Origin of the sequence: Pseudomonas sp. GL-RE-29, from assembly GCF_019947275.1 — a bacterium.
In the GTDB taxonomy this organism is placed as follows: Bacteria; Pseudomonadota; Gammaproteobacteria; order Pseudomonadales; family Pseudomonadaceae; genus Aquipseudomonas; species Aquipseudomonas fluorescens_A.
This window is the reverse complement of record NZ_JAGYGD010000046.1, coordinates 1-41311: the sequence shown is the minus strand read 5'-3', so window position 1 is coordinate 41311 and position 41311 is coordinate 1. Positions and strand designations below refer to the sequence as shown.

Annotated in this window: 35 protein-coding genes; 13 read left to right on the top strand and 22 right to left on the bottom strand. The window is 60.5% G+C overall.

Annotation, left to right across the window (positions count from 1 at the left end; genetic code table 11):
• A partial coding sequence (locus tag KGB21_RS26910) for a TPM domain-containing protein (protein WP_223507242.1) occupies positions 1 to 702 on the bottom strand: 702 nt, incomplete at its 3' end.
• A gap of 153 nt (positions 703 to 855) precedes the next feature.
• Entirely contained in the window at positions 856 to 1461 is a 606-nt protein-coding gene (locus KGB21_RS26905) for a LemA family protein (protein WP_034151479.1), read from the bottom strand.
• 237 nt (positions 1462 to 1698) lie between these two features.
• Between KGB21_RS26905 and bglX the strand changes: the two genes are divergently transcribed.
• Positions 1699 to 3990, top strand: coding sequence for a beta-glucosidase BglX (bglX, locus tag KGB21_RS26900; RefSeq protein WP_223507241.1), 2292 nt, complete (start codon positions 1699 to 1701; stop codon positions 3988 to 3990).
• Between the two features lie 280 nt (positions 3991 to 4270).
• Here bglX and KGB21_RS26895 read toward each other — a convergent pair whose 3' ends face one another.
• The 9 genes from KGB21_RS26895 to KGB21_RS26855 form a co-directional block, all read right to left on the bottom strand.
• Positions 4271 to 5428 (bottom strand): phospholipase D-like domain-containing protein, encoded by a 1158-nt coding sequence (locus KGB21_RS26895; RefSeq protein ID WP_223507240.1) that lies wholly within the window; start codon positions 5426 to 5428, stop codon positions 4271 to 4273.
• Between the two features lies 1 nt (position 5429).
• Positions 5430 to 6020 carry a YceI family protein gene (locus KGB21_RS26890; RefSeq protein WP_034151476.1) on the bottom strand — a complete coding sequence of 197 codons (591 nt, stop codon included), beginning with the start codon at positions 6018 to 6020 and terminating at the stop codon, positions 5430 to 5432.
• A gap of 256 nt (positions 6021 to 6276) precedes the next feature.
• Positions 6277 to 7047: an IclR family transcriptional regulator gene (locus KGB21_RS26885; protein ID WP_034151475.1), complete on the bottom strand. Its 771-nt coding sequence runs from the start codon at positions 7045 to 7047 to the stop codon at positions 6277 to 6279.
• A 71-nt stretch (positions 7048 to 7118) separates the two neighbouring features.
• Complete coding sequence (locus KGB21_RS26880) at positions 7119 to 8561, bottom strand: amidase (protein ID WP_034151474.1); 1443 nt, start codon at positions 8559 to 8561, stop codon at positions 7119 to 7121.
• A gap of 2 nt (positions 8562 to 8563) precedes the next feature.
• The gene (locus tag KGB21_RS26875; RefSeq protein ID WP_223507239.1) at positions 8564 to 9874 is read right to left on the bottom strand and encodes a citrate-proton symporter; all 1311 of its coding nucleotides are present in this window, start codon (positions 9872 to 9874) and stop codon (positions 8564 to 8566) included.
• Between the two features lie 81 nt (positions 9875 to 9955).
• The gene (locus KGB21_RS26870) at positions 9956 to 11131 is read right to left on the bottom strand and encodes a M20 aminoacylase family protein (RefSeq protein WP_034151472.1); all 1176 of its coding nucleotides are present in this window, start codon (positions 11129 to 11131) and stop codon (positions 9956 to 9958) included.
• Between the two features lie 320 nt (positions 11132 to 11451).
• On the bottom strand, positions 11452 to 11775 hold the full coding sequence (locus tag KGB21_RS26865) for an amidase (RefSeq protein ID WP_223507238.1): 324 nt from the start codon (positions 11773 to 11775) through the stop codon (positions 11452 to 11454).
• Positions 11772 to 12866, bottom strand: coding sequence for a serine hydrolase domain-containing protein (locus tag KGB21_RS26860; RefSeq protein ID WP_223507237.1), 1095 nt, complete (start codon positions 12864 to 12866; stop codon positions 11772 to 11774). The genes KGB21_RS26865 and KGB21_RS26860 overlap by 4 nt, the downstream gene beginning before the upstream one ends.
• Before the next feature lie 456 nt (positions 12867 to 13322).
• Positions 13323 to 14201, bottom strand: a complete 879-nt coding sequence (locus KGB21_RS26855) for an acyl-CoA dehydrogenase family protein (protein WP_223507236.1) — start codon at positions 14199 to 14201, stop codon at positions 13323 to 13325.
• Between the two features lie 154 nt (positions 14202 to 14355).
• On the opposite strand from KGB21_RS26855, the gene olsB reads away from it, so the two are divergent.
• Both olsB and KGB21_RS26845 read left to right on the top strand, forming a co-directional pair.
• Complete coding sequence (olsB, locus tag KGB21_RS26850; protein ID WP_034146715.1) at positions 14356 to 15111, top strand: L-ornithine N(alpha)-acyltransferase; 756 nt, start codon at positions 14356 to 14358, stop codon at positions 15109 to 15111.
• Complete coding sequence (locus KGB21_RS26845; protein WP_223507235.1) at positions 15111 to 15902, top strand: lysophospholipid acyltransferase family protein; 792 nt, start codon at positions 15111 to 15113, stop codon at positions 15900 to 15902. The genes olsB and KGB21_RS26845 overlap by 1 nt, the downstream gene beginning before the upstream one ends.
• 107 nt (positions 15903 to 16009) lie before the next feature.
• Here KGB21_RS26845 and KGB21_RS26840 read toward each other — a convergent pair whose 3' ends face one another.
• The gene (locus tag KGB21_RS26840) at positions 16010 to 16588 is read right to left on the bottom strand and encodes an ACP phosphodiesterase (RefSeq protein WP_223507234.1); all 579 of its coding nucleotides are present in this window, start codon (positions 16586 to 16588) and stop codon (positions 16010 to 16012) included.
• Positions 16589 to 16743: 155 nt separating this feature from the next.
• On the opposite strand from KGB21_RS26840, the gene KGB21_RS26835 reads away from it, so the two are divergent.
• The 4 genes from KGB21_RS26835 to KGB21_RS26820 all read left to right on the top strand — a co-directional run bounded on the left by KGB21_RS26835 (position 16744) and on the right by KGB21_RS26820 (position 20036).
• A complete protein-coding gene (locus tag KGB21_RS26835) occupies positions 16744 to 17046 on the top strand; it encodes an ArsR/SmtB family transcription factor (RefSeq protein WP_034146718.1) in 303 nt (100 codons plus the stop codon).
• A 33-nt stretch (positions 17047 to 17079) separates the two neighbouring features.
• A complete protein-coding gene (locus KGB21_RS26830; RefSeq protein ID WP_223507233.1) occupies positions 17080 to 18246 on the top strand; it encodes an MFS transporter in 1167 nt (388 codons plus the stop codon).
• Positions 18247 to 18267: 21 nt separating this feature from the next.
• Positions 18268 to 19317, top strand: coding sequence for an alkene reductase (locus KGB21_RS26825; protein WP_034146720.1), 1050 nt, complete (start codon positions 18268 to 18270; stop codon positions 19315 to 19317).
• Positions 19318 to 19727: 410 nt separating this feature from the next.
• The gene (locus KGB21_RS26820) at positions 19728 to 20036 is read left to right on the top strand and encodes a DUF3077 domain-containing protein (RefSeq protein WP_223507232.1); all 309 of its coding nucleotides are present in this window, start codon (positions 19728 to 19730) and stop codon (positions 20034 to 20036) included.
• A 294-nt stretch (positions 20037 to 20330) separates the two neighbouring features.
• Here the strand turns inward: KGB21_RS26820 and emhR are convergent, their stop codons facing one another.
• Positions 20331 to 20963, bottom strand: coding sequence for an efflux system transcriptional repressor EmhR (gene emhR, locus KGB21_RS26815; RefSeq protein WP_223507231.1), 633 nt, complete (start codon positions 20961 to 20963; stop codon positions 20331 to 20333).
• A 267-nt stretch (positions 20964 to 21230) separates the two neighbouring features.
• Here emhR and emhA point away from each other — a divergent pair, with 267 nt between their 5' ends.
• The 4 genes from emhA (at position 21231) to KGB21_RS26795 (ending at position 28701) form a co-directional block, all read left to right on the top strand.
• Positions 21231 to 22388 (top strand): efflux RND transporter periplasmic adaptor subunit EmhA, encoded by a 1158-nt coding sequence (gene emhA / locus KGB21_RS26810; protein WP_034146723.1) that lies wholly within the window; start codon positions 21231 to 21233, stop codon positions 22386 to 22388.
• 3 nt (positions 22389 to 22391) lie between these two features.
• The gene (gene emhB, locus KGB21_RS26805) at positions 22392 to 25553 is read left to right on the top strand and encodes an efflux RND transporter permease subunit EmhB (protein ID WP_034146724.1); all 3162 of its coding nucleotides are present in this window, start codon (positions 22392 to 22394) and stop codon (positions 25551 to 25553) included.
• Entirely contained in the window at positions 25553 to 27013 is a 1461-nt protein-coding gene (emhC, locus tag KGB21_RS26800; protein ID WP_034146725.1) for an efflux RND transporter outer membrane subunit EmhC, read from the top strand. The genes emhB and emhC overlap by 1 nt, the downstream gene beginning before the upstream one ends.
• 428 nt (positions 27014 to 27441) lie before the next feature.
• The gene (locus KGB21_RS26795) at positions 27442 to 28701 is read left to right on the top strand and encodes an OprD family porin (protein WP_223507230.1); all 1260 of its coding nucleotides are present in this window, start codon (positions 27442 to 27444) and stop codon (positions 28699 to 28701) included.
• A gap of 209 nt (positions 28702 to 28910) precedes the next feature.
• Here KGB21_RS26795 and pcaC read toward each other — a convergent pair whose 3' ends face one another.
• The 9 genes from pcaC to pcaR all read right to left on the bottom strand — a co-directional run bounded on the left by pcaC (position 28911) and on the right by pcaR (position 38285).
• Positions 28911 to 29303, bottom strand: coding sequence for a 4-carboxymuconolactone decarboxylase (pcaC, locus tag KGB21_RS26790; protein WP_034146727.1), 393 nt, complete (start codon positions 29301 to 29303; stop codon positions 28911 to 28913).
• A gap of 10 nt (positions 29304 to 29313) precedes the next feature.
• Positions 29314 to 30120 carry a 3-oxoadipate enol-lactonase gene (pcaD, locus tag KGB21_RS26785; RefSeq protein WP_223507229.1) on the bottom strand — a complete coding sequence of 269 codons (807 nt, stop codon included), beginning with the start codon at positions 30118 to 30120 and terminating at the stop codon, positions 29314 to 29316.
• 11 nt (positions 30121 to 30131) lie between these two features.
• Positions 30132 to 31496 (bottom strand): 3-carboxy-cis,cis-muconate cycloisomerase, encoded by a 1365-nt coding sequence (locus KGB21_RS26780; protein WP_223507228.1) that lies wholly within the window; start codon positions 31494 to 31496, stop codon positions 30132 to 30134.
• A gap of 45 nt (positions 31497 to 31541) precedes the next feature.
• Entirely contained in the window at positions 31542 to 32846 is a 1305-nt protein-coding gene (locus tag KGB21_RS26775) for an MFS family transporter (protein WP_034146730.1), read from the bottom strand.
• Between the two features lie 178 nt (positions 32847 to 33024).
• A complete protein-coding gene (pcaG, locus tag KGB21_RS26770) occupies positions 33025 to 33591 on the bottom strand; it encodes a protocatechuate 3,4-dioxygenase subunit alpha (RefSeq protein WP_034146731.1) in 567 nt (188 codons plus the stop codon).
• 1 nt (position 33592) lies between these two features.
• Entirely contained in the window at positions 33593 to 34297 is a 705-nt protein-coding gene (pcaH, locus tag KGB21_RS26765) for a protocatechuate 3,4-dioxygenase subunit beta (RefSeq protein WP_034146732.1), read from the bottom strand.
• A gap of 38 nt (positions 34298 to 34335) precedes the next feature.
• Positions 34336 to 35541: a 3-oxoadipyl-CoA thiolase gene (gene pcaF / locus KGB21_RS26760; protein WP_223507227.1), complete on the bottom strand. Its 1206-nt coding sequence runs from the start codon at positions 35539 to 35541 to the stop codon at positions 34336 to 34338.
• Positions 35542 to 35810: 269 nt separating this feature from the next.
• Complete coding sequence (locus KGB21_RS26755; protein WP_223507226.1) at positions 35811 to 37157, bottom strand: MFS transporter; 1347 nt, start codon at positions 37155 to 37157, stop codon at positions 35811 to 35813.
• A 285-nt stretch (positions 37158 to 37442) separates the two neighbouring features.
• Positions 37443 to 38285 (bottom strand): pca regulon transcriptional regulator PcaR, encoded by an 843-nt coding sequence (gene pcaR / locus KGB21_RS26750; protein WP_034146735.1) that lies wholly within the window; start codon positions 38283 to 38285, stop codon positions 37443 to 37445.
• Positions 38286 to 38971: 686 nt separating this feature from the next.
• Here pcaR and KGB21_RS26745 point away from each other — a divergent pair.
• Both KGB21_RS26745 and KGB21_RS26740 read left to right on the top strand, forming a co-directional pair.
• Positions 38972 to 39172 (top strand): hypothetical protein, encoded by a 201-nt coding sequence (locus KGB21_RS26745; protein ID WP_034146736.1) that lies wholly within the window; start codon positions 38972 to 38974, stop codon positions 39170 to 39172.
• Between the two features lie 376 nt (positions 39173 to 39548).
• Positions 39549 to 41024, top strand: a complete 1476-nt coding sequence (locus tag KGB21_RS26740; protein ID WP_034146737.1) for an inorganic phosphate transporter — start codon at positions 39549 to 39551, stop codon at positions 41022 to 41024.
• Positions 41025 to 41311: the final 287 nt, after the last annotated feature.

The following is a 41311-nucleotide window of genomic DNA, read 5'->3' as shown; positions in this document are numbered from 1 at the left end:
GCCCCCGCCACTGCTGCCACCAAAACCTCCACCGCCGAAACCACCGCCCGAGCTGCCTCGACCACCACCCCCGCCGCTGGGCAGGATACCGAGCATCTGGCAGATGAAAATCGTCAGGATGAACAACATCACCAGAAACACGAACAAGCCCGGATGCCGCGAAAGGAAATCGCTTTCCTGATTGCTGCCGGAGTCATACACCGTGGACGGTTCATCCAAGGGATTACCACCCAGCACCACCAGCATCGCCGCGACACCGTCGCTGATGCCTTTGCTGTAGTTGCCAGCCTTGAACGCCGGGGTGATCACCTGATTGATGATCACCGAACTCTGCGCATCGGTCAGGCGATCTTCCAGGCCATAGCCGACTTCGATGCGCAATTTGCGCTCATCGCGCGCGACGATCAACAGAGCGCCGTTGTTCTTGTCCTTCTGCCCGATACCCCAGTAGCGCCCCAGTTGATAGCCGAAGTCGGCAATGTCGGTGCCCTGCAGGTCCGCGAGCGTGACCACCACCAGTTGCTCGCCGGTGGTTTTTTCATGGGCCTGGAGCTGCTGCGTGAGTTGCTCGCGCACTGCGGGCTCGATCATCTGGGCGTTATCCACCACCCGCCCGGTCAGCTCCGGAAATTTCAATTCAGCCTGGGCCGCCAGGGCAAACACCCAGAGCCACAGCATCAGGCCTGTTTTCAACGCTCGCATTGGCTACCTCTATTACACATCTACCCCCCTGTAGGAGCTGCCGCAGGCTGCGATCTTTTGATCTTTAACTGTTCCGAAAAGATCAAGATCAAAAGATCGCAGCCTGCGGCAGCTCCTACAGGGATGTTTATCCGACATCAAAGGACGTTGGATTCAGAATTTCACCTCGGGCGGCTTTTCCGACCCCGGTGTGGCTTCGAAGGTCTCGCGCACCGGCAGGTTGCTGTACATCACGCTGTGCCACAGGCGTCCGGGAAACGTGCGGATCTCGGTGTTGTACTTCTGCACCGCGAGGATGAAATCGCGCCGGGCCACGCTGATCCGGTTCTCGGTGCCTTCCAGCTGGGATTGCAGGGCGAGGAAGTTCTGGTTGGCCTTCAGGTCCGGATAGCGCTCGGACACCACCATCAAGCGACTCAAGGCACCGCTGAGCTGATCCTGGGCCTGCTGGTACTGCTTGAGCTTTTCAGGGTTATCCAGAGTGGAGGCGTCGACCTGTATCGAGGTGGCCTTGGCCCGGGCCTCGATCACGGCGGTCAGGGTTTCTTTTTCATGGGCCGCATAGCCCTTGACCGTTTCCACCAGGTTGGGAATCAGGTCGGCACGGCGCTGATACTGGTTCTGCACCTGACCCCAGGCCGCCTTGGCCTGCTCATCGAGGGTCGGGATGTTGTTGATGCCGCAAGCGGTCAGCAACGTCGCCAGCACGAGCAATGTGGCGACTTGCAGGCTCGACCGATAGGTCTGTCTTACATTCATCAGAGTGATGCTCCCTTCACATTTCATGGAAAAAACAACCGGCGACCCTCTCGGCCGGCTCTTCGGGCATAATCGGCGCGGCACTGGATTGCGTCGGGGCAAATGGGCTAAAAGATGCCCTGCGCAAAAAACCGCATCCGGCATTTTTTGAACCGGTACCCGAACAACAATAGTCGCTCCCTAAATTTTGGCTGGCCGGCGTGTACATCGCCGTTTGGGCCCTTGAGAAAACTATTCATGAAGAAGCTGTGTTTGCTGGGCCTGCTCGTCAGCCTGGCCAGTCATAACGTATTGGCCGCCACGACGCCCGCACCTCTGGAAAACAAGGACGCCTTCGTCAGCAACCTGATGAAGCAAATGACCCTCGATGAAAAAATCGGCCAGTTGCGCCTGATCAGCATCGGCCCGGAAATGCCCCGGGAGCTGATCCGCAAGGAAATCGCCGCAGGCAACATCGGTGGTACGTTCAACTCGATCACCCGCCCGGAAAACCGTCCGATGCAGGACGCGGCCATGCGCAGCCGCTTGAAGATCCCGATGTTCTTCGCCTACGACGTGATCCACGGTCACCGCACCATTTTTCCGATCCCGCTGGCCCTGGCGTCGAGCTGGGACATGGACGCCATCGGCCTGTCGGGGCGCATCGCCGCCAAGGAAGCCGCAGCTGACAGCCTCGACATCACCTTCGCACCGATGGTCGACATCTCCCGCGACCCGCGTTGGGGCCGTACTTCCGAAGGCTTCGGCGAAGACACCTACCTGGTGTCGCGCATTGCCGGCGTGATGGTCAAGGCATTCCAGGGTGCTGGCGCCAACGCGGCTGACAGCATCATGGCCAGCGTCAAACACTTCGCCTTGTACGGCGCGGTCGAGGGCGGTCGCGACTACAACGTGGTCGACATGAGCCCGGTCAAGATGTACCAGGACTACCTGCCGCCGTACCGCGCCGCGATTGACGCCGGCGCTGGCGGCGTAATGGTTGCGCTGAATTCGATCAACGGTGTGCCGGCCACTGCCAACACCTGGCTGATGAATGACCTGTTGCGCAAGGATTGGGGCTTCAAGGGCCTGGCCGTCAGCGACCACGGGGCGATTTTCGAGCTGATCAAACACGGCGTCGCCCGCGATGGCCGTGAAGCGGCGAAGCTGGCAATCAAGGCCGGCATTCACATGAGCATGAACGACACCCTTTACGGCAAAGAACTGCCGGGGTTGTTGAAGGCTGGCGAGATCCAGCAGAGCGACATCGACAACGCTGTGCGTGCGGTGCTCGACGCCAAGTACGACATGGGCCTGTTCAAAAACCCGTACCTGCGCATCGGCAAGGCTGAGGATGATCCGGCCGACACCTACGCCGACAGCCGCCTGCACCGCGCCGAGGCCCGCGACGTCGCGCGTCGCAGCCTGGTGCTGCTGAAAAACCAGAACGAAACCCTGCCGCTGAAGAAAACCACGAAAATTGCGCTAGTCGGTCCGTTGGCCAAGGCGCCGATCGACATGATGGGCAGTTGGGCCGCCGCCGGTCGCCCTGCTCAATCGGTCACCCTGTTCGACGGCATGACCACCGCCCTCGGTGCGCAATCGACGCTGATCTACGCCCGTGGCGCGAACATCACCAGCGACAAAAAAGTGCTCGATTACCTGAACTTCCTCAACTTCGATGCCCCGGAAGTGGTGGATGATCCGCGTCCAGCCAATGTGCTGATCGACGAAGCGGTAAAAGCCGCCAAGGACGCTGACGTGGTGGTCGCCGCTGTCGGCGAATCCCGTGGCATGTCCCACGAATCGTCGAGCCGCACCGAGCTGAACATCCCGGAAAACCAGCGTGAGCTGATCCGCGCCTTGAAAGCCACCGGCAAACCGCTGGTGCTGGTGTTGATGAACGGCCGTCCGCTGTCGATTCTCGAAGAGAAGGAACAGGCCGACGCGATCCTGGAAACCTGGTTCAGCGGCACCGAGGGCGGCAATGCCATCGCCGACGTGCTGTTCGGCGACTACAACCCGTCGGGCAAACTGCCGATCACCTTCCCGCGCTCGGTCGGCCAGATTCCGACCTACTACAACCACCTGAGCATCGGCCGGCCGTTCACCCCGGGCAAACCGGGCAACTACACCTCGCAATATTTCGATGACACCACCGGCCCGCTGTTCCCGTTTGGTTTCGGCCTGAGCTACACCGATTTCAACCTGAGCGACATGGCCCTGTCGTCGACCACGCTGAACAAGACCGGCAAGCTCGACGCCAGCGTCACGGTGAAAAACACCGGCAAGCGTGACGGCGAAACCGTGGTGCAGTTGTACATCCAGGACGTGACCGGCTCGATGATTCGTCCGCTCAAGGAACTGAAGAACTTCCAGAAAGTGATGCTCAAGGCCGGCGAACAGAAAGTCGTGCACTTCACCATCACCGAGGACGACCTGAAGTTCTACAACACCCAGCTCAAGTACGCGGCGGAACCGGGCAAGTTCAATGTGCAGATCGGCCTGGACTCACAGGACGTGACGCAGCAGAGTTTTGAGTTGCTGTAACCCGAAACACCACGACCCTCTGTAGGAGCTGGCTTGCCAGCGATGGCGGTTTAATATCCAACGAAGATGTTGAATGTTATGGCCCCATCGCTGGCAAGCCAGCTCCTACAAGGGCATCGCGTAACATCCAGCGACGATGTTGGATCGTTATGGCCCCATCGCTGGCAAGCCAGCTCCTACAAGGGCATCGCGTAACATCCAGCGACGATGTTGGATGTTATGGCCTCATCGCTGGCAAGCCAGCTCCCACAGTGGTTTGTGGGTGTTCAGGAGTTCGGGATCAACCCCGCCGATCCAGCAGATTCACCACCAGCCGATCCACCCATCCCCATACCCGCTGCTTGACCCGTCGCCACAGCGGTCGGCGTTGCCATGCCTCGAGGCTGACTTCCTGGCTGAGCGTGAAGTCCTTCTCGAAACTCGCTACCACGTCCCGGGTCAGTCCGGGGTCCAGCGCTTCGAGGTTGGCTTCGAGGTTGAAGCGCAAATTCCAGTGATCGAAATTGCACGAGCCGATGCTCACCCAGTCATCGATCAGCACCATTTTCAGATGCAGGAAACACGGCTGGTATTCGAATATCTTCACCCCGGACTTGAGCAGTCGCGGGTAATAGCGATGCCCGGCGTAGCGCACTGAAGGGTGATCGGTGCGCGGTCCGGTCAGCAGCAGGCGCACATCGACGCCACGGGCAGCAGCCCGGCGCAGCGAGCGGCGGACTTTCCAGGTCGGCAGGAAATACGGGGTCGCCAGCCAAATTCGCTGGTGTCCGCTGTTCAAGGCACGAATCAGCGATTGCAGAATGTCCCGGTGCTGGCGGGCGTCGGCATAGGCAACGCGGCCCATGCCCTCGCCGGTTGAAGGTACGCGGGGCAGACGCGGCAAGCCGAAATGCGAAGCGGGTTTCCAGGCACGCCGGTGGCGGTTGGCGATCCATTGGCGGTCGAACAGCAGTTGCCAGTCGAGCACCAACGGGCCGGTGATTTCCACCATCACTTCGTGCCACTCGCTGACGTCTTCACCCGGCGTCCAGAATTCATCGGTGACACCGGTGCCGCCGACCACTGCCATGCTCTGATCGACCAGCAACAACTTGCGGTGATCGCGGTAGAAGTTACCCACCCAGCGCCGCCAGTTCAGGCGATTGTAGAAACGCAGCTCCACCCCCGCCGCCGTCAATCGCTGTCGCAGGGCCAGAGTGAGCGCGAGGCTGCCGTAATCATCGAACAGGCAGCGCACCCGAACGCCGCGCTCGGCAGCCTGGACCAACGCCTGAACCATGGCCTCGGCGCAGGTACCCGCCTCCACCAGATACAGCTCCAGTTCGACCTGTTCTTCGGCGCGGGCAATCGCCACCAGCATGCGCGGGAAAAACTGCGGGCCGTCGATCAGCAGTTCGAAGCTGTTGCCTTCACGCCAGGGAAAAATCGCGCCAGCCATGTCAGCGCGCCGTGAAAATCAGCACCGCACTCACCGGCACCGACAGACTGATGGCCGACAGACCGGCGACCTTGCGCAGCGTTTCCAGGCCGGGCGCCAGCTCGAAGTCTTCGGCATTGATCACCACGGGTTCCAGAGTCACCACTTGGAAACGCCGGTCATCCAGGCGAGTGGCCAGCAGTTCGGCGTTATAGGTGTGTTGCTTGCCATGCAGATCGACGGTCAGCGGCAGGCGTAACTCCAGTTGCGCACCGGGGGCGAGGTCGTTGATCGGGCGCAGATCGATCTGCGTGGTCACCAGCGCTTCGGCAAAGGTCTGGACCTCGAACAGCTCCTTGCGCATGCGTTCGTCGCGCAAGGGAATGCCGCTGTTGATCGATTCCAGCTCGACTTCCACTTCGGCCTTGCCGCTGGGATCGACTTTGCCGTGCAACACCAAAAAGCGCTGCACTTCGGAGATATTGGCGTTTTTGGTGCTGACGAACGACAGCCGCGAGGACTCGCCGTCCAGATACCAATCCGCATTGGCCGACAACGACGCGCCGGCCAACAGCAGGAGGGAGAGGGTTTTGATGATGGACCGCTGGAACATAGAGACTCGTTGGGGCAGATAAACCTGTGCTGAACCTTAACTGCCCTTCAGAACAATGCAAGCAGCCTGATCGCCTGCACCGACCTTTGTGGCGAGGGAGCTTGCTCCCGCTGGAGTGCGAAGCGCTCCCAAAAACGGCGATCCGGGTGTTTCAGGTTGAACGCTTACTCTGGTTTTGCGACTGCTGCGCAGTCGAGCGGGACGGTGCGGCGTTCCGACAAGCTCCCTCGCCACAAAGAACCTGCTACTCACTGAATTACGCCATCGCCTGCTGCACATCACCAATGGTCGCGGCCAGGCTGTTGAGGTGCAGGCTCAGCACCCGTTCCACCGGCGCCTGATCCATCGGCCAGTGCAGCGCCATGCTGCCAATCAGTCGGCCGTCGGTGCGGATCGGCAAGGCCACCGCGCGAATCAGAAAGGGTAAACGCACCGGATATTCCCAGTAGCCTTCGGTGCGCTGGCCGAAACCTTGGTGCAACGCCTGTTCCGTGGTGTTGAACAGCGATTCGTCGTTCAACCGCTCACGATTGGCCAAACGTTCGACTTCATGACTTTCCAGCTCACCGAGGCACGCCCGGCCCATGGCCGAATGAAACAGGCTGGCATGCTGGCCGACGATCTGGCAATTGTTCGGATAACGCTTGCGCAGCACCGTGGGGATGGCACTTTCCATGACCTCGATCCGCTCGCCATCAAAGCACGACAGGTCGACCACCAACCCGGTGCGTTCACTCAGCTCCAGCAACAGCGGCGCGGCGTTTTCCACCAGGCGCCTTTTAAAACGCTGCTGGCTGTCGCCAAACAAGCGCTTGGCGCACAAGCGGTAACGCCGGTCGCTCAAGCCGCGATAGATCCAGCCCTGCTCCTGCAAGGTCAGCAACATGCGCGACACCGTGGCCTTGGGCAGGCTGGTCAGGTAGTGCAATTGCTCCAGGCCCAACGCCTGATGCTCGCCCAGCAACTCGACGATCGCCAGGGCGCGCTCCACCGAACGTACGCTGCCGGTTTCTGCCTTGCTGTCCATGTATTCGATCTCCCTGTGCCCGAAATGGATGACCGTCAAAGTACAGCAAAATGCGCGCCCGTCCGGCGCGCTCAGGCATTTTGCAGACAGCCGGGCGGCCGGCGTTTGACCCACTGGGTCAATTGTTCATGGGCATACGCCAGTTGCAATACTGCGAAGTCAGCCTGGGCCGGGCCAATGATTTGCAGGCCCATAGGCAATCCCGCCGGGTTGAAACCCACCGGCACGTTCATGCTCGGCAGACCGGCCAGGGTCGGCCCGATGACCACTTCCATCCAGCGGTGATAAGTGTCCATGCTTTGCCCGGCGACGACGCGCGGCCACGGGGTTTGTGCATCAAAAGGGAACACTTGGGCGGTGGGCAACAGCAGGAAATCGTAACGTTCGAACAACTCGCTCAAGGCGCGGTACCACTCGCTGCGGCTGAGCGAGGCCTGATAGACATCCGCCGCCGTCAAACGCAATCCGCCCTCGATTTCCCATTGGGCTTCGGGTTTGAGTCGCTCGCGTTTTTTCGGATCGGCATACAACGCGCCAAGGCTGCCTTGCACCAGCCAATGGCGGTGCGTCAGCCAGCTCTGCCACAGACGCTCCATGGAGAAATCCGGCTGGCAGGCTTCGACCTTGCACCCCAGCGCCGCGAAGTCCTGCAACGCCGATTCGCACAGGCTCATCACACCCGGGTCCATCGGCAGGTAACCGTTGTAGTCGCCCAACCAACCCACGCGAACCTCGCTGAAATCCTGCGCCAGCGACTGATGGAAAATTGCCGGGTCTTGAGTCAGCGACAACGGCACGCGCGGGTCGTAACCGGTCTGCGTGCCGAGCAGCCGTGCGACATCGGTAACCGTGCGGCCCATCGGCCCTTCAGTAGCCAGTTGCTGGACAAACACCTCCGGCTGCGGACCGTGAGGCACGCGGCCCTGGGACGGGCGAAACCCGAAGACGTTGTTGAAGGCCGCCGGGTTGCGCAGCGAGCCCATCATGTCGCTGCCATCGGCTACCGGCAGCATGCGCAACGCCAGCGCCACCGCCGCCCCGCCGCTGCTGCCGCCAGCGGCCAACGTCGGATCGTAGGCATTGGTGGTGGTGCCGAACACACTGTTGTAAGTCTGCGAACCGAGGCCGAACTCCGGCACGTTGCTCTTGCCGATAATGATCGCGCCGCAATCGCGAACCCGCGCCACGCTGATCGCGTCGTGCTGCGGTACTTGCTCGGCGAACAGCGGCGAGCCCATGGTCGTGCGCAAACCCGCGGTCGCGGCCAAGTCTTTCACCGCTTGCGGCATGCCGTGCATCCAGCCACGGGACTGGCCCTGGTCCAGTTGTCGGTCGCAGGCGTCGGCTTCAGCCAGCAATTCTTCGGCAGGCCGCAGCGACACCAGCGCATTGACCTGCGGGTTGAAGCGTTCGATCTGCGCCAGATACGCCTGCATCACTTCGCGGCAAGACACCTGCCGCCCGTGGATGGCCCGGGACAGCGCATCGGCGTCCATTTCAACAATCGGATTCATGCTCAAGGTTTCACCCCAAGGTTAAGTGCAACGGATCGCTTTGCCCGTGGTGCTTCCTGCATGCAGTAAGTGCCCAACAGCGTCAGCAGGCAAGCGAACAATACATAGAACGATGGCGCTACCGGCGTGGCCAACACTTTGCTCAACCAAGTCACGATCAGCGGCGCAAAACCGCCGAAGACCATCACCGCGACGTTGTACGCCACCGACACGCCGGTAGAACGCACTTCAATCGGAAACTGCTCGGCCAGCGCGGTCGGTGCCGGGCCGAAAAAGCCGCCAATCGCGCTGCACAGCAACAGTTGCATCACCAGCAAGCGCTCGATGGAAGGTGCTGCCGCGACCCACACGTAAAGCGGATACACCATCACGAAAAACGCCAGGGTGAAGGCCATCAATACCGGGCGTCGGCCCAGTCGATCCGACAGAGCACCGGACAGTGGAATGATCACAGTCATCACCGCCACGGCCAGCATCTGCACCAGCAACACCTGATCCAGCGGCAGGCCCAGATTCTTGTGGGCGAACGTCGGCATGTTCACCAGCACCACGTAGAACGACACGGTCGCACCACACGCAAGGCCCATCGACACCAGAATGGCGCGGCGATGTTCGCGGATCACTTGCATCAGGCTCGGGCTCTCGCCTTTGGCCTGTTTACGCGCTTCGAGAAACTCTTCCGGCTCTTCCATATGCTTGCGAATCCACAGACCTACCGGGCCAATCAGCAAGCCGATCATGAACGGAATCCGCCAGCCCCAGCTGTCCAGCGCCTCAGGCGTCAGCAGGTGAGTGAACAGCGCCACCATCCCCGCCCCGGCAAACACCGCCAGGCACTGCCCGACCAATTGCCACGAGCCGTACAAACCCTTGCGATGCGCGGGCGCACTCTCCACCAGGAACGCCGTGGCGCTGGCGTATTCGCCGCCCGTGGCGAAGCCCTGGAGCATGCGTGCAACCACGATCAGCAACGGTGCGCCCATGCCGATCGCGGCGTAGTTCGGCGCGAAGGCGATCAATGCGATAGACACGGTCATCAGGCGGATGATCATCTGCATCGCTGCCTTGCGGCCTTTGCGGTCCGAGTACATGCCCAACAGAATGCCGCCCACCGGGCGCATGAAGAAGCCAACGCCGAAGGTCGCCAGCGCCATCAGCAGCGATGCGTATTCGTCTTCAGACGGGAAAAATTGCCGGGCGATGATGCTCGCCAGAAAGCCGTAAACGATGAAGTCATACCATTCCAGCGCATTGCCGATAACGGCGGCGACCACTTGCCGGGTACGCGAAACGCCAGTGCTCGAAGTCTGCATGGGGAACTCTCCAAAAACCTATTGGGTGATGACGGGCACGACAGCGCGTGCCCGGTCCAGCGGCAGTAGAAAGTGAGGAGGTCAGGCCGGCTTGAGCCAGCTCTCGGTCAGCGCGCCCCAGTACGCCGCGCCGGTCAGGAGAATGTCGTCGTTGAAGTCGTACGCGGGGTTGTGCACCATCGGCCGCGACACGCCGTTGCCGATGAAAAGGTAAGCACCGGGGCAGCGTTGCAGCATCCAGGCGAAGTCTTCGCTGCCCATGAGTTTGGGGGTGTTGCCGTCTACCGCGTCGGCGCCCACCAATTCGACACCGACCTGACGGGCGAACTCGGTTTCGGCGGCATGGTTGACCAGCACCGGGTAGGCGGGGCGATGTTCGATACGTGAGCTGCAACCGAAACTTTGGGCTTGCGATTCGATGATTGCGCGCACGCGGTCGAGGGTTTGTTCACGCACTTGGGCGTTCAATGCACGCAGGCTCAGGCGCAGGATTGCCTGTTGTGGAATCACGTTGGCTGCCTCCCCGGCCTGCAATGCGCCGACCGTCACTACCGCCGCCTGCTGCGCATCGATGTTGCGCGCGACCACGGTCTGCAACGCCATCACCACGCTCGCCGCCGCCACCAGCGGGTCGACCGCCAGATGCGGCATCGAACCGTGGCCGCCGACGCCTTCAATGGTGACGGTGAGCAAATCCTGCGAGGCCATCATCGGCCCTTCACGAAAGCCCAAGTGCCCCGCCGGCAAGCCCGGCATGTTGTGCATGCCGAACAATGCATCGCAGGGAAAACGTTCGAGCAGACCATCGGCAAGCATTGCTTCGGCACCGCCCTGGCCTTCTTCGGCCGGTTGGAAAATCAGGGTCAGGGTGCCGTCGAACTGCCGGGTTGCCGCCAGGTACCGCGCCGCGCCCAACAACATTGTGGTGTGGCCGTCGTGCCCACAGGCGTGCATGCAGCCCTGATGCTGGCTGCTATAAGCGGCGCCGGTATTTTCGATGATCGGTAGCGCGTCCATGTCCGCGCGTATCCCGAGTTTGCGCGGGCTGCTGCCATTGCGCAGGACGCCGACCACACCGGTCTTGCCGATGCCGGTGTGCACTTCGTAACCCCACGCTTCGAGCGATTTGGCCACCAGCGCCGAGGTGCGGTTTTCCTCGAAGCCGAGTTCCGGGTGGGCGTGGATGTCCTGTCGGGTGGCGTGCAAGTCGCTGGCCACGTCGTTGAGCCAGGCGAGAATGTGCTGATGTCGGGTCATGACGATTGTCCTCGGGCCGGGTGAATTCCCGTTCTTTTTGTTCGTTTTGATTTCGCGACACATCAAAGGCAGGTCGCGCTCACCGCCAGATAACCGCGAGTCGCGCGCGAGGACAATCGAATGTGGTTCCACGGTGTGGAACCTGATGGCCGTCGATCTCACTGGCGGCCCCTTGTGGCGAGGGAGCTTGCTCCCGCTGCGCTGCGAAGCAGCGCCAAAACCGGCAACCGCGGCGTGTCTGATTCACCGCGTCGCTGACTTTGCGACTGCTGCGCAGCCGAGCGGGAGCAAGCTCCCTCGCCACAAAGGCGTCGATGCGATCAGGGCGATAGGCGGCAGCCTTGGTGTTCGCCGATCCAGGCGGCGCTGTTGCTGCGGCCCATGCCGCTGACGGTGATGTGCTTGCTGGCGGTGTCATCGGTGAATGCACTAGTGGGTAGCCACTGTCTGACGTAGCCACGGCAATACTCGGCGTCATTGTTCATCACGTAACGGCACGAGCAATATTCCTTGGCGGTGTAGGCGCTGATGATGTCGGGGAACGCCCACAGCGCCACCCGCTCGTGCCAGATCCAGCCAAGTAAGACGAACAGCAGGACCAACAACAATGAACTGATCGGTCGACGCCTGATGAAACCGCTCATGGCTGCGCCTTCCCGGTGAAGGCCTTGAGCGCGAGCTTGAGCAGTTCGTTGTGCCGGTAGCTGCCGTCGCGGTCATCGCCGTAGCGCACGATCACCAGGTTTTCGCTGGGGATCACATACATCGCCTGGCCCCAATGACCCAGCGCGGCGAAGGTGTCGGTGGGCGCATCGGGCCAGGGTTGCGCAGCGCTATCTACAGCACGATTGAGCCACCAGTGACCGCCGGGCACCGCCTCATCCTGATGGGCGCGGTAGTGAGCGAAGGGCTCGCGATTGAAGGCGATCCAGTCTTTGGGCAGCAGTTGTTTGTCGCCCCAGCGACCGTCCCGCGCCATCAACAGACCGATACGTGCCAGATCCCGGGCGGTGAGGTAGGCATAGGACGAGGCAACGAAAGTCCCCGTGGCATCGGTTTCCCAGATCGCCCGGCGAATGCCCAGCGGCTCGAACAGCGCGGTCCACGGATAGTCCGCGTAACGATCCGGGCCAACGATGGTTTTCAGTGTGGCGGACAACAGATTGCTGTCGCCGCTGGAATAGCGAAACGCTTTTCCCGGTGCCGCGTAGGTGTCGTGATCGGCAGTGAACGCCGCCATGTCCGAGTGACCACGGGTGTAGAGCATGGCCACCACCGACGACTTCAACGGCGCGTATTCGTAGTCTTCCTGCCAGTCGAGACCGGAGGCCCAGTGCAGCAGGTCGGCCATGGTCATGTCCGGATGTTTGTTCAGTGCCGGGTAAAATTTGGCCACTGGATCCTGAAGCTTGAACCGGCCTTCGCCATAGGCCACACCGAGAACCGTGGCCATCAGGCTTTTGCTGATGGACCACGTGAGGTGCGGGGTTTCAGCGGTGGTCGGCCCGGCGTAGCGTTCGTAGATCAATTGACCGTCGCGGATCACCAACAAGGCATCGGTGCGGATGCCTTGACGGGTGGTGTCGTTGCGCGATGGAAAGGCGTAGCCCTCAAGCGCCTGAAGCGCCGGGCCTGTAATGGTCGGGCCGGTCGGCCACTGTTGCCCAGGCCAGTTCTCGGCATGCGCCGAGACACTGATCAGCAGCAAAAAAAACAGCGACAAGCCTTTGGCCATGGTGGGTGCTCTTGGGGATAAACCTGCTGAGCCTAGCCGAGGTTGATGACAGTTCCGGGATCTGTGCTGTCAATGAGGCCGTCATCGCTGGCAAGCCAGCTCCCACAAGATCTGCGTCGCACACAATATTTCATTCACCTGAAGTCCCTGTGGAAGCTGGCTTGCCAGCTCACACAAGATCCGAGTCGTTCACAATATTCCATTCACCTGAAGTCCCTGTGGGAGCTGGCTTGCCAGCTCACACAGGATTTGCGTCGTACACAATATTTCATTCACCTGAAGTCCCTGTGGAAGCTGGCTTGCCAGCTCACACAAGATCCGAATCGTTCACAATATTCCATTCACCTGAAGTCCCTGTGGGAGCTGGCTTGCCAGCTCACACAGGATCTGCGTCGTACACAATATTTCATTCACCTGAAGTCCCTGTGGGAGCTGGCTTGCCAGCGATGAGGCCCGTCAGATCGCCGCCAATGCTTTGGCAAGACGTTTAGCTCGCGCCCCCGCCGCCAAATCCATCACCGCCTGATCCCGTTGCCACATCGCCGCCCACTCCAACGGGCCCTCGGCCAGCGCTTCGTTGATCTCACCCTTGAGCCCGTCGAACTGCGCAAATAACCCACCGAGCAACACATGCCCCGCCGGATTGTTCGGCGCCTGTCGGCTGACTTCCGCACAACCGGCCAGCAACGCCAGCAAGCGCAACTGTAGGTCTTGCCGCCAGTCGCTGTCCTGACCGACGCCATACAGCCACGCGGTCATGGCGCTCAACACATAGACATCTTCCAGAGTGCGGAACGGTTTGACGTACGCGTCCCAGCCATCTCCCGCCAGCAACTCGCACAGCGCGTTGTCCAGAAACAAGCGGCCATGGCTGATGTCCGGCATCAACGGGATCGCCGGGAGTTTTTCCACCCGCACACCCGCTTCTCCGGGATAGACCACTGCCAGGCTCAGGCGCGGATCGTCGCCGGGAGTTTCACTGCGTGCCGCGATCAACAGCCAGTCGGCGGCATCGCCCGCGGTGACGAAATCCTTGCGCCCGCTCAAGCGCAAATCGTGCAGACGGGTCTGCATGTCCGCCACTCGCAGGCTGCGTTGTTCGGTGGCGCACAACGCGCCGAGGCTCAGCGGCGCGCTCGGCCACAGCATGCGCAACGCGGCCTGATAGCCCACCAGAAACGCCAGGCCCGGTGTCGCCATCATCCGCGCACCGGCCACCGCCAATTCAAACGGCGTGACCGTGCCCAATTGGTGCAACAACGTCGCGAAGCCTTCGCCCAGGTCCGGGTTGGCGGGAAGGCGCTCGCGACGGTTCAACAGGTTTTGCCAGGGCATAAGAGGCTCCTTGTGGGCTGTCATATAAGCATCACCAAAGGTTCATGGCGATGACACCGGCGCTACATAGCCTGACTTTGCACAACAAGGCTGGATAAAGAAAGTCGATCCGCTGTAACCCAAGACGGGTGAGCAGCCCGCACGGAGAATCGCCATGACTCAGATCGCCCGAATCAGCGACACCGGCAACGAACGCCGCCTGCAAGCCGAACGCCTGGTGGGCGCCGAGGCCTTGCAGGAAGCCCAGGCCTTGCGCTTCAACGTGTTCAGCGGCGAGTTCAATGCCAAGCTGAAAGGCGCGGAACTGGGTCTGGACATGGATGACTATGACGTCCACTGCGCCCACATCGGCGTGCGGGACCTCAACACCGGGCGTCTGGTGGCGACCACCCGCTTGCTCGACCACACCGCCGCCAGCAGCCTCGGCAAGTTCTACAGCGAAGAAGAATTCAGCCTGCATGGCCTGGTGCATCTGCAAGGCCCGATCCTGGAAATCGGTCGCACCTGCGTCGACCCGGCCTACCGCAACGGCGGCACCATCGCCGTGCTGTGGGGCGAACTGGCCGAGGTGCTGAACCAGGGCGGCTACAGCTATTTGATGGGTTGCGCGAGCATTCCGATGCAGGACGGCGGCATTCAGGCCCACGCGATCATGCAGCGTCTGCGCGAACGCTACCTGTGCACCGAACACCTGCGGGCCGAGCCGAAAAAGCCGCTGCCGACCCTGGATATCCCGTCGAACGTAATCGCCGAAATGCCGCCGCTGCTCAAGGCCTACATGCGCCTGGGCGCGAAGATCTGCGGCGAGCCGTGCTGGGACGAAGATTTCCAGGTCGCCGACGTGTTCATCCTGCTCAAGCGCGATGAGCTTTGCCCGCGCTACGCCAAACACTTCAAGGCGGCGGTGTAATGGGTCGCCTGCGCGTGTACGCGCGAATCGCACGGGTATTGCTGGTGGTCGGGCTCGGCCTGAGCATGGCCACCGTGTTCGGTGTGTTCGAGCGCCTGGGGCTGGCCCATTCGATGGAACGTCGCCAGCGCTGGTCGCGTTTTTTCATGGCACGCTTGAGTAACGCCCTGCCCTTCGACGTGACGGTGCATGGTCAGTTGCCGAAAGCGCCGATGCTGTGGGTCAGCAACCATGTGTCATGGACTGATATTCCGCTGCTGGGAATGCTCACGCCTTTGTCGTTCCTGTCCAAGGCTGAAGTGCGCACCTGGCCGGTCGCGGGCTGGTTGGCGGCCAAGGCCGGTAGCCTGTTTATCCGTCGCGGCTCGGGCGACAGCCAGTTGATCCGCAAACAGATGACCCGCCATCTGCAACAAGAACATCCCCTGCTGATGTTCCCGGAAGGCACCACCACCGATGGCCGTTCGTTGCGCACTTTTCATGGCCGTTTACTGTCGGCAGCGATTGATTCCGAAGTGGCGCTGCAACCGGTGGCGATTCGATATGTGCGTGACGGTGAACTCGATACGCTGGCGCCATTCATTGGCGATGACGACTTGCTCTCGCACCTGATGCGCTTGTTTGCCAATGATCGTGGCGGTGTGGAGATTCACCTGCTCAAGCCGATCGCTTGCGAAGGTCGCGAGCGCGCGGCGCTGGCGTTCGAAGCGCAGCAAGCGGTGCAGAAGGCATTGTTTGGGGCTGTGGTTGAACCTCAGCGAGCACCGATGCGCCCCGCTATCGCGGCCTGAACACAGACTCCCTGTAGGAGCTGGCTTGCCAGCGATAGCGGTGGGTCAGCCAATGTAGATGTTGGATGATCCGGACTTATCGCTGGCAAGCCAGCTCCCACAGTGATCTATGTTGTTGGATGGTTCTGCGCAAAATCCTGGAGCTGCGGATAGAACAACCGGAAATCCTCGCTCAACGGCTCATACAAAACCCGCAACTCCTGCATCGCTGCCGCCAGTTCCTCAGGCTTGGTCAAGCGCCGCGAAATCCCCCGCAGCACCTGCTCCAGCACTTCGAACTCGCGGTAAGAACCCAACCAGTCATTGGCCACCATGTGCGGCGCGATCTTCGCCAGGCGCTCGGGCAACTGCCGTTCGCTGGACAACACCCGATACACATCCGATGTGAACAGCTCCAGCGGCCGATCCGCGTACAGCGCCCAGTCCCGCGCCAGGCAATGGTCGAAAAACACGTCGAGGACGATCCCGGCGTAGCGCCGGCGCGTCAGGGAAAACCGCGACAGCGAGACATCCACCAACGGATGGCGGTCGGTGAACACGTCGATGCTGCGATGCAGCTGGATAGCCGCTTCGATCTCCGGATCGAACTGCCCTTGCAGCCGTCCCTTGACGAAATCGCCATACAGGCTGCCGAGCAATTGACCGGGACGCTGGCCACCGAGATGAAGATGTGCGAGATAGTTCATCCGCGCAGCTTAGCATTGCCGCCAATGTATCGTTATAACCCGATATACCGATTTGCTCGGTCATCAGAGCAAAATCATATTTGTATATCGCGAAATAACGATTTAAATTTCGCTTCATCGCGATATAGCGTTTTACTGATCACGAGCCCCTAATCATGAACCTTGAACTCGACGAAATAATAAAAGCCCTGGCACACCCGGTACGGCGAGAAATCCTGCACTGGCTCAAAAACCCGGACGTCGAATTTCCAGACCAGTCCCACAGCAACGAGCACGGCGTTTGTGCCGGGCAGATCGATCAACGTTGCGGACTGTCGCAGTCCACGGTATCCGCGCACCTGGCCACCCTGCAACGCGCCGGCCTGATCAGCAGCCGCAAAGTCGGCCAGTGGCACTTTTTCAAACGCAATGAGGAAACCATCCAGGAGTTCCTCAAAATCTTCAGTAAAGAGCTCTGACCCTTCACGTCAGCCAGCCAAAAGGAATTACCAATGCCCCTCTCGCTACTCATATTGGCCTTGAGCGCCTTCGCCATCGGCACCACCGAATTCGTCATCATGGGCTTGCTGCCCGATGTGGCGGCCGACCTCGGTGTGTCGATCCCCGGCGCTGGCTGGCTGGTGACCGGTTACGCCTTGGGCGTGGCCATCGGCGCGCCATTCATGGCACTGGCCACCGCCAGACTGCCGCGCAAGGCTGCGCTGATCGCGTTGATGGGCATTTTCATTATCGGCAACCTGCTCTGCGCCGTGGCCAGCGACTACAACGTGTTGATGTTTGCCCGCGTGGTCACAGCCCTGTGTCACGGCGCGTTCTTCGGTATCGGTTCAGTCGTAGCCGCCGGCCTGGTGCCGGCCAACAAACGCGCTTCGGCCGTGGCCCTGATGTTCACCGGCCTGACCCTGGCCAACGTCCTCGGCGTGCCACTGGGCACCGCACTTGGTCAACAAGCCGGCTGGCGCTCGACCTTCTGGGCGGTGACCGTGATCGGTGTGATCGCGCTGATCGGCCTGATCCGCTTCCTGCCAGCCAAGCGCGATGAAGAAAAACTCGACATGCGCGCCGAACTGCGCGCCCTCAAAGGCGCCGGTATCTGGCTGTCCCTGAGCATGACCGCGTTGTTCGCCGCGTCGGTGTTCACCCTCTTTACCTACGTCGCGCCACTGCTGGGCGAAGTGACTGGCGTCTCGCCCCGTGGCGTGACCTGGACCCTGATGCTCATCGGCCTGGGCCTGACCGTCGGCAACATCATCGGCGGCAAACTGGCTGACAAAGGCCTGGCCGCCACACTGATCGGCGTCTTCATCGCCATGGCGGTGGTCTCCACCGTGCTGACCTGGACCAGCGTCGCGCTGATCCCGACCGAAATCACCCTGTTCCTCTGGGCCACCGCGTGTTTCGCCGCCGTGCCTGCCCTGCAAGTCAACGTGGTGACCTACGGCAAGGCTGCACCGAACCTGGTCTCGACCCTGAACATCGGCGCCTTCAACGTCGGTAACGCCCTGGGCGCCTGGGTTGGCGGCAGCGTCATCGCCCACGGCTTCGGCCTGACCAGCGTGCCCCTCGCGGCTGCCGCACTGGCCGTACTCGCCCTGGTGGTGACCCTGATTACTTTCCGTCAGAACGGCAATCCCGAACTGGCTCCTGCTACTAACTGATCTTCAAAAGAGAGCAATTAAATGACGACGATTTTCGATCCGATCAAACTGGGCGACCTGGAACTGTCCAACCGCATCATCATGGCGCCGCTGACCCGCTGCCGCGCTGACGAAGGCCGTGTGCCGAACGCGCTGATGGCCGAATACTACGTACAACGCGCCTCCGCTGGCCTGATCCTCAGCGAGGCCACTTCGGTCACGCCGATGGGCGTGGGCTACCCGGACACCCCGGGTATCTGGTCCAACGATCAGGTGCGTGGCTGGTCCAACGTGACCAAGGCGATCCACGGCGCGGGTGGCAAGATCTTCCTGCAACTGTGGCACGTCGGCCGGGTTTCGCACTCGTTGTACTTGAATGGTGAAGCTCCGGTCGCACCGAGCGCCATCCAGCCGAAAGGTCATGTCAGCCTGGTTCGCCCGTTGTCTGACTACCCAACCCCGCGCGCCCTGGAAACCGCTGAAATCGCCGACATCGTCGACGCTTACCGCACCGGTGCCGAAAACGCCAAGGCCGCCGGTTTCGACGGCGTGGAAATCCACGGCGCCAACGGCTACCTGCTCGACCAGTTCCTGCAAAGCAGCACCAACCAGCGCACCGATCACTACGGCGGCTCCCTGGAAAACCGTGCGCGCCTGCTGCTGGAAGTGACCGACGCCGCTATCGAAGTCTGGGGCGCCGGCCGCGTCGGTGTGCACCTGGCACCGCGTGCCGATTCCCATGACATGGGCGACGACAACCTCGCCGAAACCTTCACCTACGTCGCTCGCGAACTGGGCAAGCGTGGCATCGCGTTCATCTGCTCGCGCGAAAAAGAAGGCACCGACAGCCTCGGCCCACAAATCAAGGAAGCCTTCGGCGGCCCGTACATCATCAACGAACGCTTCACCAAGGACAGCGCCAACGCCTGGCTGGCCGCTGGCAAGGCTGACGCGGTAGCCTTCGGCGTACCGTTCATTGCCAACCCGGATCTGCCGGCACGCTTGAAGGCTGATGCGCCGCTGAACGAGGCTCATCCGGAAACCTTCTACGGCAAAGGCCCGGTCGGCTACATCGACTACCCGACGCTGTAAGCGCTGCCTGTAGAAATGCAAAAGCCCCGACTCGAAAGAGCCGGGGCTTTTGCATTTCGTTTAATTGCGAAACCGCAATATCGGATGACGCCGTAGGACCTTGTAGGCAAACTCCGAATCTTGCGTTTGGGCACTTTGATGCCTTGTTGCGCTTTTGTTTGACGGGATAGTCTCCGGACGTCGCTGACCATTCAGCGATCGGGCTTGGAAACCCGTCGAGCAAATTGCAACAACGTGCCCAACATGAGCGCAGTCGTTTTACGGCTGCAATTCTGTGTCATGGCGGCTGTGCGTGGGACGTCTTCGGACGTGCCGGTTTTCCTTTGCTCCCGGTTTTCCAACCTGCGCACAGCTGCAACCCATTCGCTTGGAAACGAACGTGGCGGCTCCTCAAGCTTAGGAGTTACACCATGAGCAAAACCAATCCGCCCTCACCTTCAGAACTCAAAACCATCGGCTTCACCCCTTTCATCTTCTGCTCAGACCAGGCGCTGTTTCACGTCAGCCGCGGCGTGCCTCTCGCCGAAGCGTTAGCCCAAGCCTCCAACCTGCTGTTCCTCGCCAAGGAACTCACTCTCGACGCTGCCTACGCCAAAGACACCGACCGCCACGCCTGGGCCGCGCATTACCTGACGGCGATGAGCAAAACGGTGATCGATGATGTGGCGAAGGAGCTGGATCGAGGGCCTGATCGTAAAGGCAAGCAAGCCAAGTCGTAGCGATAATTTTCTATCTGAATATCGCGGCTTGACACTGTAGGAGCTGCCGAAGGCTGCGATCTTTTGACTTTGTTTTTTGAAAGCAAGATCAAAAGATCGCAGCCTTCGGCAGCTCCTACAGGGGCCGGGCAATATTCGGCGAAACACAAAATTCCTACAAATTACTGCGCAAACTCTCTGTCAACCCGGCGAGCGGGCGTATATAAAAGCACCCCTCTGCCGTAGAGCGCGTGAAGAACTGTTCATCCACGGCCACAACGGTTGACACACGCGGAACCGATTAAGCATCTTGTTTCACTTTCGCAGGCTGGGACTCAAACGCAGCATGTCCAGCGCGATATCGACCCAACGCTCGGCCTCGGTGTGCAGCTGGAAGCTGTCCGGTGCGAGCAACCACTGGTACAGCAGGCCGTCGATCCAGGCATGAATGCTGATGGCGGCACGGGCGGTGTCGAGGTCTTCCGGCAGCTGCCCACGATTGACGGCATTACGCAGGGTCAGGCCGATGCGCGAGTTGCATTCGAGGCTGGCCGCACGACGCTGCTGACGCAGGTCGCACATTTCATCGGTGAATTCGCACTTATGGAACAGAATCTCGTTGATGCGCCGGGTCTTGGGGTCCAGCGCAACTTCATGAAACAAATGAATCAGCAGCCGGCGCATGCAGCCCAATGGATCGAGCTCGTCTTCGCTCTCCGCGGCTTTGGCCAGTTCATCAAGGGGCTCTTGCAAGCTATCCAGCATGGCCTGCACCAAATCCGCCTTGTTGCTGAAATGCCAATAGATGGCCCCGCGCGTAACGCCGGCCAGGGTCGCGATGTCCGCCAGGGTCGTGCGCGCCACGCCCCTTTCAAAAAAGGCTTTTTCGGCCGCTTCGAGTATCTGGTTGCGGGTTTCTTGAGCTTCCTCTTTGGTGCGACGGACCATGGCAGTACAACCTCAATCAGGATGCCTCAGCGATGTCTGAACATCAGCTGAATAAAAGTGGGGCGAGCGCTCTTGGGTCTCGTCCCCGGGCCTACAATTCCAACCTTTCAACGGCGTCTGTAACGGCGCGGATACAGGGTCAAGGTCTTTACAAACAGCCGTGAATGTAAGTATATTCCTTAGCAAGCTACTTATCCACCCGGCATACATTTTTTAACCTTCCATGTTTTCTTGTGCGTGTTTTGCGCGCCTGACCCGAGGATTTTCATGCAACTCAAGCCAGCTGTTACCGCTCTGGTCGCCGCCGTCGCCCTGGCATCACTGCTCAGCGGATGTAAAAAGGAAGAGGCCGCTCCGGCCGCACCACCGCCTCAGGTCGGCGTCGTTACCCTGCAACCACAATCCTTCACCCTGACGTCCGAGCTGCCGGGTCGCACCAGTGCGTTCCGCATTGCCGAAGTTCGCCCGCAAGTGAACGGCATCATCCTCAAGCGTCTGTTCAAGGAAGGCGGCGATGTCAAAGCCGGCCAGCAGCTGTATCAGATCGACCCGTCGGTCTATGACGCTACGCTGAAAAGCGCCGAAGCCAACCTGCGTTCGACCAAGTCGATCTCCGACCGCTACCAGCAACTGGTCAACGAACAGGCTGTGAGCCGCCAGGAATACGACACCGCCGTGGCCAACCGCTTGCAATCGGAAGCCGCGCTGCAATCGGCCCAGATCAACGTGCGCTACACCAAGGTCTACGCGCCATTGACCGGTCGTATCGGTCGTTCTTCGGTGACCGAAGGGGCGCTGGTCAGCAACGGCCAGACTGAAGCGATGGCGGTGATCCAGCAACTGGACCCGATCTACGTCGACGTCACCCAATCCTCGGTCGAGCTACTGCAGCTGCGCCGCGAACTGGAAAGCGGTCGCCTGCAAAAGGCCGGCGACAACGCTGCGAAAGTCAAACTGACCCTCGAAGACGGCAGCCAGTACAAGCTGGAAGGCAAGCTGGAGTTCTCCGAAGTCTCGGTTGACCAGACCACTGGTTCCGTAACCTTGCGCGCCGTGTTCCCGAACCCTGATCACACTCTGTTGCCAGGCATGTTCGTACACGCCCAGTTGCAGGCCGGCGTGAACAGCGCCGCGATCCTCGCGCCGCAGCAAGGCGTGACCCGCGACCTCAAAGGCACGCCGACCGCTCTGGTCGTCGGCCCGGACAACAAGGTCGAACTGCGTCAGCTCAAGGCTAACCGTACCGTCGGCAATCAATGGCTGATCGAAGACGGCCTGAAGGCCGGCGATCGCCTGATCACCGAAGGTCTGCAGTTCGTCAAACCTGGCATCGAAGTCAAGCCAAGCGAGGCGACCAACGTAGCCGCAAAGAACCCGGCCCCCGCTCAGGCAGCTGATAAAGCGTCTGGCGGCAAAGGGGAGTAACTCATGTCAAAATTCTTCATCGACCGTCCGATTTTCGCCTGGGTAATTGCCCTGGTGATAATGCTGGTCGGGGCACTATCGATCCTCAAACTGCCGATCAACCAATACCCGAGCATTGCGCCTCCGGCGATCGCCATTTCCGTGACCTACCCGGGCGCTTCTGCGCAAACCGTGCAGGACACCGTGGTTCAGGTGATCGAGCAACAGCTCAACGGTATCGACAATCTGCGTTATGTGTCTTCGGAAAGTAACGCCGACGGCACCATGACCATCACCGCGACCTTTGAGCAAGGCACCAACTCCGATACCGCGCAGGTCCAGGTGCAGAACAAGCTGAACCTGGCCACCCCGCTGCTGCCGCAAGAAGTACAGCAGCAAGGTATCCGCGTGACCAAGGCAGTGAAGAACTTCCTGCTGGTAATCGGTGTGGTATCGCGCGACGGCAGCATGACCAAGGACGACCTGTCCAACTACATCGTGTCGAACATGCAGGACCCGATCTCGCGGACCGCCGGTGTCGGTGACTTCCAGGTGTTCGGTTCGCAGTACGCCATGCGTATCTGGCTCGACCCGGCCAAGTTGAACAACTTCAACCTGACCCCGATCGACGTCAAGACCGCCATCGCCGCACAGAACGTCCAGGTGTCGTCCGGCCAGCTCGGCGGCTTGCCTGCCCTGCCCGGCACGCAGCTGAACGCGACGATCATCGGCAAGACCCGTCTGCAGACCGCTGAGCAGTTCGAGAAGATCCTGCTCAAGGTCAACAAGGACGGCTCGCAAGTTCGCTTGAAAGATGTCGCCAGCGTCGGTCTGGGTGGCGAGAACTACAGCATCAACGCCCAGTTCAACGGTGCCCCGGCATCCGGTCTGGCGGTGAAACTGGCCACCGGCGCCAACGCGCTGGATACCGCCAAGGCGCTGCGTACCACCATCGACAGTCTCAAGCCGTTCTTCCCGCAAGGGATGGAAGTGGTGTTCCCGTACGACACCACGCCGGTGGTGACCGAGTCGATCAAAGGCGTGGTTCACACGCTGGTTGAAGCGGTCGGGCTGGTGTTCCTGGTGATGTTCCTGTTCCTGCAAAACTTCCGCGCCACCATCATCACCACGATGACCGTGCCGGTGGTATTGCTCGGTACGTTCGGGATCCTCGCGGCAGCCGGTTTCAGCATCAACACCCTGACCATGTTCGGTATGGTGCTGGCCATCGGTTTGCTGGTGGACGACGCCATCGTCGTGGTGGAAAACGTCGAACGGGTGATGAGCGAAGAAGGCCTGTCGCCCAAGGAAGCCACCAAGAAATCCATGGGGCAGATCCAGGGTGCATTGGTCGGTATCGCCCTGGTGCTGTCGGCGGTTCTGCTGCCGATGGCGTTCTTCAGCGGCTCCACCGGTGTGATCTACAAGCAGTTCTCGATCACCATCGTTTCGGCCATGGCCCTGTCGGTACTGGTTGCGCTGATCTTCACCCCGGCGCTGTGCGCCACCATGCTCAAGGCGATTCCGAAAGGCGAACACCACACGCCGAAACGCGGCTTCTTCGGCTGGTTCAACCGCACCTTCGACCGTGGCGTGAAAAACTACGAGCGTGGCGTGGGCAGCATGCTTACGCACAAAGCGCCGTATTTGCTGGCGTACCTCATCATTGTGGTCGGCATGATCTGGCTGTTCACCCGCATTCCAACCGCGTTCCTGCCGGAAGAAGACCAGGGCGTACTGTTCGCCCAGGTGCAGACACCGGCCGGCTCGACGTCCCAGCGCACCCAAGTGGTCGTGGACGAAATGCGTGAGTACCTGCTGCGTTCGGGCAAGGATGGCGGTGAAGGCGATGCGGTGAACTCGGTGTTTACCGTGACCGGCTTCAACTTCGCCGGCCGTGGCCAGAGCTCGGGTATGGCTTTCATCATGCTCAAGCCATGGGGCGATCGTAACGCCGACAACAGCGTGTTCAAGGTGGCGGCCCGTGCCCAGCAGCACTTCTTCACCTTCCGTGACGCCATGGTGTTTGCCTTTGCGCCACCGGCGGTACTGGAGTTGGGTAACGCCACCGGTTTCGACGTGTTCCTGCAGGACCGTGCCGGTATCGGTCACGAGAAGTTGATGGAAGCGCGTAACCAGTTCCTCGGCATGGCCGCGCAGAGCAAGATTCTGACGCAGGTGCGCCCAAACGGCCTGAACGACGAACCGCAATACCAACTGGAAATCGACGACGAGAAGGCCAGTGCCCTGGGCATTACCATCGCCGACATCAACAACACCCTGTCGATCGCGCTGGGCAGTAGCTACGTCAACGACTTCATCGACCGCGGTCGCGTGAAGAAGGTGTACGTGCAAGGCCAGCCTGGCGCACGCATGAGCCCTGAAGACTTGCAGAAGTGGTACGTGCGCAACAGCGTCGGCACCATGGTTCCGTTCTCGGCCTTCGCCAAGGGTGAGTGGATTTACGGTTCGCCGAAACTGGCCCGATACAACGGCGTAGAAGCGATGGAAATCCTCGGCGCCCCGGCCCCGGGTTACTCCACCGGTGAAGCGATGGCCGAAGTCGAAGCCATTGCCAAGAAACTGCCGGCCGGTGTCGGTATTTCCTGGACCGGTCTGTCGTACGAAGAACGTCTGTCCGGTTCGCAAGCGCCAGCGCTGTACGCCCTGTCGCTGCTGATGGTGTTCCTGTGTCTGGCGGCGCTGTATGAGAGCTGGTCGATTCCGATCGCGGTGATGTTGGTGGTGCCGCTGGGGATCATCGGTGCGCTGATGGCCACCAGCCTGCGCGGCCTGTCCAACGACGTGTACTTCCAGGTGGGCTTGTTGACGACCATCGGTCTGGCGGCGAAAAACGCCATTCTGATCGTCGAGTTCGCCAAGGAACTGCACGAGCAAGGACGCAGCCTGCGCGATGCAGCCATCGAAGCCTGCCGCATGCGACTGCGACCGATCATCATGACCTCGCTCGCCTTCGTCCTCGGCGTGGTACCACTGGCTATCTCCACGGGCGCAGGCTCGGGTAGCCAGCATGCAATCGGTACCGGTGTGATTGGCGGTATGATCACGGCAACCGTTCTGGCGATCTTCTGGGTCCCGCTGTTCTTCGTCACTGTGTCGGCCATGGGTCAGCGTAAAAACGTCGACCAGGAAGACGCTACTGAAACTCCTAAAGAGGCTGGCTAATGAGCAAGTCGCTACTCTCCCTGGCAGTCGCCGCCTTCGTGCTCGGTGGCTGCTCGCTGATCCCTGACTATCAGCAGCCGCAAGCACCGGTGGCGGATCAATACCCGCAGGGCCCGGCGTATTCGCCGGCCCAGGCACCGGCGCAGGCCGCTGCCGAGCAGGGCTGGAAGCAATTTTTCCATGACCCGGCGCTGCAACAGCTGATCCAGATCTCCCTGGAAAACAACCGCGACCTGCGTGTCGCGGCCCTGAACATCGACGCCTTTGCGGCTCAGTACCGCATCCAGCGCGCCGACCTGTACCCGGCCATTTCCGCCAATGGCACCGGTAGCCGTCAGCGCCTGCCGGCAGACGCTTCGCAGACCGGCGAAGCGGGCATCAGCAGTTCCTATTCGGCCACCGTCGGCATCAGCGCCTATGAACTCGACCTGTTCGGTCGCGTTCGCAGCCTGAGCGAAGAAGCCCTGCAGAAATACTTCGCCACTGAAGAAGGTCGCCGCAGCACCCAGATCAGCCTGGTGGCCAGCGTGGCCAATGCCTACCTGACCTGGCAGGCCGACAAGGAACTGCTGAAGCTGACCCAGGACACCCTCGGTGCGTTCGAGGAGAGCTACAAGCTCACCGCCCGCAGCAACGAAGTGGGTGTGGCCTCGGCGCTGGACCTGGCGCAGTCGCGTACCTCGGTGGAAAACGCCCGTGCGCAACTGGCCAAGTACACCCGCCAGGTCGCTCAGGATGAAAACAGCCTGGTGCTGCTGCTCGGCACTGGCATTCCGGCCAACCTGCAAGCGGCCAAACCGCTGGCGGACGATTTGCTGGCCGAAGTGCCGCCCGGCCTGCCGTCTGATTTGCTGCAACGTCGTCCGGATATCCTCCAGGCCGAGTACAACCTCAAGGCTGCCAATGCCAACATCGGCGCGGCGCGTGCGGCGTTCTTCCCGAGCATCAGCCTGACCGCCAATGCCGGGACGCTGAGCCCTGATCTGTCAGGTCTGTTCAAGGGCGGCTCGGGCACCTGGCTGTTCCAGCCGCAGATCAACCTGCCGATCTTCAATGCCGGCAGCCTGCGCGCCAGCCTGGATTACTCGAAAATCCAGAAAGACATCGGCGTGGCGAACTACGAGAAGTCCATCCAAACGGCCTTCCAGGAAGTCGCCGACGGCCTGGCCGCGCGTCAGACCTACGTGCAGCAATTGCAGGCGCAATCTGACTTCGTCAGCGCGAACCAGGACTACTACCGCCTGGCCGAGCGTCGCTACCGGATCGGTGTCGACAGCAACCTGACCTTCCTCGACGCCCAGCGTCAGTTGTTCAGTGCGCAACAAGTGCTGATTACTGACCGTCTGGCGCAGCTGGTCAGCCAGGTCAATCTGTACAAGGCACTGGGTGGTGGCTGGAATGAGCAGACGGCGAAGAACGAGCCGTTGAAAGAAGAAGCGCCGAAGATGAAGTATTTCTGATAGCGCTGTGAACACAAGAAGCCCACCGATTGGTGGGCTTTTTGTTGGCAGCGGGAAAAGTTGTGCTGACTTCATCGCTGGCAAGCCAGCTCCCACAGTGTGAGTGTCGTGCACAAATTTTGTGGACCAGTGTGACCCTGTGGGAGCTGGCTTGCCAGCGATGAGGCATACAGGACAGCACAAAAATTACTGCAAATCTTATGTTCGATAATCGCCCAGAACCTTCTTTTAACAATTGAACCATCCAGTACATTCCCCGCACCATCCGACCCACAAAACCAAAAACAACAGGTTCGATGCCATGCCCCCGCGCCCCGCCCCGTCCGGCTGATCACGTTCGTTTATCCAGTAAATCCAAAGATTTGTCTGCAATCCCCCGATTGCGGCACGCACCGTTTCATCCCCAAGAATTAGAGAGACCCGAGCACATGACGCCTTCTCACACGCAGTATTTCGTTCCCAGCCTGATCGCCGTAGCCCTGGCCACCGCCGCCCTGCCCGCCCACGCCGAGGAGTCCGGTTTTGTCGAAGGCGCCAAGGTCAACCTGAACCTGCGCAACTTCTACATCAACCGCAACTTCACCAACCCGACCAAGACCCAGGGCAAGGCTGAAGAGTGGACGCAGAGTTTCATCCTCGATGCCAAGTCCGGTTTCACCCAGGGCGTCGTCGGGTTCGGCATGGACGTGCTGGGGCTGTACTCGGTGAAGCTTGATGGCGGCAAAGGCACCGGCGGTACGGCGCTGCTGCCGCTGGACAGTGATGGCCGCCCGGCAGACAACTTCGGTCGTACCAACGTGGCGTTCAAGGCCAAGCTGTCGCAGACCGAAGCGAAGGTGGGCGAATGGATGCCGGTGCTGCCGATCCTGCGTTCGGATGACGGTCGTTCGCTGCCACAGACCTTCCGTGGTGGTCAGATCACTTCGAAGGAAATCGACGGCCTGACGCTCTACGGCGGCCAGTTCCGCCAGAACAGCCCGCGCGACGACAGCAGCATGGACGACATGTCGATGACCGGCAAAGCGGCGTTCACCTCGGACCGTTTCAATTTCCAGGGCGGTGAGTACCTGTTCAACGAGAAACGCACCCAGATCGGTGTGTGGAATGCCGAACTCAAGGACATCTACAGCCAGCAGTTCATCAACCTGACCCACAGCCAACCCATCGGCGCCTGGACCCTCGGCGCCAACCTCGGTTTCTTCTATGGCAAGGATGACGGCAGCGCCCGGGCCGGCGAGCTGGACAACAAAACCATGTATGGCCTGCTCTCAGCCAAGTACGGCGGCAACACCTTCTACGTCGGCCTGCAAAAACTCACCGGCGACAGCCCGTGGATGCGCGTTAACGGCACAAGCGGCGGCACCCTGGCCAACGACAGTTACAACTCCAGCTACGACAACGCTCGGGAAAAATCCTGGCAAGTGCGCCATGACTACAACTTCGTCGCCGTGGGTGTACCGGGTCTGACGCTGATGAACCGCTATATCAGTGGCGATAACGTGCACACCGGCACGATCACCGATGGCAAGGAATGGGGACGTGAAAGTGAACTGGCCTACACCGTACAGAGCGGTGCGCTGAAAGACCTGAACGTGAAATGGCGCAACTCGACCATGCGCCGCGATTACAGCAACAACGAGTTCGATGAGAACCGCTTGATCATCAGCTATCCGATCAGCCTGCTTTAAAAATCAAAAGATCGTCCGAACGCGGCCCGAGCCTGCGGCAGCGCCTACAGAAATCTTCGGTGATCGCACGACCTGCGTTCACACCGATCAAAATGTGGGAGCGAGCCTGCTCGCGATGGCAATCCTCCAGACACATCAATGTTGGATGTACTGACGCCATCGTGGGCAAGCCCGCGATGGCGTCAGTCCAGGCAACAAAAATCGCGGAATCACTCCCGCGATTCAACCCCCAACTCATCCCACACCGACTCGGCCAGGTGGAACGTTGCGTTGGCCGCCGGGATGCCGCAGTAGATCGCGCTCTGCATGATCACTTCCTTGATCTCGCCACGGCTCACGCCGTTATTGGCGGCGGCGCGCAGGTGCAGTTTCAGTTCGCCTTCGCGGTTCATGCCGATCAGCATGGCGATGGTGATCAGGCTGCGGGTGTGGCGCGGCAGGCCCGGGCGGGTCCAGATGTCACCCCAGGCGTGGCGGGTGATCATTTCCTGGAACTCCGAGTTGAACTCGGTCAGGGTGGTCAGGCTGCGATCGACATGAGCATCGCCCAGTACCGCGCGACGAACGTTCATGCCCTCGTCGTAACGTTGTTTCTCGTCCACAACAATCCCCTTAATGAGCCAACAAAAACGCCAGAACGCACTCGCTGAACGCTGCGCCAGCCTGGACGTTGGACAAGTGCGCGGCGTAGAACTCAGCGTACTCGGCGCCCTGCACGTGCTGCTGAATGAAGTGCCCACCGGATGGCGGCGTGACCGCGTCTTCAGTCCCGGCAATCACCAGCAACGGCACTTTGATCGACGACAACTGATCGCGGAAATCGGCATCACGCACCGCCGCGCAGTTGGCCGCGTAACCTTCAGGCGAAGTCGCCGCGAGCATGTCGGTAATCTGTTTGGCAGCCGCCGGGTTGGCCTCGGAGAAATCCGGGGTAAACCAGCGCGCAATCGATGCATCGCGCAATGCGACCATCGCTGCCGCACCATCACGCAGCACGGTTTCGATGCGCGGGTTCCACACCGACGGATCGCCGATTTTCGCTGCCGTGTTGCACACGATCAGTTTGTTCAAGCGCTCGCCGGCATTGATACCCAGCCACTGCCCGATCAACCCGCCCATGGACAAACCGCAGAAATGCGCGCGCTCGATGTGCAGCGCATCCAGCAGCGCCAGCACATCGCGGCCCAGTTGCTCGATGCTGTACGGCCCCGGCGTCACCAGCGACTTGCCGTGACCGCGCGTGTCAAAACGCAGCACGCGAAAATGCTCGGTGAACGCGGCAATTTGCGCGTCCCACATGTGCAGGTCGGTGCCCAGCGAGTTGGACAACACCAGCACCGGCGCATCGACCGGACCGTCGACTTGCGGCCCTTGAATTTGGTAGTGCAGTTCGCCATCGGCGAGTTGTACGAAAGCCACAGCAATCTCCTTCAGGCAGTCAAAGCAGAATGTTCAGCCACCGCTCGCTCGACCCAGGTTTTGGCCTGACCGAGGTAATGGGCGGGGTCCAGCAGATGATCGAGTTCAGCCGCCGACAGCTCGGCGGTCACTTGCGGTTCGTCGCCGAGTACCGCGCGCAGATGACGCTGTTCGGCCACGGCGCGTTTGCAGCATTGCTCCAACAGGTGATGCGCGGTGTCGCGCCCGACCCGCTGCGCGAGGACGATGCTCACCGCTTCGGCGAGTACCAGGCCCTGGGTCAGATCAAGGTTGCGCGCCATGCGGTCAGCGTCCACTTCCAGCCCGTCCGTGACCAGCAGCGCTTGCTTGAGGCTGCCGGATACGAGGCAGCAAATCTCCGGCAGGGTTTCCCACTCGGCATGCCACAGACCGAGGCTGCGCTCGTGTTCCTGCGGCATGGCGCTGAACAGCGTCGAGAGCAGACCCGGCACACGCGTCGCCGCGCCGATCAATACCGCCGCGCCGACTGGATTGCGTTTATGCGGCATGGTCGAAGAACCGCCCTTGCCCGGTGCCGAAGGTTCAAAGACTTCGGCGGCTTCGGTTTGCATCAACAAACTAATGTCGCGCCCGAGTTTGCCCAGGCTGCCGGCGATCAGACCGAGTACCGACCCGAACTCCACCAAGCGATCGCGCTGGGTGTGCCAGGGTTGATCGGGCAACGTCAGTTGCAGCTCTTCGGCCAGCGCCAGGGCAACCGGCATCGCCTGCTCGCCAAGGGCCGCCAGGGTTCCGGAGGCGCCGCCGAACTGCAGCACCAGTAGACGCGGTTTGAGTTCTTGCAGGCGCTGGCGACTGCGGGTCACCGCGCCCAGCCAACCGGCGATTTTCATGCCGAGGGTGACCGGCGTCGCGTGCTGCAACCAGGTGCGCCCGGCCAGCGGCGTGGCCACATAACGTTGGGCCTGGTTAGCAAGGGTTTCGCCCAGCTGCGCCAGATCGCTGTCGATCAATTCCAGTGCGCGGCGCAGTTGCAGCACCAGACCGCTGTCCATCACGTCCTGACTGGTAGCGCCCAGATGCACATAGCGTTCGGCTGCTGCATCGCTCGCGGCGATCTGCTTGCCCAACGCCTTGACCAACGGGATCGCCGAATTACCCGCCGTGGCAATCGCTTCGCCGAGCGCGGCAAAGTCGTAATGCCCGGCCTGGCACGCCGCTTCGATGGGCGCCACCGCCGCGTGCGGAATCAGTCCGACCCGCGCTTCGGCCCGGGCCAGCGCCGCTTCAAAATCCAGCATGGCCTGAACCCGGCCCTGATCGCAGAACACTTCACGCATGTCGCGGGCAGTGAAATAGGCATCGAACAATTGATTGCCCGGTCGCTCGTTCATAAACAGTCCCTGGAGGCGCGGGCCACTCGGGCCCGCGGGTGTAGATCAAAGGTCGTGATGCAAATACTTGGCTTGCTTGGGCAGGCGCAGGCTGAACAGGAACGCGATCGCCATCATCACCGTCACGTACCAGTAGAAGGAGTTCTCCATGCCCACGGCTTTGAGGCTCAGGGCCACATATTCCGCCGAACCGCCAAAGATCGCATTCGCTACCGCATAAGCCAGGCCGACGCCCAGTGCGCGCACTTCTGGCGGGAACATTTCGGCTTTTACCAGGCCGCTGATCGAGGTGTAGAAACTGACGATGGCCAGCGCCACAGTAATCAATACAAAGGCCAAGAACGGACTGCTGACGCTTTTCAGGCTCAGCAGAATCGGCACGGTGCACAGCGTACCGAGGGCACCGAACCACAGCATCGAATTACGTCGGCCGATCTTGTCCGCGAGCATGCCGAAGATCGGCTGCATGCACATATAAAGGAACAGCGCGCCGGTCATGATGTAACTGGCGGTCTTGGCGTGCATGCCGGCGGTGTTCACCAGGTATTTCTGCATGTACGTGGTGAAGGTGTAGAAAATCAGCGAGCCACCGGCGGTGTAGCCGAGCACGGTGATGAACGCGGCCTTATGGTCGCGGAACAATGCACGGATGCTGCCGGCGTCCTTGTTTTCGCGCATTTCCTTGCTGGTGGTTTCTTTCAGCGAACGACGCAGGAACAGCGAAATCAACGCCGCTACGGCACCGACCACAAACGGAATCCGCCAGCCGTAGGCGCGCAGTTCATCCTCGCTGAGGAACTGTTGCAGGACCACCACCAGCGACACCGCCAGCAATTGCCCGCCGATCAGGGTCACGTACTGGAACGAGGCGAAGAAACCGCGCTGGCCCTTGAGGGCGACTTCGCTCATGTAGGTCGCGGTGGTGCCGTACTCGCCGCCCACCGACAGGCCCTGGAGCAAGCGGGCGAACAGCAGCATGATCGGCGCCCAGACCCCGATGTCCTTGTAGGTCGGCAGGCAGGCGATGAGCAACGAGCCGAAGCACATCATCAGAATCGAGATCAGCATCGAATTCTTGCGCCCGTGCTTGTCCGCGACACGGCCGAAGATCCAGCCGCCAATCGGTCGCATCAGGAACCCGGCGGCAAACACGCCTGCGGTGTTGACCAGCTGCACCGTGGGGTTGTCGGAGGGGAAAAAGGCCGGCGCAAAATAGATCGCACAGAAGGCATAAACATAGAAGTCGAACCATTCGACCAGGTTGCCGGACGAAGCGCCGACAATCGCGAAGATCCGCTTGTTGCGCTCTTCGCCGGTGTAGAGAGGTTCTGTAGCTGTAGTTGTTGTCATTGGTTTTCACTCAATAGGGACAGTGAGAGTCTAGACATACTTTGCAACAGTCCCGTTCCGCAGATAAATCACCCTGTAGGAGCCGGCTTGCTGGCGATGGCGGTGTGTCATTCAACATCGATGACACTGAACCACCGTGATCGCCAGCAAGCCGGCTCCTACAGGTTGCGGTGTTCGATCAATAATCGAAGAACACCGTCTCGGCATCAGTGCCCTGCAGAATCACATTCCACTGATAGACACCGCTCGCATCCTTCTTGGCCAGCAAGGTATCGCGACGCTCGGCCGGCACGCATTCCAGCAACGGGTCCGACACGTTGGCCGGCTCACCATCGAAGTAAATCCGCGTCAGCAGGTGCTTGACCAAGCCACGGGCAAACACCAGCACCACCAAGTGCGGTGCCTGAGTTGTACCTTTCAGACCTTCCACAGTACCCGGTTTGATCGTGGTGAAACGGAAACGCCCTTCGGCGTCCACCGGCACCCGGCCAAAACCTTCGAAGTTCGGGTCCAGAGGTTTTTCCTGGTCGTCTTCGGGGTGGTCGTACTTGCCGGCCGCGTTGGCCTGCCAGACTTCCAGCATCGCATCGTTAACAACGTCGCCATTGCCATCCACCACTTGCCCGGTGATCGCCACGCGCTCGCCCAGGGTTTGCTCGACGGTCAGGTCTTCGCGGTTCAGCCAGGTCAGGCCGATGTGGTAGTACGGCCCGACGGTGTGGGACGTGGTCGCAGTCAGCGTCATCTTATTTCTCCATCGGCGTGGCATCGCGGCCGCGCAAAACGATGTCCCAACGATAACCGAGGGCATAGGAAGGGATGGTTTTTTCCAGGTCGAAACTGGCGATCAAACGCTCTTTGGCGCCGGTATCGGGCACGCAGTTGTAGATCGGGTCATACGCCAGCAGCGGGTCGCCGGGGAAATACATCTGCGTGACCAGGCGCGTCAGGATGCTCGGCCCGAACAGCGAGAAATGGATATGCGCCGGGCGCCAGGCGTTGTGGTGGTTACCCCACGGATAGGCGCCAGGCTTGATGGTCTGGAACTGATACCAGCCATCGGCGTCGGTCACGGTGCGGCCGGTGCCGGTGAAGTTCGGGTCCAGCGGCGCGTCGTGCAGGTCGCGGGCATGGTTGTAGCGACCGGCGGCGTTGGCCTGCCAGATCTCCACCAGAATCCCCGGCACCGGCAGACCGTTCTCGTCCAGCACACGGCCGTGAACGATGATGCGTTCGCCCTGCGGTTCGCCTTCGTGCTGGGCGGTCAGGTCGTGGTCCTTCTCATTGATGCGCTCGGCGCCAATGGTCGGACCGGTGATTTCCGACAACGAATGCGGCAAGAACACCAACGGCTTGGACGGCGAGCGCAGGTTGGTGGATTGGTAGGTCGGGTGCAGGTACGGAGGCTGAGTGCCTTCCTGCGGGCGACGGTAACCAGGTTTGTCAGTCATGAAGCGTTCCTCAGTTTCTTATTAGTCGGCAGAGCGCGTCAGACGCGCTCGATCGCCAAGGCCAGACCTTGGCCGACACCGACGCACATGGTCGCCAGACCTTTCTTGCCACCGGTTTTTTCCAGCTGATGCAACGCGGTCAGTACCAGGCGTGCACCGCTCATGCCCAACGGGTGACCCAAGGCAATCGCGCCACCGTTCGGGTTGACCTGGGGGGCGTCGTCGGCAATCCCCAGCTCGCGCAGCACTGCCAAGCCTTGGCTGGCGAAAGCTTCATTGAGTTCGATCACGTCGAAATCACTGACGGCCAGGCCGAGGCGTTCGGTCAGTTTACGCACCGCTGGCACCGGGCCAATGCCCATGACGCGCGGAGCGACACCGGCACTGGACATGCCCAGCACTTTGGCGCGAGCGGTCAGACCGTGTTTCTTCACGGCTTCAGCCGAAGCCAGGATCAACGCCGCCGCACCGTCGTTAACGCCGGAGGCGTTGCCCGCGGTGACGGTTTTGTCCGGGCCGTTGACCGGTTTCAGTTTGGTCAGGGCTTCGAGGGTGGTGTCGGCGCGAGGATGTTCATCCTGGCTGACGACGGTTTCACCCTTCTTGTGGGCCACTCGCACTTCGACGATTTCTTCAGCAAAAAATCCGGCGGCTTGCGCCACGGCCGTGCGCTGCTGACTGCGCAGTGCGAAAGCGTCCTGATCCTCGCGGGAAACTTCGTAATCGTCAGCCACGTTGTCGGCGGTCTGCGGCATCGCGTCGACGCCGTACTGGGCTTTCATCAACGGGTTGATGAAGCGCCAGCCGATGGTGGTGTCTTCGAGCTTCATGTTGCGCGAGAACGCGGCGTCAGCCTTGCCCATCACGAACGGCGCGCGGGACATCGACTCAACGCCACCGGCAATCGCCAGCTCCATTTCGCCACTGGCGATAGCGCGGAACGCGGTGCCGATGGCGTCCATGCCCGAAGCGCAGAGGCGGTTGAGGGTCACGCCAGGAATGGTTTCCGGCAAACCGGCCAGCAGCAGCGCCATGCGCGCCACGTTACGGTTGTCTTCGCCGGCCTGGTTGGCGCAGCCGAGGAACACCTCGTCCACGGCGTTCCAGTCGACCGACGGGTTACGCTCCATCAGCGCCTTGATCGGCACGGCGGCCAGGTCGTCAGCGCGTACCGTCGACAGGCCACCGCCGAAACGGCCGATGGGGGTACGAATTGCGTCGCAGATATAAACGTCACGCATCATGCTTCTCCGGGCTTCGAGATCACGCAGGGCGGGCTCCCGTTTGTTATTTCGACGTAGTAAAAAAGGCGCCGATGCGCAGCGCCGTAATGGTTAAAGATTAAGCTCCCGGCACAGGTCAAACAATTCGATAATCGACTGAGCGTTCGCTTATCGAACACATTGTTGTCTGGCTATCGTTTTGTCGCCTGCAAAGATTGCAGCCGGCGGCAGCTCCTACAGGTGTTCGCATTCCTCTGTAGGAGCTGCCGAAGGCTGCGATCTTTTCCTAATCAGGTTGCATCCGCGTGGCTGACCAAACCCTTGACCAGCACCGCCGCCGTCGCCAATGCGGCCGGAATCACCAGTGCCGTCAGCACTTGCTCGAAATTCCAGCCCAGGCCCAGCAGAGTCGCGCCCATCCACGCACCGAGGATCGCGCCGAAGCGGCCAATCCCGAGCATCCATGACACACCAGTGGCGCGCCCTTGAGTCGGATAGAACCGTGCCGCCAGCGAAGGCATTGCCGATTGCGCACCGTTGACGCACATACCGGCCACCAGCACCAAAGTCGCCAGAATGGTGATGTTGCCCAAGCTCTGCCCTACCGCGTAGGCAAACACCCCGGCCAACAGGTAAAAAGTGCCGATGACCTTGTGCGGATTAAACCGGTCCATCGCCCAACCCACGCCCACCGCGCTCAATACGCCGCCGAACTGGAACAATGCACCGATAAACGCCGCTTGTTCCATGCTCGCGCCACTGTCACGCATCAGGGTCGGCAGCCAACTGGTCAGCAGGTAAACGATCACCAGGCCCATGAAGTAGGTCAGCCACAACAGCAAGGTGCCGACGCTGTAGGTACCGGAGAAGATCACCGCAAACACGTTGCGCGCCTTCACGGTTTTCTGTTCCGGCACGCTGAAGCTCGATGCCTGGGCCACCACCGTCGGATCGATTGGCGCCAGCGTCTTGCGTACTTTGTCGGTGCCGCGATTACGGACGACAAGGAAACGCGCCGACTCCGGCAGCCAGAACAGCAAAACCACGGTGAGGATCAACGGCAGAATCCCGCCGATCAGCAGCAGACTGTGCCAGCCGAAGGCCGGAATCAGTTTCGCTGAAATGAATCCGCCACCGGCCATGCCCAGGTTGAAGCCGCAGAACATGCTGGTCACCAGCAGGGACTTCTTGCGCTCCGGGGTGTATTCCGACAGCAGCGTCGTGGCGTTCGGCATACCGGCACCCAGCCCAAGGCCGGTCAGAAAGCGCAGGACCAACAACTGGTCGACGTTGGTGCTGTACGCGGAAGCCAGACTGAAGGCGCCGAACAGAAACACCGCCCCCACCAGTACGACTTTTCGCCCAAAGCGGTCAGCCAACGGACCGGAACCCAGTGCACCGAAGACCATGCCAATCAACGCTGCACTCATCACCGGGCCAAGACTGGCGCGATCGATGCCCCAATCCTGGGACAGCGCAGGTGCGATAAAACCCATGGCCGCCGTGTCGAGGCCATCGAGGAACACAATCAGGAAACACAGGATCACCACTCGCCACTGGTAGCGCGAAATGGGTTGGGCGTTGATGAAGGACTGCACGTCGAGGCAGTTTCCTACAGCAGACTGAGGCTGATTCATTTTTTATTCCACGCAAAAACGCAGTCGAACAGATGCCAGCCAGCGATCAGGCTGTCACAAGAAAGGGGATGTCGGGATCAGGCGATCCGGTTCCGGCAGAGATTCCGGGGAGAACAGCGACAGTCGGGGAATGTGCGCATGGGGGTGTCTCGTTTCATTATTATGGGGTCGTCGTCCGGTGCCGGATCGAAATCGACAGCGCCGGAAAACGCTGCCGCGACATTAATGAGCCAAGGGAAAGAGCGTCAATTCAGCAAACGCGACTCTGTGCGATTATCGAACACCTTAGGTAAACAACTGCGTACTGAGATCGCGACTGGCACTCAACAGACCGGGCAGGAAGCGCTGCTCCAGTTCATTGCGGCTGACCCGCCCGGCATGGGTACTGACGTTGAGGGCTGCCACCACCTGACCGGAAGCGTCGTACACCGGAACGGCAATCGAGCGTAGTCCTTGCTCCAGTTCCTGATCGACGATGCACCAGCCTTGTTGCCGTACTTCTTGCAGGCATTCGAGCAAGGCTTCGGGGGTATGAATGGTTCGACTGGTCTTGGCTTGCAGGTCAGCGTGATCGAGATATTCGTGCAATGAAGTGTCATCCAGGGCGGCAAGCAGAATCCTGCCCATCGATGTGCAATAGGCCGGCAGACGCCCGCCCACCGAAAGGTCGACCGAAATCAGGCGCTGGGTGGTCGCCGAACGGGCGATGTACAGAATGTCATCCCCTTCCAGGGTGGCCATGTTGCAGGCTTCATGCAGTTGCTCGCTCATGCGGTCCAGATAGGGCTGGGCCGAAACCGCCAGCGGCGTCGAGGACACATAGGCGTGGCCGAGGGTCAGCACTTTGGGCAGCAACGAATACGTGCGGCCGTCCGTGGTGGCGTAACCGAGTTTGATCAGCGTGTGCAGGCAACGTCTTACAGCGGCGCGGGGAATTTCCGTACGATGGCTGATCTGGGCAATGGTCAGGTGCCGTTTGCGCTCCTGAAACGCTTGCACCACGGCCAGTCCACGAGCCAGGGAGGTCATGAAATTCGGATCGCCGGTCAACGCCTGGATCCGCTTGGCAGGTGATGCAACGATCGGCGGTGCGACCGAAGCGAAGGAGTTGCGCAATTGATCGTTCATATAAGGCCTTTTTCCCACACGGATCAGCGACTATTACAAGCGGCTACCGGTCCGGTACACAAGCCCGAGCCAGAGAGATCGGGCGATTATCGAACCATCGACCGATAATCGCAATTGGCGCTTTCTGCGATTCGTCCGATTCCAAGCGGATTGCGCTGCCTGCCTTATATGTATGTGCAGATTCCAATGCCGGAGTTAAAGAGATCGATAGTTATCCAAAGTTGTTCGACTTAAGAGCGTCAGAAAAGCATCGCGGCGATGTGACATCATCCCGCCAATTTAGTTAACGGCGAATAGTTACAGGTAAAAGACATTCACACATCAGGACCCACTTTTAACTCTTTGACGATAGTGTTCTGTCAATCGCTCGCTATAATGCAAATTAGTAGCCACCCGGTTCCTTACTTACCGAATGCGCTACAGGGTAGCGTGATGTTCCATCGTCGCTGCCTCCAGCAAGCGCCTGAGGCTGACTGCATTGGCATGTCACCGCGCTCGCTGAAACAGGATACTGATGCTGCGTCAGCTATTTATCTCTGGTGTCGTGGCCGCCCTGCAACATGGAAGTATCGATCGCGCTGCCGTCAACGAGGCCTTCACCGGTCACGTCCTTTCGACGAGCGTGTTCGATACATTGCATGCAGCGCGTTTCACCAGAATTTATCTCAACTCAATCAGGTAGCACTGTGACGAAAGACGAACTGCGCGTGGAACTTGAGCGCCAGGAACAACGTTACAAGGAAGTTTACGGCGGGGAAGTCACCACCTACGCCGCCCAGCCCGAACCGGAACGCAAACCCTGGCGTAAACGCGCCACTGTTCAGGATCAGGTCTTCAAGCAAGAACTGGAAAAAATGGAAAAGGAACTCAAAGCCGAAGAGCCATGACGGCCTCGGCTTGAATCCTCGAGGGGTCTGCGCTGACACCCGTTAAAAGCGGGATGCACAAATGTTGCCTTTTGCGCCCGCTACGAGCGGGCAGCGGCCGCCTTGCTCATCTGACAGGGTAAAAGGCTCATATCTGACCCTCCTCTCAGAAATTTCATACAAGCTTTCAAACCTCACCTTCAGGTGAGCGAAAGGCTTGCGGCATCGGCCTTTCCAAAGAAATTCAATGACTTGCAACCCCAGGGAAAACAGCGGGGCTGAGGGCATGGCTGCAAGATAATTCGTTGAAGAATGTTACCGATGAGCAGCAAGTGCATCGATTCACTGTCTTTTCTGGCATAATCGCGCCCCCTTATGACCGGGTCAGAAAACCTTCATGATCGATTTATTCAGCGGACTGGATGCTTGGGTGCTTGTGAGCCTCTTGCTCGCCCTGGCTTTTGTCCTCGCCTTCGAGTTCATCAATGGATTTCATGACACCGCTAACGCGGTAGCCACTGTTATCTACACCAAAGCGATGCCGCCTCATCTGGCGGTGTTCTTTTCCGGTGTGTTCAATTTCCTCGGCGTGTTGCTGGGCGGCGTTGGCGTGGCGTATGCCATCGTTCACCTGCTGCCAGTGGAGCTGCTGATCAATGTGAATACCGGCCATGGTCTGGCGATGGTGTTCTCGTTGCTCGCCGCCGCCATCACCTGGAACCTGGGCACCTGGTACTTCGGTATCCCTGCCTCCAGTTCCCATACGCTGATCGGCTCGATCCTCGGCGTGGGCCTGGCCAACGCCCTGATCAACGATATTCCGTTGGCCGATGGCGTGAACTGGCAGAAGGCGATCGATATCGCCATGTCGCTGGTGTTCTCGCCGATGGCAGGCTTCCTGATCGCCGCGCTGATTCTGATCGGTCTGAAATGGTGGCGTCCGCTGTCGAAGATGCACAAGACGCCGGAACAGCGCCGCAAGATCGATGACAAGAAACACCCGCCGTTCTGGAACCGCCTGGTGCTGGTCATCTCGGCCATGGCCGTGAGCTTCGTGCACGGTTCCAACGATGGCCAGAAAGGTATCGGCCTGATCATGCTGGTGCTGATCGGTATCGTGCCGGCACAGTTCGTACTTGATCTGAACAGCACCACCTACCAGATCGAACGTACCCGCGACGCGACCCTGCACCTGAACCAGTTCTACCAGCGCAACGCCGACACCCTCGGTGAATTCCTGGCCCTAGGCAAAAGCGTGGAAGGCGATCTGCCGGAGAAATTCCGTTGCAACCCGCAACAGACCGAACCGACCATCACCGCCCTGCTCGGCACCCTCAAGGGTGTAGCCGACTACCACTCGCTGCCGTCGGATAGCCGCATCGAAGTCCGTCGCTACCTGCTCTGCCTGGACGACACGGCAAAGAAAGTCAGCAAGCTGCCAACCCTCGGGGCGCGTGAAAAAGCTGACCTGGACAAGCTACGCAAAGACTTGACCACCACGACCGAATACGCGCCGTTCTGGGTGATTCTGGCCGTTGCACTGGCGCTCGGCCTGGGCACCATGGTTGGCTGGAAACGCGTGGTACTGACCATCGGCGAGAAGATCGGCAAGCAAGGCATGACCTATTCCCAGGGCATGTCGGCACAGATCACCACCGCCAGCCTGATCGGCATGGCCAACATCTTCAGCCTGCCGGTATCCACCACCCACGTGCTGTCCTCGGGCGTGGCCGGTACGATGGTCGCCAACAAAAGCGGCCTGCAAGGCGGCACCGTCAAAACCATCCTGCTGGCCTGGGTCCTGACCCTGCCAGCGACGGTGGCACTGTCGGCCGGCCTGTTCTGGCTGGCTTCGAAGGCACTCGGCAGCTGACAGGCAGCCGAACGAAAAAGGCGCGCTCCGCAAGGACCGCGCCTTTTTTATTGCCAAATTTTCGCAACACCACAAATCACTGTGGGAGCGGGCTTGCCCGCGATGAGGCCATACCTTTCAACATCATTGCTGGATGATAGATCGCCATCGCGGGCAAGCCCGCTTGTATGTTTAGACTTGAAGGGGTGGGCGGGACTAAAAGCTCGATTCCGACTCTAGCCAGTACGGACCGTGGGAGACTTCTCGTCCCGCCCTTTCTACCCGAAGCGCCGATAAGGAATTCCTCG

Bases quoted from the DNA above. Each gene is read 5' to 3' on its own strand.
- KGB21_RS26905 (WP_034151479.1), bottom strand. From the start codon at position 1,461: ATGAATGTAAGACAGACCTATCGGTCGAGCCTGCAAGTCGCCACATTG.
- bglX (WP_223507241.1), top strand. From the start codon at position 1,699: ATGAAGAAGCTGTGTTTGCTGGGCCTGCTCGTCAGCCTGGCCAGTCAT.
- KGB21_RS26895 (WP_223507240.1), bottom strand. From the start codon at position 5,428: ATGGCTGGCGCGATTTTTCCCTGGCGTGAAGGCAACAGCTTCGAACTG.
- KGB21_RS26890 (WP_034151476.1), bottom strand. From the start codon at position 6,020: ATGTTCCAGCGGTCCATCATCAAAACCCTCTCCCTCCTGCTGTTGGCC.
- KGB21_RS26885 (WP_034151475.1), bottom strand. From the start codon at position 7,047: ATGGACAGCAAGGCAGAAACCGGCAGCGTACGTTCGGTGGAGCGCGCC.
- KGB21_RS26880 (WP_034151474.1), bottom strand. From the start codon at position 8,561: ATGAATCCGATTGTTGAAATGGACGCCGATGCGCTGTCCCGGGCCATC.
- KGB21_RS26875 (WP_223507239.1), bottom strand. From the start codon at position 9,874: ATGCAGACTTCGAGCACTGGCGTTTCGCGTACCCGGCAAGTGGTCGCC.
- KGB21_RS26870 (WP_034151472.1), bottom strand. From the start codon at position 11,131: ATGACCCGACATCAGCACATTCTCGCCTGGCTCAACGACGTGGCCAGC.
- KGB21_RS26865 (WP_223507238.1), bottom strand. From the start codon at position 11,775: ATGAGCGGTTTCATCAGGCGTCGACCGATCAGTTCATTGTTGTTGGTC.
- KGB21_RS26860 (WP_223507237.1), bottom strand. From the start codon at position 12,866: ATGGCCAAAGGCTTGTCGCTGTTTTTTTTGCTGCTGATCAGTGTCTCG.
- KGB21_RS26855 (WP_223507236.1), bottom strand. From the start codon at position 14,201: ATGCCCTGGCAAAACCTGTTGAACCGTCGCGAGCGCCTTCCCGCCAAC.
- olsB (WP_034146715.1), top strand. From the start codon at position 14,356: ATGACTCAGATCGCCCGAATCAGCGACACCGGCAACGAACGCCGCCTG.
- KGB21_RS26845 (WP_223507235.1), top strand. From the start codon at position 15,111: ATGGGTCGCCTGCGCGTGTACGCGCGAATCGCACGGGTATTGCTGGTG.
- KGB21_RS26840 (WP_223507234.1), bottom strand. From the start codon at position 16,588: ATGAACTATCTCGCACATCTTCATCTCGGTGGCCAGCGTCCCGGTCAA.
- KGB21_RS26835 (WP_034146718.1), top strand. From the start codon at position 16,744: ATGAACCTTGAACTCGACGAAATAATAAAAGCCCTGGCACACCCGGTA.
- KGB21_RS26830 (WP_223507233.1), top strand. From the start codon at position 17,080: ATGCCCCTCTCGCTACTCATATTGGCCTTGAGCGCCTTCGCCATCGGC.
- KGB21_RS26825 (WP_034146720.1), top strand. From the start codon at position 18,268: ATGACGACGATTTTCGATCCGATCAAACTGGGCGACCTGGAACTGTCC.
- KGB21_RS26820 (WP_223507232.1), top strand. From the start codon at position 19,728: ATGAGCAAAACCAATCCGCCCTCACCTTCAGAACTCAAAACCATCGGC.
- emhR (WP_223507231.1), bottom strand. From the start codon at position 20,963: ATGGTCCGTCGCACCAAAGAGGAAGCTCAAGAAACCCGCAACCAGATA.
- emhA (WP_034146723.1), top strand. From the start codon at position 21,231: ATGCAACTCAAGCCAGCTGTTACCGCTCTGGTCGCCGCCGTCGCCCTG.
- emhB (WP_034146724.1), top strand. From the start codon at position 22,392: ATGTCAAAATTCTTCATCGACCGTCCGATTTTCGCCTGGGTAATTGCC.
- emhC (WP_034146725.1), top strand. From the start codon at position 25,553: ATGAGCAAGTCGCTACTCTCCCTGGCAGTCGCCGCCTTCGTGCTCGGT.
- KGB21_RS26795 (WP_223507230.1), top strand. From the start codon at position 27,442: ATGACGCCTTCTCACACGCAGTATTTCGTTCCCAGCCTGATCGCCGTA.
- KGB21_RS26780 (WP_223507228.1), bottom strand. From the start codon at position 31,496: ATGAACGAGCGACCGGGCAATCAATTGTTCGATGCCTATTTCACTGCC.
- KGB21_RS26775 (WP_034146730.1), bottom strand. From the start codon at position 32,846: ATGACAACAACTACAGCTACAGAACCTCTCTACACCGGCGAAGAGCGC.
- pcaG (WP_034146731.1), bottom strand. From the start codon at position 33,591: ATGACGCTGACTGCGACCACGTCCCACACCGTCGGGCCGTACTACCAC.
- pcaH (WP_034146732.1), bottom strand. From the start codon at position 34,297: ATGACTGACAAACCTGGTTACCGTCGCCCGCAGGAAGGCACTCAGCCT.
- pcaF (WP_223507227.1), bottom strand. From the start codon at position 35,541: ATGATGCGTGACGTTTATATCTGCGACGCAATTCGTACCCCCATCGGC.
- KGB21_RS26755 (WP_223507226.1), bottom strand. From the start codon at position 37,157: ATGAATCAGCCTCAGTCTGCTGTAGGAAACTGCCTCGACGTGCAGTCC.
- pcaR (WP_034146735.1), bottom strand. From the start codon at position 38,285: ATGAACGATCAATTGCGCAACTCCTTCGCTTCGGTCGCACCGCCGATC.
- KGB21_RS26740 (WP_034146737.1), top strand. From the start codon at position 39,549: ATGATCGATTTATTCAGCGGACTGGATGCTTGGGTGCTTGTGAGCCTC.